Below are 57,538 nucleotides of genomic sequence, written 5' to 3' on the forward strand. Positions count from 1 at the left end.
GCCGGGTGTCGCCGACGCGGCGGCGCCGGGTGTCGCCGACGCGACGGCGCCGGGTGTCGCCGACGCGACGGCGCCGGGTGTCGCCGAGGCGACGATCTGCCCGATCGCCAACGGCGGCACGGGGCGGATGATCGGGCGCTCGCGGAACGCGATCACCCCGGCCACGACCATCGCGGCGATCCCGGCCAGCGCGAGTGCGCGCACCCCGCGACGGCCCGGATCCAGCCGGATACCCCGCAACCGTTCGGGCACGAGCCGGCGCCGCCAGTGCGGTCCGGCCAACGGCTCCTCCAGCCAGCCGGGAGACCGAATGCGACCCACGTCGTCGCCGCCTTCCCGGTCGGGCGCCGGAGCGCCGGACAGCCGCAGGAGATCCCATCGACCGGCTCCGCCCGAACTGTCGTCCGGCAGGGAGTCACGCTCGCGCGCACCATCGACGACGACACCTTCGGGTGCCGGGCCGCGCCCGTCTTCGTCCTCCTCGGACCCGGTCACGCGGGAAGCCGCCACCGAACCGACGTCCCGGGCTGCGGCCCGTTCCTTTCCGTCCACCGGGCCGGAGCCGTCCACACGCGCCGTGCGGCGCACCGTCGATCCGTGATCCACCGGGCCCGAGGTGTTTTCGTCCGCGAGCGGTGGAAGCACCGCAACGCCCGATCGTCCCGCGCGTCGAGCGGCGGCCGCCGCGCGGGCAGGTTTCTCACGGCTCGCGCGATCCGGCTGCCCGGTACTCCGCCTGGGTTCTCCGCTCGGGGATCGGGCCGTCGTCCAGCCGGACGGCCCACGCTCGGCGTCCGGCTCGGCCGTCCCGGTGCCCGCACCGGCCGTTCTGCTCGCGCCGACCCGGGCGGTCAGCTCACCCAATCGCCGTCGTACCCGCTCACGTTCGTCCTGTCGTGACATGGCGGCGACGGTAGTGCCGCCCACCGGCGACAAAACCGGTCCGACCAGCTGATTCGGCAGGTCTGTTGACAACCCGCGGCCTGTGCACAACTCGCCGTCGGCCGGTCGGCGTCTTCAATCCGACACGCCGGGTACTACGCACCCAGGCTTCCCCGCTGACGCAGCGACCCAGTCGAAACCGACTTCACCAGCACGACTTCGGGCAGGCCGGGACAGCCGTCCGAAACCGCGCATCCGTCCATGCCCCGGCGCAGCGGCGGCAGGGCGACGCTCGGCGGACGGACGAACGACGCTGCGGCCGAGCCGTCCGGGAACGCTCGGATCAGCCCAGATCCTTGGCGAAGCAATTCGACAGAGGCAGGACCTCGTACGGCGAGAAGATCGGGATCCGGTGGTAGCCGCTGCGTTCGTAGAAGCGAACGGCTTCCGGTTGCAGGTGACCGGTCTGCAGGATCAACCGGGGGCGCCCGGCCACGCGAGCGGCATTCTCGGCGGCGGTGAGCAGTAACGCCGCAGCGCCGGACCCGCGATGCGCGGAGCGCACGAACATCCGCTTGACCTCGAGTTCCTCCGCATTCCACCGCAAGGCGGCGTGACCGACCGGACCGTCGGAGTACGCCACGAAGGTGCTGTGCACGGTGGCCGGGTCGACCGCGTTCGGGTTCGTGGCCAGCTGCCTCGCCAGGTGGGCGTAGCGCGGCCCCACTTCGGCGGCCATCTCGTCACGCAATGTCACCGCGTCCGGATGCGCCCAGTCCACCGCGGTCACGGTGAGCGGCGGGCGGACCGGCGGCCGTACAGAACTCATGCCCCGACGCTAGCGGTATGCCAGAAAGCACGCGAGCGATCGGATCACCGAGATCGTTGTCCGACGAGGGTTCGGAAACGCTCAGTGACACCCGCCCGGCACGACCAGCACGCCCAGCGCCCCCACACCGAGATGCACCGCCAGAGCGGGCCCGAACTCGGCGACGATGAGTTCTCGCATGCCAGGGACGAGTTCGCGCAGCTGGCCCGCGATGGTGTGCGCGGCGTCCTCGGCGCCGAGGTGTTGCACGGCCACCGCGGCGCCGTCCTCGCCCGCCGCGTCGACCGCCGCGGCGACGAGTTTCGCATACGCCTTGGAACGGGTCCGGACCTTCTCCCGCAGCTCCAGCCGCCCCTCGACGATGTGCAGCAGCGGTTTGGTGACCAGCTCGCTGCCGAAGAACGTCGCCGCCGAGGACAGCCTGCCGCCGCGGCGCAGCTGCTCGGTGCGATTGACCAGGATGAACGTGCGGGCCCGCGCGGCGGCGGCGACTGCCGCGTCGTAGACCACCTCCAGGGGCGCCCCGGCCTTGGCCCGCCGAGCTGCGGCCAGCGCGGGCAGCCCGGTGGCCAGCCCGGCGCCCAGGGAGTCGACCAGGCGGACCCGGTCGGCGGCGTCCATGTCGCGCACGGCCTGCCGACCGGCCTCCCAGGTCCCGGACAACCGGCGGGAAAGGTGCACCGCGACAACGCCGTCGCCGCCACTGCGTTCCCAGGCCCGCTCGTACACCGCGCGCAGCTCGCCGGGGGAGGCGGCCGAAGTGGTCACGGTGTCGGACGCATAGTCGATCTCGACCGGGTCGACGCCTTCCCGCATCGCCTGGTCACCGACCAGGACGTGCAGCGGGACGACGGCGATATCCAGCTCGTCGAGGTGTTCGGCAGGGAGGCTGGCGGACGAATCGGTGACGACCACGACTGCCACGGACTACCGAACCTCCTGCAGGGTCTTGACCATCGCGTTGGCCACCGCCGTGTGACCGTCCCAGCCCCAGTGGATGCCGTCCGGGTTCGCCTCGCCGGAGAAGATGTTGTCGCGCACCGCTTCCCCCAGGTCGACCAGCGGCACCGAGCTCCGGCCCGACCAGGCGCGCAACGCCTCGACCGCCCGTGACCGGCCGGAGTGCACGCGACCGTAGGCCGCGCAGTCGTGCACCGAGGGCAGCACCGCGACGACCGGCAGGTCGGGGCGCAACTGCGCCAGCGCGGTGCGGCACTGTTCCAGGTAGTCGACGCTCACCTTCGGTGGAAGCGCCACGGGCCTGCCGAGTTTCGACAGCTTGGGCTGCAGCCAGTTGTAGGTGGAGCGAACGACGCGGCGCAGCGCGGGCGGACGCACATAGCGGATCAGTTCGCGCAGCGCGGTGGGCAGCGGCGAGGGCAGGGTGTCCATGCCGCCGACGGCGAAGACCACCGCACCGGCGCGCGGCACCGCCGCCCACACCCTGGGGTCACCGATCAGCGCCCAGTAGGCGTCGCGGCAGGTCCAGCCGATCCGGGCGACCAATTCGACGTCCCAATCCAACTCGGCGGCAACCAGATTCGGCCAGATGCGCGGATGGTCGGCGGGCAGGCCGCCCTTGGGCCCGAAGTACGACAGGGAGTCGGCGATCACCAGCAGCACCGGGCGCGCGGCTTGACGCGTCTCGGCGGACACGGATTCCGAAGCGGCAGTAGCGGACTCGGTCGAAGCGCGACCGGCTGCTCCGGATGCGGCAGGATCGATCGTCGCTGTGCTGGACTCTGACGACACGCCGGGCACGGAGTTCACCTCGGCCGTGGGCCCGTCCGCAACAGAACCATTCGCCGCGAGCTCGTTCAGCTCTGCGACAGCCGATTCGGCGATCGCCGCCGACGATCCACCGAGCGCTTCCGCCGAATCGGCGCTCGGATCCGAGGTCTCGTTCGCGGCGCCGACGGACGAAGTGCCGCCGCCCACGTTCGCCTGTGGCTCCGCGCCGGTGACGAGATCGCCGGATCCGTCCTCCTCCGCGTCGGATTCCTCGGCGGACTCGGACGCGCCGCCGGTTTCCATGGCCGGGCCGGAAGCTCCTTCGGACGTGGCCCCGGGTTCGCGGGGCGCCGGTGGCGGGTCGAACAACGCGTCCGGCAACCGCCGTTCGGGCTTCGCCGACACCTTACGGAACAGTTCGTCCGGGACCGATCTGATCGGCTCTTCAGAGGACATCCGGTGCTACCTTCGCCGCTGCGTTCCACACATCCAGACGCCAGCCGGGCTGTTCGATGCTCGGGCCGTGACTGCTGAGCTGCACCCAGCTGGTATTGGCCAGTCCTCCGAGGATGGGCCAGTTCTGTGGCGGCAGGTCGAGCAGCGCGGCCGTGAGGGCGGCGATCAGCCCGCCGTGCGCCACCAGGATGATAGTCCGGCCCGGCCAGTCCTGTCGCTCGACCAGCAACTCCTGCACCACCGGCAGCGACCGCGCCCCGACCTCGAGTTTGCTCTCGCCGTTGGGCGGGGTGTAGCGCGCGTCCAGCCGCCACGCCATGCGCGCGCCGGGATAGTCGGCATCGACCTCCAGGTGGGTCAACCCCTCCCAGTCACCGAGATTCGTCTCCCGCAACCGGACGTCGGGCACGACGGTGAGCCCGGTGTGCTCGGCCAGAGCCGCCGCGGTGTCGAAGGCCCGCCGCAGGTCCGAGGAGTGGATCGCGATGGCATTGCGCGAAACCAGTTCACGCGCGGCTTCTTTGGCCTGTCGGCGACCGAGTTCGGTCAGATCGGTGTCGATCTGACCCTGCATCCGGTCGGTGGCGTTCCATTCGGTTTGCCCGTGGCGCAACAGGATCAGGGTGCGCACGCCGGCATGTCTGCTCACGATCGCGCCTCGTCCTCCGTCGCCGTGGCGCGCGTCTCCGGCGCGGCCCCGGTGAGGCCGGCGACCGGCACGACGGGGCAGTCCTTCCATAACCGTTCCAGCGCATAGAAATTGCGCTCGTCGCTGTGCTGGATGTGCACGACGACGTCGACGTAGTCCAGCAGCGCCCAGCGGCCCTCCCGGGTGCCCTCGCGCCGGACCGGCTTGTGCCCGGCCGCGCGGAGCTTCTCCTCCACGTTGTCGACGATGGCGTTGACCTGACGCTCGTTGGGCGCGGACGCGATCACGAAGCAGTCGGTGATCACCAGTTGCTCCGACACGTCGAGCACCACCACGTCGGACGCCAGCTTCTCGTCCGCGGCCAGCGCGGCGACCTGCGCGATCTCCACCGACTCCGTCGACGCGGTCATGCCGGCACCCCCGCGTTCGACTCCGGCTGGACCGCACCGGCGACCGTGTCGATTGTCGGCTCGCTCATGCCCGCACCTACGCTGCGCTCCCTCACGCTCAGCTACCTTCCGCTGCTCCGGGCACATACAGGTGCCGCTTCGATATGTACTGCACCACGCCGTCGGGGACGAGGTACCACACCGGCCGGTTCTCGGCGGCGCGGCGACGGCATTCGCTCGACGAGATCGCCAGCGCGGGGACCTCGACCATGGTCACCGCATCCGCCGGGAGATCCCGCAGATGCTCCTCGAGATGGTCGATGTTCAGCTCGTACCCCGGACGGCTCACCCCGACGAACTTCGCCAAGTCGAACAGTTCCGCCCAATCCTGCCATGTCAGGATGCTGGCCAGTGCGTCCGCACCGGTGATGAAGTACAGCTCGGCGTCGGGATACGTCGATTGCATCTCGCGCAGGGTGTCGACGGTATAGGTGACCTTGCCGCGGTCGATGTCCGCGCGGCTCACCGAGAACCGGGGATTGGACGCGGTCGCGATGACGGTCATCAGGTACCGGTCCTCGGCGGGGCTGACCCGCTTGTGCGATTTCTGCCACGGCTGTCCGGTCGGGACGAAGATCACTTCGTCCAGGTCGAACCGGTGCGCGACTTCGCTGGCGGCGACCAGGTGCCCGTGGTGGATGGGGTCGAACGTGCCGCCCATCACCCCGAGCTTGCGGCCGCGCCGACCTGTCTCGTGCATGACTGCCGAGCTTAACGGGTGGCGCGCGGCCTCCACGGGCCGGTAAGCGCAGGCGGGCATCGAACTGGAGACACCCGCCCGCACTCCGGCCCGCCGCTGAGGCGCGCGCCGGCCAGGACCCGACCCGACGCAGCCGATGCTCGCAGTGCAGACCCGCACCCCGATCGGATGCGGCGGCGTCTCAGGCGCTGGTTTCGGTGACCCGGCCGATCCTCCGCATTCGGGCCAGTTGCTCGCGGGTATGTGTGAGTTCCTCCGCCGCCTCGGCCGAGTCGCCGGCCAGCGCGACCAGGTCGGCGGTCAGCGTCCGCATCGAGGTGAGCCACGGGGCCGGATCGGCTTCGGGAGAAACCTGCAGCCAGGCCGCCGCACGCACGCAGTGCGCCCGCTCCGCCACCGCCCCGAGCGCGGCCCACAGCTCGGCGGCGCGGTGGTAGGCCGACACCGCCTCGTCGTCCTGTCCGCAGTGCTCGAGCTCGCCCGCGGCCGACCACGCCAGCTCGGCGTGCAGCCGCATCCGGTCCGGGTCGTGCTCGACCAGCCGGGCCGCCTCGAGGAACTGCCGGGCGGCCTCGCGGTGGCGGTCCACTGCGCTCAGGGATCGGCCGAACTGCGCGCGCACCACCGCCAGCTCGCCGGGCGGATACGGTACCGTCCCGCCGACCAGTGCCTGTTCGAACAGTGCGACGGCCTCGCCGTGGCGCTCGGCGCGGTGGAACGCGCGCGCTGCCACCACCGTGTGATGCAGCACGTCCGGTTCGGACAGCCCTTCCCACCGTGCGGCGGCGCGCACCGCGGCATCGGCCAGATCGAGTTCGCGGTCCGGCTGGCTCGCGATGGCGATGACCAGCTGCGCGCCCAGCCGGGCGGCCTCCTCCCGCTCCAGCACCGGGGTGCCCAGCGCCAGCGCTTCCCGCAGGTGCGCTTCCGCCTCCTCGGGGGCATCGGCGAGGCGGGCGGCGCCGAGTCCGGCCAGCCTGCGCACCTCCGCGGCCCGGTCGCCGGAGAAGTCGTCGGGAACCGGAATACGGTCCGGCACGGTCCCGGCGCGGGGCAGTGTGCTGCGGACACCGAGTGGCAGTCGGTCCAGCAGCGGTTCGGCGGCGAGCCGGGCGGCCGTGCGCAGGCTGACCGCGCTGTTGCCGTTGCGGGCGTCGTAGCGGGCACACAACGCGCCGATCTCGGTTTCCAGTTCGGCGCGCACCGATTCCACCGTGCCGTCCGCCAGCGGAAGATCACCCAGCCGCAGCGCCACCAGCCTGCGCAGCAGCACGCACACGCCGGTCGCGAACGCCAGCCGCGCACCGGCGTCGGCGCCGGGATCGGCCAGCCAGCTCGCGTGTTCGGCGAGGATCTCCAGCCCGCGCGGCTCATTGCCGGTCAGCGCACAGAATTCCACGTGCGAGGCCACCGAGGGACGCAGATCCTCGGTATGCCGGACCAGCGGATACCCGGTCAGGTGCGCGCCGCGCGCCGCCGCGACGCGACCGGTGCGCACCAGCGGCAGCAATGCCTCGGCCAGCACGCGATGTGGTTCCTCGGCGCAGGTCCGGTCGCCGTCGAGCACGGGTTGCCAGTGCGCCAACCCGGCCTCGTCGTCGCCGAGATACACGCTGGTCACGCCCCATTCGCTGCGCTCACAGGCGTCGCAGTCGGACATGCTGTCGCGCGCGGCGGCCCGCGCCTGCTCCAGCCATGCGGCGGCGGCCGCGGTGTCGCCGATCTCGCGCGCGAGTTCGGAGCGCAGGGCCAGCACCGGCCGGAGACTGTAGCCGCGCTGCCGATACCGCTTGTCCAGCTCGCCGAACCAGCGGTCGATCGTGGACAACGGGATCGCGGGGTTGTCGATCATCCCCCAGGTGACCCACTTCAGATACCAGTGCACCGAATGCGTCATCGCGCCCAGTTCGGCGGGGTGATCGTCATAGATGCGCAGCAATCTGCCGTAGGCCACGGGTACCAGGTCGCGTTCCCCGGCGTAGGTGTACGACTGGGCCAGCTCCAGCAGCACCCGGCCTTCGAGCGCGCGATCCGATCCGCTTTTCGCGGCCGCGGCCAAGGTCTCCAGGCGCTCGGTCCGCGTCCGTCCGTGCGGCAGGGCGTAGACCTGCGCCAGTGCCGTCGTGATCTCGGCGGCGTCCATGCTCACTCCGTCTCCTCGCCGCGGCCGGCGGCGCGTTGGGTGGCCCAGCCGAGGAATTCGCCGAAGGCGCGGTTGAGCAACGCCGTGTCGGCCGCGCTCAGCGGGCGGTGGGTCATCAGCAGGGCCTGGCCGTAGAGCGATTCCACCGCCGTCTTCAGGAACGACGGGTCGCCGATGCGGGTCAGCCTGCGCACGATCGGGCTGTGGTGGTTGAGCACGAGCTGGGCGCGCGGCGTCGCGACCGCCAGTGCGCCGAGGATCTCGCTCCACAGTTCGTCGGCGTCCTCGGCGGTCTGCGCCCTCGCGCGTTCGGTGCGCGCGGCACGGCCGTCGAGGTAGAGCGCGGGCACGGTGACCGGATGGAAGGCGCGCAGGATCACATCGCACGCGAGCGGATCGAGCACGGTCCGCGCCAGCGCCAGCACCGCAGCCAGTGCCAGTTCCTCGCCCGGGTCGACCGGGTCGAGCGCCGCGGTGATCGCGTCGGTGTCCAGGTCCACCACCTCGACACCGGGCAGCAGCCGAGGCAGCTGCGCGACCAGCTCACGGTCGTAGGCGTAACCGCCGTTGACGACGCCGATCCCCTGCGCGGCGGCGGTGGCCGCCACCTGACGGAACTCCTCGACCGTCCCGGTCACCCGCACCGTGCGGTGGTTGCGAGCGAACTCGGTGAGCGGCACGCGACCGTCGGTGGTCTCGAAATGCAGATGGGGCAGCATAATCCGCAGCAGGTCGGTCGAATGCCTGGCCAGAGCCTTCACCCCGAGCGCGTGCACGGACAGGAACGCCGCCAGCCGCTGCGGCTGGGCGGCGGCGATCTCGGCGAGCCAGTCCCGGATTCGGTCGCCGAGCACCTCACGGACGACGGCGAGCCGCTCGTCCTCGTAGAGCCCCTCGCGCGACGCGGTGGGCCGCAGCGTGTCGGTGTCGATCACGCAGCGCACGAAGAACGCCCAGTCCGGGAGCACGCCGCGCACCGCGTCGCCCAACAGCATCCCCTTCAGATACACCCGATGCGCGCTGCTGTCGGACGGGTTGCCCGGCTGGGACAGCACATAGGCCACCCCGCTGACCCCGGCCGCGCCGGCATCGAGGTCGATCGCGTCGAGCGGGGCGAAGCCCAGCGTCCGGTGACCGTACTCGAGCAAAGCGATCCTGCGCTGTTCCGCCGACGGATAACTACGCCGCCAAACCGGAACACCCTCGGTGACCGTCGTCACGGCACCGTTCGACTCCACCGTCACCTCGTAGGGCAGCAGCGACCCGAATTCGCGCGCCAGATCGGTCACCCGCTCCGGCCCGAACCACTCCCGCGCTCCGCCACGCGGGGTGAGCCACACCGTGGTGCCCGGCTCGGCGTGGCCGTCCGGATCCAGCGCGCGGACCGCATAGGTGCCGTCGGCGCGGGCCAGCCACTCGACGGGCGGGGCGGCCGGGTCGATGGCCGAGCGGGTGACCACCCGGATGGTCTCGGCGACCGTGAAACAGGCCAGCAGCCCGATCCCGAACTGCCCTAGAAACTCTCGTCGCGCGCCTTCGATGTCGTCTCGCTTGGACGAACGGCCGATCGTGGCCAGAAACCGGTGAACGTCGCGCTCGGTCAGGCCGACGCCCGAATCGCTGATCCGCACGCCGGCCTCGTCCACGGTGAGGCGGACGGCGGTGGGAGCAAGGGCATCCAGCCGCACCCGGGCAGTGACGGCGTCGACGGCATTCTGCAACAGCTCGCGCAGGTAGACCCGGGGACTCGAGTAGAGGTGATGAGAAAGGAGATCGACTATTCCGCGCAGGTCGACCTGGAACGAATAATTGTCGTGCACCGCCGCCGGACCGTGGGGCGTTGAGTTCACCATGGCCGCCGATCTTGTCGGCGCGCGCCAAAGGTTCTCTTAACGAACCCTTTTCGATCAAGCAGTCGGGCGTTTGCCCTTCGGCAGCTTGCGCACGACGGCCTCGTAGGACAGATCTACCAGCTCGCGGAGTTCGTCGTCCGCAACGGCGCCGCCGAGCTGGATGACGTTCCAGCCGTAGCGCCCGATGTAAGCCGACGCCGCCACGTCGTCCGGGTACACCCGGACCAGCTCGTCGGCCTCCTCGCGAGTGCGGCCGCACTTCAAGCCGACCGACGTCGCGCCGAGGAAGGCGAAGATCTTGTCCCCCACCTTGGCGACGACATCGCCTTCCCACGGCTCGTCCTGCCAGGCGCCCGGCTTGGCCAGGCAGTAGTTCAGCAACGCGGCGTCGTCCATGGCCGTCTTCCTACACCGGCAACAGCCGGGACACGACCGCGGTGAGCTGTTTGGCCGAGCGGCATTCGTGCATCTCGATCACGCCGCCGTATTTATCCGCGGCGGAATCGCCAGAACCCCATTGGTTGCGCGGCTCCGGGTTGAGCCAATGCGCGTGTTTGGCGACCTCGACCAGCGAGCGCAGCGTGTTCAGCTCGGGGTCGCGGTAGTTCGTGCGCGCGTCGCCGAGGATCAGCAGCGAGCTGCGGCTGGTGACGGCGTCCGGATAGTTCCGCGCGAATCCGGCCAGCGCGTTGCCGTAGTCGGAGTGCCCGTCCAGGCCGACCACGCTCGCCTCGCCGAAGATCCGGGCCATCGCCCGATCCAGCTGGGTGTGCGGATCGAAGAAGTCGGTCACCTCGTCGATCTGGTCGACGAACGCGAAGATGCGCACCCGGGAGAACTGTTCGCGCAGCGCGCTCACCAGCAGCAGCGTGAAGTTGCTGAAGCCGGCCACCGACCCGGAGACGTCGCACAGCAGCACCAATTCGGGTCGTCCCGGCCGCGGCTTCCGGTTCACCAGATCGATGGGCACCCCGCCGGTGGACATGGACGCGCGCAGCGTGCGGCGCAGGTCGATGGCGCCGCGGCGGGCATGCCTGCGGCGCGCCGCCAAGCGGGAGGCCAAAATTCGGGCCAACCGTTGCGTACTGCGCTTGAGTTCGGCGAGTTCGGCTTCGGAGGCGCGCAGGAAGTCGACCTCCTCGGCTTGACGGGCGACGCCGTAGCTCGCCACGCGTTCGCGGCCGATCCGTTCCGCGACCCGCCGCCTGGTCTCGGCCTCTACGGTCGCGCGGAAGCCGGAGATGCGCTGCCGGGCCGCCCGGCGGGCGATCTCGGCGTCGAACTCGCTCGCGTCCGGTCCGAGGGCCATGCCCGCGAGGATGCGCGCCAGCAGCGTCTGCGGCTGGACTTCCTTCAGCGCCTGGTACGAGGAGAAGGACGGGCCGCGCGCGGACTGGTACTGGCCGAGCTGTTCGACCAGCTGCGCGGCCAGCGCCTCCAGCTGGGGCGTCGCCGACTCCTGCGCCAGCAGTTGCGCGAGCAGTTCGCGCAGCGCCGGGACGTCCACGTCGCCCGAGGGCGTGTGCGGTATCTCGATCTCGTCCTGGGCGGCGGCGCGTTCCCCGACGGCGACCGGGAACCACAGATCGAACAGTCCGTCGAAGGTCGCGCGATGGGTGGTGCGCCGCAGCAGCGCGCATGCCAGCCCTTCGCGCAGGACCTCCCGGTCCATCAGGTCGAGCACGGTCATCACGCGGCCCGCGTCCACCGTCTCCGACGGCCCGACCGGTATGCCGCGCGTACGCAGCGCCTCGACGAATCCGACCAGATGCCCGGGGATACCGTGCGGCGCGCTCAGGGACGCGACCTCCGCGGGGACCGACCCGGTGGCCATGGCTCAGGCCAGCTTCAGTTCGGCCAGCGCGCGCTGGTGGTCGCTCTGGTGTTTGAGGACGACACCGAGGGTGGCGCGGACGGTCGTGTCGTCCAGATCCCGCAAGCCCAGCGCCAGCAGTGTGCGGCCCCAGTCGATCGATTCCGCCACCGAGGGCAGCTTCTTCAGCTGCATGCCGCGCAGCACGTGCACGACCCGCACCAGCTGCGCGGCGACCGCCGCCGACAGCTCGGGCACCCGGCTGGCCAGGATGCGCCGCTCCAGCTCCTCGTCCGGGAAATCCAGGTGCAGGTACAGGCAGCGGCGCTTGAGCGCCTCGGACAGCTCGCGGGTGGCGTTCGAGGTCAACACCACGAACGGTTTGCGGCTGGCGGTGATCGTGCCCAGTTCGGGCACCGTCACCGCGAAATCGCTGAGCACCTCGAGCAGCAGGCCCTCGATCTCGACGTCGGCCTTGTCGGTCTCATCGATCAGCAGCACCGTGGGCTCGGCGCGCCGGATCGCGGTCAGCAGCGGGCGCGACAGCAGGAACTCCTCGGTGAAGACGTCGGCCTTCGTCTCCTCCCAGTCGTTCTCGCTGGAGGCCTGGATGCGCAGGATCTGCTTGGCGTGGTTCCACTCGTACAGCGCGCGAGCCTCGTCGACGCCCTCGTAGCACTGCAACCGCACCAGCTCCGCGCCCGAGGTCTGCGCGACCGCGCGGGCGAGTTCGGTCTTGCCCACCCCCGCCGGTCCCTCGATCAGCAACGGCTTGCCAAGACGATCGGCGAGGAACACCGAGGTGGCGGTGGCCTTGTCCGCCAGGTAGCCCGTGCTCGCCAACCGTTCGATCACGTCGTCCACCGACGCGAAGATCGGCTCCTGTACTGCGCTCTCCGACACCACCCGGCACCTTCCCTTCGAACCATCCCCCACGCTACGGCAGCGCGGCGGCGACGCCGACTCGGCGTCGCCCGCGACCGCCGCGCAGGCGGATCAGACCGGCCGGATCTGTCCTTCGCCCCAGACGATCCACTTCGTGGAGGTCAGCTCCGGCAGCGCCATCGGGCCGCGCGCGTGCAGCTTCTGCGTGGAGATGCCGATTTCGGCGCCGAAGCCGAACTGCTCGCCGTCGGTGAACGCGGTGGAGGCGTTCACCATCACGGCGGCGGCGTCGACGCGGCCGGTGAACTCGCGCGCGGCGGCGAGGTCGCCGGTGACGATGGCCTCGGTGTGGCCGGTGCCCCAGGTGTTGATGTGGTCCACCGCCGCGTCCAGGCCGTCGACCACCTTGAGCGCGATGTCCAGGGTGAGGTACTCCTCACCCCAGTCGGCGTCGGTGGCCGGAACCTGACCGGGCAGGTCACCGTGGATGGTGACGCCGGAACGCTCCAGCGCCGCGGTGAGCCGGGGCAGCGCGGCCTCGGCGATCGCGGCGTCGATTAGGACGGTCTCGGCGGCGTTGCACACGCTCGGACGACGGGTCTTGGCGTTGATCAGGATCCGCTCGGCCATGTCCAGATCGGCGGCGGCGTGCACGTAGACATGGCAGTTGCCGGTGCCGGTCTCGATGGTGGGCACCTGCGCGTCGCGCACCACCGCGTTGATCAACCCGGCGCCACCGCGCGGAATGACCACGTCGACCAGGCCGCGGGCCTGGATCAGATGGGTGACGCTGGAACGGTCCTCGCTCGGCAGCAGCTGCACGGCGTCGGCCGGGATGTCCTGCGCGACGAGCGCTTCGCGCAGCACCGTGACCAGCGCGGCGTTGGAGTGGGCAGCCGAGGACGAGCCGCGCAGCAGGGCGGCGTTACCGGACTTGAGCGCGAGCCCGAACGCGTCGACGGTGACATTCGGCCGGGCCTCGTACACCATGCCGACCACGCCGAGCGGCACGCGCACCTGCCGGATCTCCAGGCCGTTGGGCAGGGTGGAGCCGCGCACCACGACACCGACCGGGTCGGGCAGCCCGGCCACCTGACGCAACCCCGAAGCGATGCCGTCGATGCGGGGCTTGGTCAGCCGCAGCCGGTCCAGCAGCGACTCCTCGGTGCCAGCGGCCTGCGCGGCGGCGATGTCCTCGGCGTTGGCGGCCAGCACCCGGTCGGCGGCGGCCAGCAGCGCGTCGGCGGCGGCGTGCAAGGCGTCGTTCTTCTGCGCGGTCGTCAGCTGGGCGAGTGCCCGCGACGCGACCCTGGCCTTGCGCGCGGCCTCGTGCACCACCTCGCGAACATCCGGCTGAGTGGTCGTTCCTACCGTCATGGGTACAGCCTACGCACCGGGCACAACGCCGATTCGACCCACTGTGAAGCGGACTCGCGGACGCGTGCGCGAGCCGGGCCGGGCGACTACCGTCCGCGATATGACGGTCGAACCGGAAGCTCCCGCGATCGTGGTGCTCGGCAGCATCAACATGGACTTGGTCACCACGACCGCACGCAGGCCCGTCCCCGGTGAGACGGTCCTCGGCAGCGGCTTCGCCATGGTGCCGGGCGGGAAAGGCGCCAACCAGGCCATCGCGGCGCAGCGGGCGGGCGGCGCCGTCCGCTTTCTCGGGGCGGTCGGCGACGACGTCTTCGCCGCGCAGCTGCGCGGCGCGCTCACGGACGCCGCGGTGTCGGCCGACCGGCTGCGCACCGTCGCCGGGCCGAGCGGCATCGCGACCATCGTGGTGGACGACAGCGGCGAGAACAGCATCATCGTGGTCGGCGGCGCCAACACGCGCATGACCGAGCTGACCGAGGACGATCTCGCGGCCATCGCGGCGGCCGATATCCTGCTGTGCCAATTGGAGATTCCGGTCGAAACGGTCTCCGCCGCGGCGCGCCACGCGCACGCACACGACACGACGGTGCTGTTGAATCCCTCGCCCGCCGGCCCCCTGCCCGCCTGCCTGTGGGCCGATATCGATGTGGCCGTGGTGAATTCGGGTGAGGCACAGCAGCTCGGCGCGGTCCTCGACGCCGTCGCGCACCTGGTCGTCACTCGTGGGGCGTCCGGCGCGGACTATCGCGGACCGGACGGCGCCCGCCTGTCCCGGCCCAGCCCGCGGGTCGGCGTCGTCGACACCACCGGCGCGGGCGACGCCTTCACCGGCGCGCTGGCCGCGGTCTGGCACCGCGGCCCCGAATGGGCGCTGACCTGGGCCTGCGCCGCCGGAGCGCTGGCGACGACCCGGTTGGGCGCGAGCAGTTCGATCCCGGCCCGCGAGGAGATCACCGCCGCTCTGGTCGCGGAATAGCGGCGGCTGCCGCTGCGCCCGAGCCGATATCGTGAGGGGCATGGCCACCACGCCGGATCGCATTCCCGCCGAGGGCGACACCGCGCACATCCAAGGGCTCGACGCGTCCATGGTCGCGCTGACCTTCGTGGACAACGCGGGCATCACGCGCGTGAAGGCCGTCCCGAAGCAGCGGCTGGGCCAGGCGGCCCGGTACGGCGTCGGGGTGTCGCCGTGCTTCGAGACCTTCACCTTCGACGACCTGATGGCGGTCGGGCGCTATCTCGGCGGGCCCGACGGCGATCTGCGGCTCATCCCGGATCTGTCCAGGCTGACCGAACTGGCCTGCCAGCCCGGCTGGGCGTGGGCGCCCACGGACAAGTACACCCAGGATGGCACCCGTTTCGTCGCCTGCCAGCGCCACTTCGCGGCCCGCCAGACAGCGGCGGCGCAGGCCGCCGGACTGCGGTTGTCGATGGCTTTCGAGACCGAATGGTCGGTGGGACGCGCCGACGACACCGATGGCTTCACACCGGCGATCGACGGCCCCGCCTACGGCCTGGCGCGGCTCGGGCAGGTCGCCGACTACGCCGCCGACCTGGTGGCGGCACTGGAGCGGCAGGGCATCACCGTCGCCCAGTTCCATCCGGAATACGCCCTCGGGCAAGTGGAGTTGTCGGTCGAACCGTCCGAACCGGTCACCGCCGCCGACGATGCCGTACTGGTCCGCCACACGATCCGTCAGGTGAGCGCGCGGCACGGCCTGCGGGCGCTGCTGACGCCCTGCATCGAGCCCGACGGGGCCGGTTCCGGCGCGCATCTGCACCTGTCGTCGACCGACGACGACGGACCGCTGTTCGCGGGCGGCGACGGCCCGCACGGCATGCGACCGGTCGGCGAGGCGTTCCTGGCGGGAGTACTGCGGGAGCTGCCCGCGCTGGTCGCGGTGGGCGCGGGCAATCCCGCGAGCTTCCTGCGGCTGGCGCCGTCGCGCTGGGCGGGAATCTGGCAGTGCTGGGGCCACGAGACCAGAGAGGCCGCGCTGCGCTTCGTCACCGGGGTGCGCGGCACCGAGCGGTGGGCGGCCAACGCCGAGATCAAATGCTTCGACGCGACCGGCAATCCCTACCTGATCGTCGGATCGGTCATCGCCGCCGGGCTCGCCGGTGTCGCCGAACGCTTACGCCTCCCAGCCGAAATCACCGGGGACCCCGCGACTTTCGACGCCGAAACACTCATGATGTCGGATGTGCGCCGCCTCCCCACCACACCGGCCGAAGCCGCCGGTCACCTCGCCGCGTCCAAGGTGCTCGCCGACGCGATGGGCGCCGAATTACACGACGCGCTGCTCACCGTGCGCCGCGCGGAAGCGCGGCGGTACGCCGACGCGAGCGCCGAAGAGCTCGTCGCCCTGACCCGCAGGCGGTTCTGACATGCTCACCGACGATGTCCGGCTCACCGACCACCACTGTCACGGCGTCGACACCGCGAACCTGGACCGCCCGGGGTTCGAGCGCCTGCTCGGCGAGGGCTCATACGGAAGTTTCGATTCCGCGATCGGGCTCGCGGTGCGCCGCTGGTGCGCGCCCGCGCTCGACCTGCCCGCCCACGTCAGCCCGGACGTCTACCTCCGGCATCGGGCGGAGCTCGGCGCGCGCGAGGTCGCGGCGCGGCTGCTGCGCGCGACCGGGGTGACCAGATGGTGCCTGGACACCGGAATCGGCGGCCCGACAGCGGATTTCGCCGCCTTGGTGGACGGTGAGGTGCGCGAGGTGGTCCGGCTGGAAGCGGTGGCCGAGCAAGTCGTCGCCCAGGTCGGCGCCGTGTCCGGGGTGTACGAGCACATCGAGGCGGAGTTGCGGGCGCGCGCCGCGAGCGCCGTCGGACTGAAGACGATCGTCGCCTACCGGTGCGGTCTCGACTTCCCGCTGCGCGATCACCCGCCGACCAGTTTCGCACCCGAGCACCGGCTCACCGACCCGCACTTCCTCGGCTGGCTGGTGGGTCTCGGCGCGCGGATCGGCGCCGAACTCGGTCTTCCCCTGCAATTCCACACCGGGTTCGGTGACCCGGACCTGCGCCTCCGGCACGGCGACCCGCTGCTGCTCACCGACTTCCTGCGCCGGACTGCGGGCACCGGCCTGTCGGTGATGCTGCTGCACTGCTGGCCCTTCCACCGCCACGCCGCCTACCTCGCGCACGTCTTCGACCACGTCCATCTGGATCTCGGCCTCACCATCCCCTACGTGGGACAGCGGGCCGGGGCCGTGCTCGCCGAGACGCTGGAACTCGCCCCCTTCCGGGCGCTGTGCTACTCCTCGGACGGCTACGGTCTCCCCGAGTTGCACCACCTCGGCGCGCTGCTCTGGCGGCGCGGCCTCGGCAAGCTGATCGACGAATGGATCGCCGACGACGCGATCACCACCGCCGACGCCGAAACCCTGGTCGGCGCCATCGCCCACGGAAACGCCGAACGCGTCTATCGGACGCGGTTCGAGAGCGCGGTCGGCTGATCCACCATCCCGGTCGGTCGGATATTCGGGTGCGCCGGGTGCCACCGGTCCCTACCGTTGATGAGGAAGACCAACGGAAGGATCGAGACCATGTTTCCCGTCGAGCTGCGCGGCACCAAGGCGCAGACGCTGATGTGGGCCCACGAGCACGAGGTCGAGCAGGCCGCGCTCCAGCAGCTGCGCAACATCGCCGCGCTGAAATGGGTCCACGGCGTCCGCGTGATGCCGGACGTGCACCTCGGGAAGGGGGCCACGGTCGGCTCGGTGATCGCGATGCGGGACGCGGTGTCCCCCGCCGCGGTCGGCGTGGACATCGGCTGCGGCATGGAGAGCGTGCGCACCGACCTCACCGCGGCGGATCTGCCCGACAACCTGCGTTCGCTGCGGTCGCGCATCGAGGCGGCGGTGCCGGTGGGCTTCCAGGCGCATCGCGACGCGGTCGACGTCACCCGGCTCGGCCACCAGGTCGCCGGGCTCGGCGCGAGCACCGCGACGCTGCGCGCGGGCTGGGACCGTTTCTGGGGGACGTTCGGTGCGCTGGACGACCGGGTGCAGGCGCGGGAGTCCAAGGCGCACAGGCAGATGGGCACGCTCGGCGGCGGCAACCACTTCATCGAGGTCTGCCTGGACCAGGACGACCACGTGTGGATTCTGCTGCACTCCGGCAGCCGCAACATCGGCAAGGAGCTCGCCGAGCGGCACATGGCGATCGCGCGCGGGCTGCCGCACAACATCGATCTGCCCGACCGCGACCTGGCGGTCTTCGTCTCCGGCACGCCCGAGATGGAGGCCTACCGGCGCGACCTCACCTGGGCGCAGGAGTACGCGGCGCGCAACCGCGCGGTAATGCTCGCCCTGGTCTGCCGCGCGGTCGCCACCGAATTCACCCAGCGCGGCGTGCGTTTCGAGCAGCCGATAAGCTGCCACCACAACTATGTGGCGGAGGAAGTCATCGACGGCGTGCCGATGCTGGTGACCCGGAAGGGCGCCGTGCGGGCCGGCGAAGGCGATCTGGCGCTGATTCCCGGCTCGATGGGCACCCGCTCGTATGTCGTGCGCGGCAAGGGTAATCCGGCGTCGTTCCAGTCCGCCTCGCACGGCGCGGGACGGCGGATGAGTCGCAACGCGGCCAAGAAGCAGTTCACCGTCGCCGATCTCATCGCGCAGACCGAGGGCGTCGAGTCGCGTAAGGACGCGGGCGTGGTGGACGAGATCCCGGCCGCGTACAAGGACATCGACGAGGTCATCGAGGCACAGCGAGACCTGGTCGACGTGGTCGCGACGCTGCGGCAGGTGCTCTGCGTCAAGGGCTGATCTGCGCATCCGACATCGCGCCGGGTGATCCCGCTCGCCCGGCGCGAAGTCCGGATCGGCGCAGCCGCGAGGTGGCGGCGGACCCGTCCGGCTGTCGCGGCGGCTTCCTCGATACCATCGGATATGCCCTGGCGGCCCTCCTTCTTCGCACCCGCTCCCGATTCCGACCCGGCGGCGGGCCCGCCGGAGATTCCCGGCGTACGACGGTCGGAGGTGACCGCCCGGGACGTGCGCTTCCACGTCACCGAGGCGGGCCCGCCGGATGGACGCCCGGTGCTCGTGCTGCACGGCTGGCCCGAGCATCACTACGCCTACCGTCATCTGCTGGCCGACCCGCCGGACGGGTTGCGGATCATCGCGCCCGACCTGCCCGGCTACGGCTGGTCCGGTCCCGCCCCGCACCGGTGGGCCAAAGACGACGTCGCCTCCGACCTGCTCGCATTGCTGGACGCGCTCGGGCTCGCTCGTGTCCTGCTGGTCGGCCACGACTGGGGTGGCTATATCGCGCACCTGCTGGTCCTGCGTGAGCCGGAGCGATTCGACGCGCTGCTGGCGCTCAACATCGCCCACCCGTGGCAGACGCCGCGCGGCTTCCTCCCGCACGCGTGGCGGTTCCTGCTCTATCAGCCTGCCGTCGCCGCGTTCGGCGGGTACCTGCACCGGCGTACTCGCTTCCTGGAGCAACTCGTCTTCACCCGCGGCGTGCGCGATCGCGCGGCGTTCGGCCCGGAAGTGACCCGCGCCTACGCCGACCGTTTTCGCGACCCGGTCTGCGCCCGCACGGCGACCGACACCTACCGGACCTTCCTGCTGCGCGAAGTACCCCGGTCGGCCGGGCGCGGCGAACGACGCCGAGCGCGAGTGCCGATCCTGACCCTGTTCGGCGTCGAGGACGCGGCGATCCATCCGTCGCTCGCGTCCGCGGAGACCGCCCGCGCCGACGACTACCGGCTGGAGCTCGTCCCGGACTGCGGCCACTTCATCATCGAGGAGCGGCCGGATCTGGTCCGCGCCCGCCTGGTCGAGCTGGCGACGGCGACCGCGCGATCCAGCTGAGCGCCGCCGTCGATGCGCTGACAGCCGGGCGCTGCGACCACGTGGAAAGCACCGGTGCGGTGAGTATGTGAGACTCGGGGCCGAGCTGCGAGGTCGTATACGACCGCGGTACGACGGCATAGGAGAAACCTGCATGGTGCGCATCGGGGTCACCGGGCATACGAACGTCACGCGGACCACCGAGCCGCTGATTCTTGCCGCGATCGGTGAACTCCTCGCCCCGTACGCCGCCGCGGACCTGGTCGGCGTGAGCTGCCTCGCCCGTGGCGCCGACTCGGTGTTCGCCAAGGCCGTCCTGGATGCCGGTGGGCAGCTCGAAGTGGTGTTGCCGTCGCGGGACTACCGGCAGGCGCAGGTGCGTCCCGACCACGCCGGCCTGTTCGACGAACTCGTCGGGCGCGCGGCGGCGGTACGGGTCATGGACTTCGACGAGGCGGGAAACGAAGCCTACGAGGCGGCCAACGAAGCGATGCTGGCCTCGTGCGACCGGCTGATCGCGGTATGGGACGGCGAGGCCGGGCAGCGTGGCGGCACCGGGTCGGTGGTCGCGCTCGCTCGGCGGCGTGACGTGCCGGTCGAGATCGTATGGCCGGACGGCGCGGCGCGCGGCTGACCCGATCGGCGGTGGCCGGCCGCGACGCCACCTGTCGGTGCCGTCGGGCACGATGGAGCGCATGACCACGGCCACCGGCGCGTCTTCGCTCGACCTCACGGCCCCCGACCTGCGCGAGCACGCCGAACAGCTGCTGCGCGAACTGGCCGGGGCGGACGCTCGGCTGCGCGAGGACCAGTGGACCGCGATCGAGGCGCTCGTCGTACGGCGCCGCCGGGCACTGGTCGTGCAGCGCACCGGCTGGGGCAAGTCGGCGGTGTACTTCATCGCGGCCAAGCTGCTGCGCCGGGCCGGGCGCGGGCCCACGGTGATCGTGTCGCCGCTGCTGGCGCTGATGCGCAACCAGGTGGCGGCGGCGCAGCGCGCGGGGGTGGTCGCGGCCACCATCAACTCGGGCAACGTCACCGAGTGGGACGAGATCCACGCCGATGTCGCCGCGGGTGCGGTCGACGTGCTGCTGGTCAGTCCGGAACGATTGAACAACCCGGACTTCCGGGACCAGGTGCTGCCCCGCCTCGCCGCCGACGCGGGCCTGGTGGTGATCGATGAAGCGCACTGCGTCTCCGACTGGGGACACGACTTCCGGCCCGATTACCGGCGCATCCGGACGCTGATCGCCGACCTCGGTTCGGACGTCCCGGTGCTCGCGACCACGGCAACCGCCAACGACCGGGTGGTCACCGACGTCGCCACCCAGATCGGCACCGACACCTTGGTGCTGCGCGGCACGCTGGATCGCGAGTCGCTGCACCTGTCGGTGGTTCGCTTCGACGACGCCGTGGAACGCACCGCCTGGCTCAGCGGTCACCTGCACCGGCTGCCCGGCTCCGGCATCGTCTACACGCTCACCGTCGCCGCCGCACACGACCTGGCCGACGTGCTGACCTCGCACGGTCACACCGTCGCCGCCTACACCGGGCAGACCGACCCGGCCGAACGCGAGGCGTTGGAGGCGGCGCTGCTGAACAACGAGGTCAAAGCGCTCATCGCCACGTCCGCGCTGGGCATGGGCTTCGACAAACCCGATCTGGGGTTCGTGGTGCACGTCGGTGCGCCATCCTCCCCCATCGCCTACTACCAGCAGGTGGGACGGGCGGGGCGCGGCACCGACCGGGCCGAGGTGATCCTGCTCCCGGGCCCCGAGGACGCGCGGATCTGGAGTTACTTCGCCTCCGTCGCCTTCCCCCGGGAGCACATCGTGCGCGCGGTGCTCGACGCGCTCGATTCCGAGCGGGCGCTGTCCACCGCGGCGTTGGAGCCGCTGGTGGAGCTGAATCGCTCGCGGTTGGAGATGGTGCTGAAGGTGCTCGATGTGGACGGCGCGGTGCGCCGGGTGCGCGGCGGCTGGATCGCCACCGGCCGGCCGTGGACCTACGACACCGAGCGCTACGAGCGGCTGTCCATCGCCCGTGAGGCCGAACAGCAGGCCATGATCGACTACCAGTCGACAGCCGAGTGCCGGATGGAATTCCTGCGCCGCCAGCTCGACGACCCGGGGCTGTCGGCGGAGTCGCCGGGCTGCGGCCGCTGCGACAACTGCACCGGCAGTCGTCCGGACCGCACCGTCGCCGCCGACGCGGTCGCCGCGACCAAAGCCCGGCTCGACCGTCCCGGCATCGATCTCGCGCCGCGCAAGCAGTGGCCCACCGGCATGGCCAAACTCGGCGTCCCGCTGTCCGGCAAGATCACCGGTGGCGCCGAGACCGGGCGCGTCCTCGGGAGGCTGACCGACCTCGGCTGGGGGCAGCGCCTGCGGACGCTGCTCGACGGCCCGGACGACCCGGTGCCCGACGCGGTCTTCGACGCCTGCGTCGCCGTCCTGCGCGAATGGGATTGGGCCGCCCGCCCCAGGTCGGTGCTCGCGCTGGAGTCCCCGCGCTATCCCGTGCTCACCGCCACCCTCGCAGCCCGGCTCGCCGAGGTCGGTCGCCTGCACGACCTCGGCACGCTGCGCACCCGCCCGGGCCGCCCGCCCGTCTCGGCGGCCAACTCCGCCCATCGCGTAGCCGGACTGTTCGACTCCTGGGAGATCCCCGACCTCACCCAGGTACAAGGCCCGATCCTGCTGGTGGACGCCGTCACCGACACCGGCTGGACCTTCACCGTCGCCACCCACGCCCTCCGAGCAGCCGGCGCCGACGCCATCCTGCCCTTCGCGCTGGCGACGCCGACCTAGCGACGAGGCCCGGCGGCCCGAGCCGGTCGGCCACCTGCTCCAGCAGTCGATGACGCTCGAAGGACCCGGGCCGGTTCGTCGACGCGGGGATAGCCCGGCTGCTCCAACCGTCCCGTACCGCGGCGTATCGAGCTCGGGCGGGCCCGAGAAGTCAGCCGCTCCGACCTGCGGGTTCCGAACCACCTACGCCGGCCTGCCCCGACTGAACCGACACCGAACGCCACGACGGCGCAACCAGCCACGACCGATCCAGCTCGACCGAAACCATACGGACATCACCCGATTCGAGGGCAACACAATTCGGGTCATGCGCGGCGAGGGCTTGCCGATTAGGTTCGGCCGTCTATCCGATACACGAGGAGTTCGAATGTTCGCAGTACGTGGATTTGCCGCCGCCCTGGTCGGTGCCGCAACGCTGACCGGTGCCGGGGCGGCCGCCGCGGCGCCGTTGCCGCTCGAACCGCAGTCGCCCGCACCGGCCGTGTCGGTCGCAGGGAGCTGTGGTGGTATCACCGATCCGTTCGTGGCGCTGGTCTGCGCGATCAGCAGCCTGTCCGGCGGAGGCGGCACGGCCGTTCGATGAGCAGCCGTGAAGTCGGCTCAGCCGCGCACGAACGGCGCCGAGTTCGGCGTGACGCGATCACTGCCGAACCAGTCGAGCGGAAGCCGACCGCGAACACGCAGCGCCGCAGGCGCTGCGCTAAAGACTGAGCGTCGCCCGCAGGCGCGCGTCGAGGGATTCCGTCTCCGCCTGGGTGAGCACGCCGAGGTGTTCGGTGAGCCACGGGCGGTAGGCGCGGTGCAGTTTCATGGTGTCGGCCCAGCCGTGCTCGGTGTGGGTGGCCAGCACATGGCCGGGGTCGGCGTCGCGCAGCGGAACGACCTGCAGCCAGCGAGAGCGCGAGGTGATCACCGCCGTATCGGACACCAGCACGACCGTCATACGCCGCGGGAAGGGAGTGCCGTCACTGAGCGTCGGCGCGTAGCGCCAGACCTCGCCGCGTCTCATGCGGCGCCGTCGGCGTCGACTTCGGCGATCTGGCCCAGCCGGACGTCGTCGTAAGCGGCGGTCAGGTCGGCTTCCTCGTCGATGGTCAGGTCGGTCAGGCTGTCGTGCACGAGCGTGGTGCGCAGCGCGGCGTTGATCACCGACGACAGACTGCGGTTCTGGCGCTCGGCGGCCTCCCTGGCCCATTCCGCCACCTGCGGATCCAACGTGACGGTCACGCGCGTCGCCCTGCCCATATGCGTATGCATACCAGAGCGGTGCGCTACCGGGAACTCGTCGGGGCAGCGGACCCGGCGGACCTCGGATCGTGCACGGATTTCCGTCGGCTCGCCCGCTACAGTCGACCCGTGGCCAGCAAATCCACCGGGTCGGCGATCGAGCTCGAGGTCGGCGACCACACGATCCGCGTCTCCAACCCGGACCGCGTCTACTTCCCCTTGAACGGCGCGACCAAGCTCGATCTGGTGCAGTACTACCTGAGCGTCGGGGACGGCATCGTCAACGCGCTGCGCGACCGGCCTTGCATGCTGCACCGGTTCCCCAAAGGACTCGCGGGCGACAAGGTCCATCAGAAGCGGCTTCCCGCGGGCGCGCCGGACTGGATTCCGACTGTGCGCGTGTATTTCCCGCGCTACGGCAGGCACGCAGACGAGTTGTGCGTCGAGAAGCTCGCCGACGTCATCTGGGCGGTGCAGATGTCGACGGTCGAGTTCCATCCGTGGAATTCGCGCGCCGATGACACCGAGCGCCCGGACGAGTGGCGCATCGACCTCGACCCGATGCCCGAGTGCCCATGGTCGCGCGTGCAGCGGGTCGCCGGAGTGGTGCGCGAAGTCCTCGACGAACTCGGCGCCGTCGGGTGGCCGAAGACATCCGGCGGCAAGGGCCTGCACGTCTACGTGCGGATCGCGCCGCAGTGGGGGTTCCAGGACGTGCGCCGGGCAGCGCTCGCGTTCGCCCGCGAAGTCGAGCGCCGGGCGCCCGATGACGTGACCACCACCTGGTGGCGTCGCGACCGCGACCCGAAGCTGCTGTTCGTCGACTACAACCAGAACGCTCGCGATCACACCATCGCCGCCGCCTACTCGGTGCGCGGCGTCGCCGCCGCCACGGTCTCCACACCGGTACGCTGGGACGAGATTCCCGACATCGATCCGCGCGACTTCACCATGGCTTCCGTGCCCGCTCGCTTCGCCGAACTCGGCGATCTGCACGCGGGCATGGACGACGCGGTGTTCCACCTGGATCCTCTCCTGGAGTGGGCCGAGCGGGACAAGGTGGACGTGGAGCTCGACGAGGAGCGCGGCGAGGCCTAGCGCCGCGACGCACGGCCACCGGCGACCGGTCTGCGCACGCCCGGCGGTGCTACGGTCGCAACGTCCACCCGCTCGCGACCACGTCCTACTGCTCCGAAGGAGGTCCATCCATGAACCGACCGGCAGTGACGATCGCGATCGGCCCCACCGAGCCTCCGCCCACCTTGGTGGAGAAGGCCGTGGTGGAGGCGGGCGCCACCGTCGCCGATCTCGACGAGGCGCGCGGACTGATCTGGGTCGGCGGGGTCGACGAGTTCCCGGACGAACTGCCTGCCGGGGTGGAGTGGGTGCAGCTTTCGGCCGCCGGTATCGAGGATTGGTTCACCGCGGGTGTCATCGCCAGGTATCCCGCCGTGCGGTTCACTTCCGCCGCAGGGGCTTTCGCGGCGAGCGTCGCCGAGCATGCGCTCATGCTGCTGCTCGCGGGTGTCCGGTATCTGCCCGAGCACCTGCGCGCGTCTGACTGGCGGCAACAGGACTTCTTTCCGCACATCCGCTCGCTGCGCGGCAAGACGGTGACGATCGTCGGCGCGGGCGGCATCGGCCGCGCGCTGATCCCGATGCTGGTCCCGCTCGGCGCGCACATCATCGCGGTGAACCGCAGCGGGCGGCCGGTCACCGGCCCCGGTATTCCCTCGTCGGTCGAGACGTTCCCCGCCGAGCATCTCGGCCGGATCTGGCCGCACACCGATCACGTGGTGGTCGCCGCGCCCGCGACGCCCGCCACCAGGCATCTCATCGGCGCGGACGAATTGGCGCGGCTGAAGCCGTCCTCGTGGATCGTCAACGTCGCGCGCGGCAGCCTCATCGATACCGACGCCCTGGTGGCCGCGCTGAGTTCCGGCGCGATCGGCGGCGCCGGTCTGGACGTCACCGATCCGGAGCCGCTCCCGGCGGGTCACCCGCTCTGGTCGCTGCCGAATGCCATTGTGACGCCCCATGATTCGAATCCACCGCAGCTGCGGCTGGCGGCGTTCGCCGATCACGTCGAAGCGAACGTCGAGCGTTTCATCGCGGGCCGCCCGCTGCTCGCACCGATCGACCCCGCCCTCGGGTACTGAATCCGTCGGGCACACCGAGTTCGAGCCTTTCCGCGGGATCCGCCAACGCGGTGGATGCGGTGAGCATAGTCCGCGCGATCCCCGTCCTGCGCCGCGAACAAGCACTCCGCAGTGCAGCGCGGTGGTGTGCGTCCGGCACCCCTACCTTGCCGAGGTCAGCCGGACAGCGCTCGGCCGAGGATTTCCTCGATGACCGTGCTCTTGGCATTGGCATAGTGCTGCACGAATTTCCATTCACGCTGCGCCAGTTCACGTTTGGTCCGCTCGTAGTACACCCGGTCGTCGTCGTGTGTGCGCAGCCAGTCGCGAAATGCCAGGATCCGCTCGATCTCCGGCGCGCCCGACTCCGGCGAGAGCACGTGCAGATTCACATCCCACGGCGCACCGGCGCCCACTCGGCGAACCAGACAGCGATGCTGATACCAGCCCGGCTGCCGGATACGCAGGGCATACCCGGCCGCCTCGAGAGCCGGTAGATAGGCAGCCTCATCGGCGGCCTCCGGGACCAACAGCAGAATGTCGATCAGCGCCTTGGCCGCGAGGCCGGGAACCGACGTGGACCCCGTGTGCTCGATCCGCAGGGCCACGTCGCCGAGCGCCGCACGTATCGCGGCTTCCTCTTCGGCGTACCAGTCCGGCCACACGGGGTTGTACCCCTCGACGACCACCCTGACCCCATAGGGCTGCGGATCGCCGACTGTCGCCGCCGCGATCTCGTCGTCGCCCAACGTCGCCACACGATCCAGTTAACCAGGCGAAATAATAGCCTTCTCACAATGTGCCATTGACAACTGGCACATTCATGACTGATTCTTAGCGCATGACAAGGTCAACGAGGACCTCGGTCCCTCGCGTACCGGCCGCGCCATCCACCCGCGCCACCGTGGCCGCGGCGGCTACCAGGCTCACGCTGCGTCCGCTGAACTGCGCGGTGCCGATGAACGCGCCGGGCGTCTGGTTCGCGCGCAAGCTCATCGCGACGCTGATGGCCGTAGGCGGTCCGGTTCCGCCCGGCACTTCGGTAACCCAGATCCGATCGGGGGCGGTGCGCGGCGAATGGGTGCGGGCGGCAGGCGTGCCGTTCGGGACGCGGGCCGTCTATTACATCCATGGCAGCGGGTACGTGATCTGCTCGGCTCGCACGCATCGCGCTCTCGCGGCCCGGCTGTCGGCGAAGACCGGGCTCCCCGTCTTCCTCACCGACTATCGCCTCGCGCCCGAACACCGGTTTCCGGCCGCGGCCGACGACGTCGAGGCGGGCTACCGCTGGCTGCTCGGCCGTGGCATCGCCGCGGACGACCTGGTGATCGCCTGCGACTCCGCGGGCGGGCATCTCGCCCTCGATCTGCTCGTCGAGAACGGACGGCACCGGCGCCCGCAACCCGCGGCCGTGGCGATGTTCTCCCCGCTGCTGGACCTGACCCTCGGCTTGGCGGCCGAGCGGGAACGCGTCCGGACCGATCCCTTGATCTCGGCGGCCGCCGCACGCAGGCTGCCCGCGGCCTACACCAGCGGCCACCCGGCCGACGCGGCGCGCCTGCGGCTGGCCGTCCCGCAGGGTCTGCCGCTACCGCCGATCCTGGTGCAGGTCGGCGGCACCGAGATGCTCGGCGCCGACGCGCGGGCACTGTGCGAGATGGTCCGGCGTGCCGGCGGCCGTTGCGAGCTCGAGATCTGGCCGGGGCAACTGCACGTCTTCCAAGCCCTTCCCCTGGTGGTGCCCGAGGCCGATCAGGCCCTCGCCCGCGCCGCCGACTTCCTGCGCGCGGCGCTGGTCGCTACCTCCGGTACGGAAAAGGTGAGCTGAGATGTTCGGATTGGACAAGCTGGTGGCGCTGGGCCGCACCCGGCGCACGCACGGCGCGCGAGCCGTGGTCACCGGCGCGGGCAGTGGCATCGGCCGCGCGTTCGCGCTGGAGATCGCGGCCCGTGGCGGCCGGGTGATCTGCGCCGACATCGATGAGGCGCGCGCCGACGAAACGGTCGCCCTGATCGAACGCGACCACCCGGGGGCCGCTCACGCCTTCCGCTGCGACGTGGCGCAACGGGAGGACGTGGAGTTGCTCGCCCGCTTCGCCGAGACGCTGTTCGAGCGCCCGGTCAGCCTGGTGATCAACAACGCGGGCGTCGGCATCGGCGGAAAACCCGTGGGACGCATCGGCTTCGACGACTGGCAGTGGGCCCTGGGCATCAATCTGTGGGGCGTCGTGCACGGCTGCGAGGTCTTCGCCCCTCGCCTCCGCGCGGCGGGCAGCGGCGGCATCATCAACGTCGCCTCGGCCGCGGGCTTCGCCGCCGCGCCCTCGATGGCCGCCTACAACGTGTCCAAGGCGGGCGTGCTGTCGCTGTCGGAGACCATGGCCGCCGAACTGAGCGGCACCGGCGTCGCGGTCACCGTGCTGTGCCCGACGTTCGTGCGCACGAACGTCGCCCGCGACGGCCGGATCACCGACGGATCGGCACAGCTGGCCGACTTCCTCATGCGCTGGACCGGTTTCTCCCCCGAGCGCGTCGCGCGCACCGCCCTCGACGCGCACGACCGCGGGCAACTCTACGTGCTACCCCAACTCGACGCGCACGCCGTGTGGCTGCTCAAGCGGTGCTTCCCGGCGCAATACACCTTCGCCCTCGGACTCCTGGAGCGGCTGCTGCCCCAGGACCACTCGACCACCACCGACCGCACGCCGGTCACCGACAAGACAGGAGTCTGACATGGCTGCCATCGCGATGGACTTCGACGACATGCTCCGCAAGATCAAAGACCGCCAGTGGGCGCTGGCCGACATCGACTGGGACGCACCCGGCGCGGAGACGATCACGCCGGAACTGCACGCCAAGCTCAAGCCGTTCATGGCCGATCTGATGTGGATCGAGAACGTCGGCGCGCGTGGCTTCGCGGCGATGGCCAAGAAGGCGCCGAACGAGACGTTGCGCGAAATCTACCGCTACTTCCACGCCGAGGAGCAGAAGCACGCCAACGCCGAGCTGGCGCTGATGCGCCGGTGGGGCATGCTCGACGGTGACGAGATCCCGCAGCCGAACGTGAACGTCAAGCTGGTGATCGACTTCCTGGACAAGTACTCCGACGACATGTCGCTGTCGTTCCTCGGCACCGTGATCCCGATGCTGGAGGTCGCGCTGGACGGCGCGCTGATCAAGTTCATCATGGACGAGATCGAGGACCCGGTCTGCCAGGAGGCGTTCAAGAAGATCAACTCCGACGAATCCCGGCACCTGGCCGTCGATTTCGCCGTGATGGATCTGCTCGGCCACGCGGAGATGCGCAAGCTGCTCATCGACCTGGTCGGCGGCTGGGCCAAGCCCTCGCTGATCATCGGCGTGCTGAGCTACGTGCCGCTGCTGAACAAGATGCGCGACAACATCGTGGCGATGGGCGTGGACGAGGAGAAGCTCTACGGCGCGCTCAAGCGGTACGCGAACGTCGGCGAGCGCAGCGAGTTCGCCCGCAGGCTGCCGATGTACCAGATCGTGAAGATGCACGGCAGCTGGGTGATCGACCGCGCACACCCCTACCACGTAGTGGCCGACGCGCTGGTGAAGATCACCGGGCTGGTGCCGAGGGCGCTGCTGCGCGCCAACCCGACCTGGTCGAAGGAACTGACCTACGAGCCCGCGGCATGACAGGAAACCCGATGAGCAACACCCTCGACGTCGCCGTCATCGGCGGCGGATTCGCCGGCATCGGCACGGCCATCCGCCTGAAGCAGCGCGGCATCCACGATTTCGCGATCTTCGAGCGCGGCTCGGCGATCGGCGGAACCTGGCGTGACAACACCTATCCCGGTGCGGCTTGCGACATTCCGTCGCGGCTGTACTCCTACAGTTTCGCGCCGAACCCGAACTGGTCGCGCACGTATTCCGGCAGCAACGAGATCCTCGGATACATCGAGGCGATGGCCGCGGAGTTCCGGCTCGGTCCGCACATCCGGTTCGGGCACAACGTCACCGGCATCGTGTTCGACGAGCGGGCCGGGGTCTGGGAGATCTCGATCGAGGGTCACGCGGACCCGATCCTCGCCCGCGCCGTCGTGCTGGCGTCCGGGCCGCTGGCCAACGCCAGTTTCCCGGACATCCGCGGCATCGAGAGCTACCGGGGCCACAAGATCCACAGCGCTCGCTGGGACCACGAGTACGACTTCACCGGCAAGCGAGTGGCGGTCGTCGGCACCGGCGCCAGCGCGGTCCAGATCATTCCGGAACTGGTCGACAAGGCCGCCTCGGTGAAGGTGTTCCAGCGCACGCCCGGCTGGGTGCTCCCGCGGGTCGACCGGCGGACCAACGGCTTGACCAAGGAGCTCTACCGCCGGGTGCCCGCCGCCGAACAGCTGGCCCGGCGCGCCTGGTTCTACGGCCACGAGTCGGTGGCGCTGGGCGTGGTCTGGAACACGCCGCTGACCAGGGTGGTCGAGCTGGTCGGCAAGGCACAGCTGCGCAGGCAGGTCAAGGATCCGTGGCTGCGCCGCCAGCTCACCCCGGACTTCCGGGCCGGCTGCAAACGCCTGCTGATGACCGACGACTACTACCCCGCCCTGCAACGGGACAACTGCAAGCTGATCACCTGGCCGATCGCCCGGATCTCCGAGCACGGCATCCGCACCGCCGAAGGGATCGAGCACCAAGCGGATTGCATCGTGTTCGCGACCGGGTTCGATGTCTCCAAGACCGGGTCACCCGTTCCGGTGGTCGGGCGCGACGGCCGGAATCTCGCGGAGGAATGGTCGCGCGGCGCTTTCGCGTACAAGAGCGTCGCGGTGTCCGGATATCCCAACCTGTTCTTCACCTTCGGACCCAATTCGGGCCCTGGGCACAACTCGGCGCTGGTCTACATGGAAGCCCAGATCGATTATCTCGTCGGCGCGATCGGCGTCATCCTGGACCGGGACCTGCGCATGCTGGACGTGCGGCGGGACCGGCAGGACCGCTACAACGCCGCCATCCAGCGCAAGCTCTCCGCCACCACCTGGAACTCGGGGTGCCGCAGCTGGTATCTCACCGAGGACGGCTTCAACGCGACCATGTACCCGGGTTTCGCCACGCAGTACGTCCATCAGCTGCGCGCGGTCGATCTCGACGACTACCTCGTCGTCGAACAGACCGCCGACCAGCGGCGACAACGAGTGGCGCCGGTTTCCTAGGTGCCGAAGCGCCGGCGGCGTGGACGATAGACTCGGTCCGCAGGGAGTTCCATCAGCGCGCCGCCGGTCCATCGGCGCCCTGGTCAGCGAGGGAGGTGAGGTCGACGCCGGAGTACCGGATCGATGACCTCGCGCGCGCCGCGGGCACCACCACCCGCAATGTGCGCGCCTACCAGGAACGCGGGCTGCTGCCGCCGCCGGTCGGCAAGGACGGCCGGGCCAGCATCTACGACGACGCGCACCTGGAGCGGCTGCGCCTGATCGACGCGCTGCTGCAGCGCGGTTTCACGACCGCGCACATCGCCGACTTCATCACCAGCTGGGAGACCGGCAAGGACCTCACCGAGGTGCTCGGTCTGCAACACGCCGTGACGGCGTCCTGGGCCAAGGACGAAGCCTTCGAAGTGCCGCGCGAGCTGATCGGCACCATCCTCGGCGCCGAGGCCGACGAACTGGTCGACCGGCTGCGTGAGATGAAGCTGGTCCGGCTGGAGGGCGACACGGTGGTGTTCACCGAGACCCAGCTGCTCACCTCGTTCGCCGAGTTGCACGAGTACGGCCTCGAACTGCGCACGCTCATCGAGATCTACGCCAAGGTGGCCGACCGGATCGATGACATCACGCACATCATGATCACCGCCGCCAAGCAGCACATCATCGACGAGCACGGCCCCGGCTGGATGCCCGATACCAGCGGCGAAATCGCCGAGACCACAACGATGCTCAACAAGATGCGCGAACTGGCGGTGGCCTCGGTGCACGCCACGCTGGCCCGCTCGCTGGACGTCACGCTGCGCCGTGAACTCGGCGACTACCTCGCCACGGCGGCCGAACGCGAGAAACAGCGCAGCGAATCCGGCCGCGACGTACCCTCCTAGACGAGCGCAGAGTGCCGACCTTCGACGGATGGAGTCGCTGTGGCGTCCGATCGACCGAGAATCCCTCCGCTGCCGCTGGTCCGGGCCGTCGAGTCGGTTCGCGGCGCCTTGGCCGTCGCGTTCCGCAAGCTGGTTCCGGGGCATGTCGCGCTGATGGAGCTGATCGCCGCCGGATGGATCTCGCAAGCCATCCACGCCGCCGCGGCGCTGGGCGTGGCCGACGAACTCGCGGCGGGGCCGCGGTCGGGCGCGGACCTCGCGGCGGCGGTCGGCGCCGACGAGGATGCCCTGCGGCGTTTGCTGCGGCTGCTGATCAGTTACGGCATCTTCACGCAACGGCGCGACGGACGCTACGCGCTGACGCCGATGGCGCGTGCGCTGCGCAGCGACGCGGACGTGTCGCTGCGCGACGCGGTGCTGTTCTTCGGGTCACCCGGGCACCGCAACCACTGGTCGCATCTGGTCGACGCCGTGCGCACCGGCGAACCGGTCGGCGAGAAGCTCGAGGGGATGTCGTTCTTCGACTACGTTCAGCACGACCGCGAACTCGGCGACCTGTTCGACCGCGCGATGACCAGCATCGGCACCCTGGCGATGGAACCGCTGTTCGCGGCCTACGATTTCGGGCGCTACGAAACCCTGGTCGACGTGGGCGGAGGCGAAGGGACGTTGCTGGCCGAAATCCTGCGCCGCGCACCGCGTTCGCGCGGCATCCTGTTCGATCTGCCGGAAGTGGCGGCCTCGGCGCCCGCTCGGCTCGCCGAACTCGGGCTCGCCGATCGCTGCGTGGTGGAAAGCGGATCGTTCTTCGACAGCGTCCCAGGGGGAGGCGACGCCTACATCCTCAAGCACATCCTGCACGACTGGGCCGAACCGGACGCCGGGCGCATTCTGCGCACCCTGCGCGCGACGATGACCCCCGAGGCCCGGCTGCTGATCGTCGAACTCGTCGTCCCCGAACACACCGCACCGCACCCGAGCAAATTCATCGACCTGGAGATGCTGGTCAACGCGGGCGGGCGGGAGCGCACCGAGGCCGAGTACCGCGAATTCCTCGCCCGGCACGGATTCACGCTGACCAAGATCGTGCCGACGGCGTCGCCGGACAACGTGCTCGAGGCCCGACCGAGCTGACCGTCGCGGAACTCGACTTCGCCGAACGACTTTCATCGATCAGCGTCGTTACGACGCCGCTGCGGGGACGAGGAACGCGAGGGTAGCGATCCCCACCGCGCCGTCTGCCACACAGGTGACGCGCATCGGCGTGCCGACCGGCGTCTGCCGCGATTCGAAGCCGCTGTAGTAACCGAACACCGGCCCGGACCGCTCCGACGGCAGGAAGAAGCCGAGACATTCCGCCTCCAGCACCGACGCCCCTTCACCGCTGTGGCACAGGGCAGCGGCGTCGGTGACGCCGCGGTCGACGTAGCAGCCGGCCGGCTCCGCTTCCGCGGGCGCCGCTGCCCAGACGAAACTGCTTGCGAACAACAGCAGAACGGTCCCCACGCCTACTCGCCGCGTCGTGCTGTGCACCGCAATCCCTCCTCGGCAGATCTCAGTCTTACCTGGTTGTTGCCGTGCGGGGTTCTTGTGCCCTCGCATCTCGAACCGTTGCGAATATTTCAGCAGAATCCGGAGGGAGGGTCGAGCGCGACACCGTCACGAAACCGCGTTTTTCCAGGCTGGACACCGCACGCCCGCCGCGACGACCGGAGCGTGCCCCTGCGGTCCATCCGGAGTTCCGGCGCCGGGACCGCTAGGCTACGAGCAGCATTGGCGGGTTCGGTGAGGATGTGATTCGGCCGTGGAATGGATCTTCACTCCGGACGAGTTCGCCCATATCTGGCGCGAGACCGATCTGGATCGGCACCCCTACCCGCTGCGCATCCTGGAGACGCCCCGTACCGAGGACGAGGCCGAGAAGTTGCGCATCGCCCTGGCCGAGCGACTGCCGCTGCGCTCCGATCCGGATCTCTCGGCCTGCCTGCGCATTCTGGCCAAGCCACACACCAGGATCGTGGCGATCGGTGGCACCCACCGGCCGGGCGGTGAACTGCGACTGCTGGCCGCCGCCATCTACGACCGTGCCGTGCTCGCGGTGCAGGAGCCCGGCTCGAACCCGGATTTCGGTGGCAGCGTGCGCATTTCGATCGGACACAGCACCAAACTCGGCCGGCGGATCGCGGCGCTGCTGCCGAAGACCCCGGCGGGCCGCGAACCCGCCCGCGTCGCGCCGGGTCACGCGGTACGCGACCAGGAAACCGTGCCCGCGCGGCAACAGGCGGCGCCGCGAATCCGCAAACTGCTGCTCGAACCGCACACCGCCGAGGGACACATCAGAATCGAACCACGGCTGGATCGTGCCACGCCGCCTCCGCCGATCCACTACACCTGGATCGATGTCCGCGACGACGGGAGATACCTGATCAAAGCGGGCGACGAAGTGCGTATCGCGCCTGCCTCCGTCGAGCAGATCGCCACCCAATTGCAGAAGCGCATACCGATATAGCGCCCTTTCGTAGCCGCGGCCGCCGCCTATTGCTGACCGGGCACCGGGCTTCCGGTTAGTCTGGGGCGGACCGACCGATCTCAGGGGTGAGCGATGACGATCGAGACCAGCCGAGCCGATATCGCCCGATTCAAGGAGGCCGCGCAGGCCGGGACCGTCCAGTTCGATCCCGCCGCGGCTCGGCAGTGCGCGGAAATGTACGACCGGCAGGCCGATCGACTGCTCCACCTACAGCAGAACCTCGAATCCGCAGCCGAACTCGGCGGTTTCGGCGGATTCATCTCCGCGCAGCAGCTGCAGGCCGGGTTCGGCCACAAAGCGCGGGACGCGGCGGCGCTGCTCGACCACTACATAGAAGCGGCCTACCGCATGAAGGAAGCGTTCCTGATCAGCGGAGGACTGTTCGAAGAGGCCGACGCCGCGAGCGCCGCCGCCCTGCGCGCGGTCCGGACGAGGTTGCCCCGATGACCGGCTCCGATCCCACCTACATCAGCTCGATGGAGCATTTCGAGTCCATGCGGCACGAGGAGATCTATGCGAAGGCGCAGCAGATCGACGCCGCCGAGGTGCTGCGCGCCTCGACGATCTGGCTCGACGCGGCAGGCGCGCTGACGACGTCGTTTCCGCTCACTCGCGGCGGGGTGGACCGCGCGATGGACACGGCCGGATGGAAAGGCGCCGCCGCCGACGCGGCCGAGGCTTGCGCACGGAGTTTCGCGGCGTCGGCCGACGAACTGGCCGCGGTCCTCGGCCAGGTCGGAGCCCGGCTCGGTGGCGTCGCCGCGGCCGCCGAGGCGGTGAAACTCGCTGTGGTGCCGCCGGGTGCTTCCGGACCGGTGGGCGCGATCGCCCGATTGCTGGAGGCGGCGCACGTCATCGATGCGCAGATGGCACAGGAGGCGCTGCGCCAGGAGGCCGTGCTCGCGATGAACATGATCTACAAGCCCGCCTATTCCGCGGCGGGAAGCGCCGTACCCGCGCTGCCCGCACCACCCGCCGTCACCGCACCGCCCGCACCGCCGTCGGTCTCCCCCGGCACGCCGCGATACTCGGCGCCCGAGCAGACACCGCCGAACGGCCAATGGTCGCCGGGCGCAGAGCAACCCGCGCCTGACGCGCCCGAATCGTCCGCGCCTTCCCGCACTCCGGCACCGCAGGTCCAGCCCGGCCCGGATCCGCAGCAGACGCCCTCCGCGCCACCGGCTCAGCAGAGTCCGCCACCGCAGCAGGCACCGTCCACCCAGACGCCGCAGCCCACGCCGTCGTCGCCTGAGCCGGCTCCGCCCACACAGCAGGCACCGTCCACGACCGCGCCGCCGAGTACGCCTCCGGCGCCGCAGATCCCGGAGTCGGCGCAGCCGCCGAGTTCCTCCGCGCCGGTCCCGCCGCCGAGCCCGTCGACCGCACCCCCGGCTCCGGCGCAACCGCCGAGCCCATCCGTTTCACCAGCACCGCAGATCCCGGAACCGGCGCAACCGCCGAGTTCCTCCGCGCCAGCCGCACCGCAGAACCCGGAACCGGCACAACCGCCGAGTTCCTCCGCACCGCCTCCACCACCGAACCCATCACCCGCACCCCCGGCGCAACCGCCGAGTCCATCCGCCCCACCCGCACCGCAGAACCCGGCGCCGCCACCGAGCCCGCAGCCCGCTCCGGCTCCCGGCCCGGCGGTGCCGATGCCCGACCCGAACGGCCAACCCGGAGTCACCGGACCGGTGGATGGCAGTCAGCAGCAGATTCCGACGACCAACCAACCCGGCGTCGTGCCCTCCTGACAGCGCCCGGTCAAAGCGCGCGGGGGCCGGACCCGAGCGGAACGCAGCCCCCGCACCACACGGCGCGAAGTGGTGTGGGCGTTGTCCGGCCGCGGACGTCGTCCCGCCGTGGGATCAGACCTTCACCAGGTCGTCGGCGTGGATGACGGGCCGCTGCATGGTCTCGGGGAGTTCGGCGGTGGAGCGGCCGAGCATGCCCGCCAGTTCGGTGCTGTCGTATTCGACGACGCCCCGGGCGACCACCCGGCCGTCGGGGGCTACCAAGTCCACCACGTCGCCCCCGTAGAACCGGCCACGCACGCCCACGATCCCGGCCGCGAGCAGCGACCGGCGCCGGTGCGCGACCGCCTGGACGGCGCCGTCGTCGATGAGCAGCGCGCCACGGCTGTCGGCGGCATGCCGGACCCAGAACTTGCGGGCGGACAACCGCACCGGGCGCGCGGCGAACGCGGTGCCCACGGTGCCCGTCGTGAGTGCGTCGGCGGCCGAGGATGCGGCGGCCAGCAAAACCGGCACGCCCGCGTCCGCGGCCAGGCGCGCCGCCGACAGCTTGGATGCCATGCCGCCCGTGCCGAGCGCGCCACCGCTGCCCGCGATGACGCCGTCCAGGTCGGCGCTGCTGCGCACTTCGGGGATCAGCGTGGCCGAGCCCTTGCGCGGGTCGCCGTCGTAGAGGCCCTCCACATCCGACAGCAGCACGAGCGCGTCGGCGCCGACCAGGTGGGCGACGAGCGCGGCGAGCCGGTCGTTGTCGCCGAAGCGGATCTCCTCCGTCGCGACCGTGTCGTTCTCGTTCACCACGGCCACCGCGCCGAGCGAGCGCAGTCGATCGAGGGTGCGCTGCGCGTTGCGGTGGTGCTCGCGGCGAGCGAAGTCGTCGGCGCTGAGCAGCACCTGCCCGACGGTGCGGTGGTAGCGGGCGAAGGACGTGCCCCACGCGTGCGCGAGCGCCAACTGCCCCACGCTCGCCGCGGCCTGCTTGGTGGCCAGGTCACGCGGACGACTGGTCAATCCCAGTGGTGCGATGCCCGCGCCGATCGCACCCGACGACACCACCACCACGTCGGATCCGGCGCGCATCCGCGCCTCCACCGCGTCCGCGAGCCGATCCAGCCGAGCGGTGTCCAGGCCGCCCTTCAGGCTGGTCAGCGCCGACGACCCGATCTTCACCACGACGCGGCGTGCCGCCGCGATCGCCAGCCGGGCCTCGCTCAGGCCGGACGAATCCGCCTCGGCGGTAATCGGACTCATCTGCATTGCCACCGAACTCCCTGCGCCACAATCGAATCCACGGTAGCCGAGATCGCCGACCCGACCCCGACCGGACCGGACACGATCGAACCGGCCGAACGCGGCGCCCGCCGCGACCGCTCGGCGACTCGATCGTCGTCCACGTCCTACTCCTCGTCTTCGCGCACCAGACCGCGCCGCACCCGGGACGCGTGCTTGCGCTCGGCCGCGCTGACCCGGTCGGACTGCTCCAGCCGGATGTCGGTACCGCGCCCGGTGGGCACCATGTCGATACCCGCCGAGATCTGCGGCTCCCACTCGAACGTCACGTCGCCGATGGTCACCGGCGCTCCCGGCTCCGCGCCCAGCCGCACCAGCTCGTCTTCCACACCCAGACGGGCCAGCCGGTCGGCCAGATAGCCGACGGCCTCGTCGTTGTCGAACTGCGTCTGCCGCACCCACCGCTCCGGCCGGGTGCCGCGCACGAGGAACCCACCCGGCTCATCCGGATCGGCCAGCACGCTGAAGCCGGTGTCGTCCACCGCGATCGGGCGGATGACCGGGCGTTTCGGGGCCGCCTGCGGATGATCCTCGCGGTACCGGCGCACCAGGTCGGCGAGCGCGAAGGTCAACGGGCGCAGCCCCGCCCGGCTCACCGCGGAGATCTCGAACACCGGCCAGCCGCGCTCGGTGAACTCCGGAGTCACCATTTCGGCCAGTTCTGCCGCGTCCGGCACGTCGATCTTGTTCAGGATCACCACGCGGGGGCGGTCGGCCAGGTCGCCGAGCCCCGCGTCCGCGCTCAGCGCGGGCTGGTAGGCGGCGAGTTCGGCCTCGAGCGCGTCGACGTCGGACACCGGGTCGCGTCCCGGCTCCAGCGTCGCGCAGTCCACCACGTGGGCGAGCACCGCGCAGCGCTCGAGGTGCCGCAGGAAGTCCAGACCGAGACCGCGGCCCTCGCTGGCGCCGGGAATCAGCCCGGGCACATCGGCGACGGTGAAGGTGGTGTCGCCGCTGGCGACGACGCCGAGATTGGGCACCAGTGTGGTGAACGGGTAGTCCGCGATCTTCGGCTTGGCCGCCGACAGCACCGAGACCAGCGAGGATTTGCCCGCCGAAGGAAACCCGACGAGCCCGACGTCGGCTACCGACTTCAGTTCCAGAACCAGGTCGAGTTCTTCGCCGTCCTCGCCGAGCAGCGCGAAACCCGGCGCTTTGCGGGCCCTCGACGCCAGCGCGGCATTGCCCAATCCGCCGCGCCCGCCGCGCGCGACGATGAAGCGGTTGCCGGTGCCGACCAGGTCGACGAGCACCTTGCCGTCGTCGTCGAGGACCACGGTGCCGTCGGGCACCTTCAACACCAGGTCGCCCCCCTGCTTGCCGTCCCGGTTGCCGCCCTCACCCGGCTTGCCGTTGCCGGCCTTCGCGTGCGGGTGGAAGTGGAAGTCCAGCAGCGTGTGCACGTTGGAGTCGACCTCGAGGATGACGTCTCCGCCGTTGCCGCCGTTGCCGCCGTCCGGCCCGCCGAGCGGCTTGAATTTCTCGCGGTGCACCGAGGCGCAACCGTGGCCGCCTTTACCCGCACGCACATGCAGTACGACGCGGTCGATGAACTTGGACATACGCCGAATCATCCTCCTTCGGGACGGGTCGTACTGGGAGCCGATCGTTCGGGAACACGAAAACGGGCCAGGGTTCCGAGACCCTGACCCGCTCGCTGTAAATCCGGAAGTGGTTCGGCGGTCAGGCCTGAACCGGCTCCGGGATCACGATGTTGATGGTCTTGCGTCCACGCTTGGTACCGAACTCCACCGCGCCCGCCGCCAGGGCGAACAGGGTGTCGTCACCGCCACGGCCGACGTTCACGCCGGGGTGGAAGTGGGTGCCGCGCTGACGCACCAGGATCTCGCCCGCCTTGACCGTCTGGCCGCCGAAGCGCTTGACGCCGAGTCGCTGGGCGTTGGAATCACGTCCGTTCCTAGAGCTGGACGCGCCCTTCTTGTGTGCCATAGCTGGTTCTCCTCGGGATGTCTTACTTGATGCCGGTGACCTTCAGGACCGTCAGCGGCTGACGGTGACCCTGGCGCTTGTGGTAGCCGGTCTTGTTCTTGAACTTGTGGATGCGGATCTTCGGACCCTTGGTCTGCTCGACCACCTCGGCGGCCACGGAGACCTTGGCCAGCTTGTCGGCATCGGTGGTCAGTTCCGCGCCATCGACGACGAGAACCGGATCCAGCGCCACAGCGGTGCCCGGCGCACCCTCGATCTTCTCGACCTTCACCAGGTCACCGACCGCGACCTTGTACTGCTTTCCGCCGGTCTTGACGATCGCGTACGTTGCCATCGGTCGGCTGCCCTTCTTCCTATAGTGCTCGGCACTTGCTCACGCGGCGACTCCTCCGGCCTGATACCACCGGAAACCGCCACACGACTGGTCTGGTAATCGCCACCGCCTCGGCACCTTGGCGGCTCTCGGTATCGAACTGTCGAGAACCGGGCCACGAAGACAAAACATGTTGTCACCGGGCAGCGACTGTCCAAGATTACAGGACGGCCACCTCGACGACCAAACCGGCATCCACGCCCGCCCCGCGGTCATGCCACCGGTTCGCTGCCGGGACGAGCGTGGCCCCCGCCGGAACGACCGGCGGGGGCCACGGAACGTGAGCGACGACTCAGTTCGATGCTTCCGGCGCACCAGCCGGACGGCCGACCGCTCGTCTGCGCGGCCGGTTGCGCTGCGGCAATTCGACCGGTTCCGACTGGGAGTAGTCGATCGCGGGCGCGGGCGCCTGCTCACCGGTGGGCAGCACGAACACCGCTCCGGAGCTGTCCGCGGCGGGCGCGGCGGCCGAACGGGCAACCCTCCGGCGACGAGGCGGACGGGCCGCGCCCGCTTCGGCGACACCATTGGCGGCCGCACCGTTCTCCGATGCCGGGACGGGCTCGTCGACCGAGACGGGTTCGGCGAGCGGCTCCCGCTCCGCAGCAGAAGCGGGCTCCGCGACGGCGACGGGCTCTTGCGCCGGTACCGGCTCGACCTTCTCGACTTCTTCGATGACCTCGACCACTTCGGCGGGCTCGGTCTCCGGCTCCTCGGCGGGCACCGCCACCGCGGCCTCGACGGTCTCCGCGACCACCCGCTCTTCGGTGGTTTCGCCGGTAACCGCGGCGTGCGGCTGGGCTGCGGCGTCCTCGGCCTGTTCCGGCTCGTCGGACTGGTGCGCCGCCATCGCCAGCGCCACCGGATGCGCGCGCCTGACCGCCGCCTCCTCGTCGGAGTTCTCGGGCGCGGGCCCGGACCCGGACCCGTTCGCCGGCTGGGCGGGCGCGGGCGCGGCCTTGTCCCGGCCACGCCGCCTGCGCGAACCGCTCTCGCGCGTGCGTCCGGCCGTCTCTTCGCCGGAACCGGTCTCCACCGGATAGGTGTGCACGAGGATGCCTCGGCCGTGGCAGTGCTCGCAGGTGGTGGAGAACGCCTCGACCAGACCGGTGCCGAGCTTCTTGCGGGTCATCTGGACCAGGCCCAGCGAGGTGACCTCGGAAACCTGGTGGCGGGTGCGGTCCCGGCCCAGCGCCTCGGTCAGGCGGCGCAGCACCAGATCGCGGTTGGACTCGAGCACCATGTCGATGAAGTCGACGACGATCATGCCGCCGATGTCGCGCAGCCGCATCTGGCGCACGATCTCCTCGGCCGCCTCCAGGTTGTTCCTGGTGACCGTCTCCTCCAGATTGCTGCCGCCGGAACCGGTGAACTTGCCGGTGTTCACGTCGATCACCGTCATGGCCTCGGTGCGATCGATCACCAGGGTGCCGCCCGAGGGCAGCCACACCTTGCGATCCAGTGCCTTGGCCAGCTGTTCGTCGATCCGGTAGGTCTCGAAGACGTCGACGCCGTTGTTCTCGTGCCGGGAGACCCGGGCGAGCAGGTCCGGCGCCACGGTGCCGATGTACTTCTCGACGGTGCTCCAGGCCCGGTCACCCTCGATGACCAGCTTGGAGAAGTCCTCGTTGAACAGGTCGCGGATGACCTTGACCAGCAGGTCGGGCTCTTCGTAGAGCGTCTTGGGCGCGTTGTTGTCCTTGCCCGTCTGCTGCTGGATCGTGCGCCAGGTGGCCTGCAGCCGCTCCACGTCGCGGGCCAGCTCGGTTTCGCTGACGCCTTCGGAGGCGGTGCGGATGATCACACCGGCGTCGGCGGGCACGATGTCGCGCAGGATCTCCTTCAGCCGCTTGCGCTCGGTGTCGGGCAGCTTGCGGCTGATGCCGGTGGAGGTGCCGCCGGGGACGTACACCAGGAAACGCCCGGCCAAGCTGATCTGCGTGGTCAGTCGCGCGCCCTTGTGGCCGACCGGGTCCTTGCTCACCTGGACAAGCACCTGGTCGCCGGGCTTGAGCGCCTGCTCGATCTTGCGCTCCTTGCCGCCGAGGCCCGCGGCTTCCCAGTTGACCTCACCGGCGTAGAGCACGCCGTTGCGGCCACGGCCGATGTCGACGAACGCGGCCTCCATGCTGGGCAGCACGTTCTGCACCTTGCCCAGGTAGACGTTGCCCACCATGGACGCCGACCCGGTGCTCGTCACGAAGTGCTCGACCAGGACGTTGTCCTCGAGCACGGCCACCTGCGTCGCGGTCGGGTGGTCCGGGAAGGACTTCTCGCGCACGACCATCACGCGGTCCACCGCTTCGCGCCGGGCCAGGAATTCCGACTCGGTCAGGATCGGCGGACGGCGGCGGCCCGCCTCGCGGCCGTCGCGCCTGCGCTGGCGTTTGGCCTCCAGCCGGGTGGAGCCGGTGATGCCCTGGACCTCGTCGGACGCGGCGCGGCTGCGGGTCTTGTTGCGCGGCTCGCGCTCGTGCACGACGGTGTTCGGCGGATCGTCGTCGGCGGACTCGCTCTCGCCGGACTCGCCGGCTACCTTGCGACGGCGACGACGGCGACGACGACGGCTCGCCCCTTCCGGCACGCCGTCCTCGTCCTCGCCCTCGCCGGTCTCCGCGGACTCCGCCTCGGCGGGCTCGGCGGCCGCGGGGGCCGACTCGTCCTCGGTCTCGGTCTCGGTCTCGGCGTCCTCGTCGTCGCCGTCGGCCTCGGACTGCTGTTCACCCCGGCCGCGACCCCGCCCGCGGCGGCCACGGCGCCTGCGCCGGGGCTGGCCTTCGGCGTCGCCCTGCTGGTCGTCGGAGGCTTCGCGCTCGTCCTCGGCGACCTCGGTCTCGTCCTCGACGGGCTCGGGCGCCCGCTCCTCGGTGCGGCGGGCTTCCCGCTCGGCGCGCCGCTGTCTGCGCGCCTGCTCGGCGGCCGCGGCGTCCGGCGGCAGGAACAGCGGCGCCTGCACGACGGCGGCGGCCTCGAACACGGCCGGGGCAACCGGCTCGGCCTCGGGTCGCTCCGAGTGCGTGAACAGCTGGGTGTGGGTCGCCGCCGCACCGGTGGACGGCTGCTGCGTGGAGCTCGCCACGTCCGGCGCGGAGAAGATGACGCCCGCACCGGTGTAGGGAGCGTCGGTCTGCGCCGCGCGCGGAGGTTCCGGCTGTTGCGCCGGGGCCGCCTGGGTGGTCGCGTCCGCCGCGGGTTCGGCGGCCGGTGCGGGGGCCTGCCCCGCGGCGGGTTGTTCGGCCGCGGCGTCGGCCTCGACCGTCACCAAGGCGTCGCGCACCGACTCCGCGACGGCCCGGTCGACGTTCGACTGCGCGCTGCGCGCGTCCGCCCCCATCTCCGTCAGCTTGGCCAGGATGCGCTTGCTCGTTACCCCCAGCAGCTTGGCGAGTGCATGAACTCGGATTCGCTCCGGCAATTGTTCGGCATCCTGTGATGTTGTATCCAGCGGCTCTTGATCGGCCACGAAGTCTCCTCGGGCCCCCGGGCGCGTCCCTCCCGGCGGGAGTGACGCGGCCGACGCGGGGGCGCTGTCCGTTCGACTCGCACCCGGTGGGCGCGAGATCAAGTGGTCTCGCCCCGCGTGCCCGGTTATCTCCTCGGTTGTTCGTCGTTCGGGCTAACTGGTCACGCGGCGCCTGGCTGTATGGCTGAACTCCGCGGTTCGAGCGCTCATCCAGCGTGCCTACGCGAACATCCGACCCGGTGACCAGGCCGTTTGTCCATGGCAGCGATGATCGGCATCGAACCTTGGTGTCATCCGGCTGCACTCGTCACGTCTCGTTCGCGCACCTGCACGAACAGTCTGCGTCGAAAGCAGCCGATGCCAGTATCCCACACCGCGCGCCGGGCGTTCGCCATCGGCGCTCGACTCGGCTCGGCCCGCGGCGCGAACACCGGTGTCGCGGCGGCGCGGGCACGACGATCGAGACGTGGTCAGGCAGGCAACTCGGGGAACCAGAGCGCGATCTCGCGCTTGGCCGATTCGGGGGAATCGGAGCCGTGGACCAGGTTCTCCTGCGTCTCCAGAGCGAAGTCTCCGCGAATGCTGCCGGGTACGGCCTTCTCCACCGGATCGGTGCCACCGGCGATCTGGCGGAACGCGGCGATGGCGCGGGGGCCCTCCAGAATGGCGGCGACGACCGGGCCCGAAGTGATGAACTCGATCAGGGACCCGAAGAACGGCTTCTCGGCGTGCTCGGCGTAGTGGCCCTTGGCCAGCTCCTCCGACACCTGCTTCAGTTCGAGGGCGGCGATCTTCAGGCCCTTGCGCTCGATCCGTGCCAGCACCTCGCCGACAAGGCCACGGGCCACACCGTCCGGCTTGATGAGTACCAACGTCTGCTCAGTCACGGCGCACAGCCTATCCGGCGCGCTTCCGGGCGCCGCACCAGCGGTCGGGCTGATCGGCAACCGGCGGCGTCCGCGCCCCGGCCTCCGGGGGGAGCGGGCCCCGCAGCGCCCTCGCCGGGCGGCCTCGGCGGCTACGACCGCTGGATGCGCTGGCTGGGCAGCAGGCCCTTCTCCATCCGGCCGCGCACGTCGGCGCGCAGCACCAGGATGAAGCCCCAGACCACGCCGAACACCACGCCGATCACGCCGATGGACAGATGGATGAACGCGCCCAGCAGGACCAGCACCTGCAGGCCGAGATTGAAGGGCAGCGCCCAGGACCGCCGCTGCAACCCGGCCCCGAGGAACATCACCACCGCGAGAACCACGAGATAGGTGCCGGACAACCAGGTCACCCCGCCACCGACGTCCGCCACCACCGGCAACGCCAGCAGCACCACGATCGCCTCGAGAACCAGCGTCCCCGCCATCACCCCGCGGAAACCCTTCCACGGGTCGGTCGCGGGGGCGGGCACCGCCTGCTCGTCTCGGTCGGCCGGTTCGCTCATGCTGTGCCCTCCTCGGCATCCGCCGGGCTCACATGGTGTCCGGCGTTCCTGCGGTGGTTCTCGGCGTAAACGGTCCGACCGAGCTCGGATCGGCCGCCGTTCGCGCACCCGGCGCTCACGCCGGGTCCTTCCCGAACAGCGCGCGCGCCGCGCCCGCCGTGACCACCGACCCCGTCACGATCACTCCGGCGCCGGACACCATCTCGCCCGCTTCGCCTACCTCTTCGGCGATCGCGATCGCGGTCTCGAGCGCGTCGGGCAGGGTGGCGGCGGAGACCACGCGCTCGTCGCCGAACCGCTGGACCGCGAGGTCGGCGAGCGTCTCCACGTCCAGCGCGCGCGGTGAACCGTTGCTGGTGACGACGATCTCGTCGAACACCGGCTCCAGCGCGGTGAGGATGCCGTCGGCGTCCTTGTCACCGAGCACCGCGACCACCCCGACCAGCTTGCGGAAGTCGAACTCGTCGGTCAGTGTCGCGGCCAGCGCTCGCGCACCGGCCGGGTTGTGCGCGGCATCGATGAAGATGGTGGGCGCGCTGCGCATCCGCTCCAGCCGCCCCGGGCTGGTGACACTCGCGAAGCCGGCGCGTACGGCGTCCATGTCAAGCTTGCGCTGCGCGCCCGCCCCGAAGAACGCCTCCACCGCCGCGAGCGCGAGCACCGCGTTGCGCGCTTGATGCTCGCCGTGCAACGGCAGGAAGATCTCGTCGTACACCCCGCCCAGGCCCTGCAGCTCGAGTTGCTGCCCGCCCACCGCGATCTGCCGGGCGAGCACGCGGAACTCCGAGCCCTCGCGCGCGACCGCGGCGTCCATCTCGACGGCGCGGCGCAGCAGCACCTCCATCGCCTCGGGTTCCTGCTGCGCGATCACCGCGACGTTGTCGCGCGGCACCAGGCTTTCCGGGGCGCGCTTGATGATCCCGGCCTTCTCCCCCGCGATCGAGGTGAGGTCGGGGCCGAGGTAGTCGGTGTGGTCCAAGCCGATCGGCGTGATCACCGCGACCTGCCCGTCGACGACGTTCGTGGCGTCCCAGGTGCCGCCCAATCCCGTCTCGACGACCGCCACGTCGACCGGCGCCTCGGCGAAAGCGGCGAACGCCATGCCGGTGAGCACCTCGAACTTGCTCATCGCGGGGCCGCCCGCGGCCGCCGACTGCTTGTCGATCATCTCGACGTACGGCAGCAGCTCGCGATAGATCTCCACGTACTTCGCGGGCGTGATCGGCGCGTTGTCGATGCTGATCCGCTCGGTGGCCAGCTGCAGATGCGGACTGGTGAGCCGGCCGGTGCGGCGATGCAGCGCGGTGAGCAGCGCGTCGATCATCCTGGTCACCGAGGTCTTGCCGTTGGTGCCCGCGATGTGGATCGCCGGGTAGCTCTGCTGCGGCGAGCCGAGCAGGTCCATCAGCGTGGCGATCCGGGTCAGCGAGGGCTCGATCTTGGTCTCCGGCCAGCGCTTGTCGAGTTCCGCCTCGACCAGCGCCATCTCCGCCAGTTCCACCGGGGAGGGACCGGAGCCGAGCCGCGCGCCGCCGCCACGGCGCTCGTCGTCGCCGTATTGCGGTTCCGGCTCGTGGTTCACCTGCCGCTCAATTCCGCCAGTCGAGCCCCGATGCGCGCCACCTCGTCGGAGGCGACCTGCTGCCTGCCGCGGATCTTGTCGACCACGTGCTCGGGCGCCTTGGCCAGGAACGCCTCGTTGCCGAGCTTGGCGGCGGTGCCCTGGAGTTCCTTCTGCGCTGCGGCCAGGTCCTTCTCCAGCCTGCGGCGTTCGGCGTCCAGGTCGACCGCGCCCGAGGTGTCCAGCTCCACGGTGACCGTGGCGGTGCTCAGGCGGACCTCCACCGACGCGGTCGCGGCGAAGTCGGCCCCGGGCTCGGTGAGCCGCGCCAGGTTCGCCACCGACGCCGTCTGCTCGCCGAGCCCCGCCGTGTCGAGGCCGATCAGCTTGGCCGCGACCTTCTGCTTGTCCGCCAGGCCCTGGTCGCTGCGGAACCGCCGGATCTCGGTGATCAACCGCTGAGTGTCCGAGACGCGTTGCGCCGCTTCCTGATCCGCGGGCACCCCGGAGGCCTGCGGCCAGGGCGCGATCACCACCGACTCGCCGCCGGTCAGCGCCTGCCACAACGACTCGGTGACGAACGGGATGACCGGATGCAGCAGGCGCAGCACCGCGTCCAGCACCGAGCCGAGCACCAGCTGGGTCGCCTCGGCGCGCGCCCCGTCGGCGGCGAACTGCACCTTCGCCAGTTCCAGGTACCAGTCGCACAGCTCGTCCCAGGCGAAGTGGTAGAGCGCCTCGCAGGCTTTGCCGAACTCGTAGGCGTCGAACGCGGTATCGGCTTCGGCGCGCACCGCGTCCAGCCGGTCCAGGATCCAGCGGTCGGCGTCGGTGAGCTGCGCTCGGGCGGGCAGGTCGCCCACCCGCGCGCCGTTCATCAGCGCGAACTTGGTCGCGTTGAACAGCTTCGTCACGAAGCTGCGCGAAGCGAGCACATGGGGCTCGCCGACCGAGAGGTCACCGCCGGGCTGCGCGCCGCGGGCGAGGGTGAACCGGGTGGCGTCGGCGCCGAAGGCGTTGATCCAATCCAGCGGGTCGATGCCGTTGCCGCGCGACTTGGACATCTTCTTGCCGAACTGGTCGCGGATCAGGCCGTGCAGGAACACGTCTTTGAACGGCACCTGGCGTTCGCCGCCCTTGCCCGCGGTCAGCGCGGCGTCCTCGGCGACGTAGGTGCCGAACATCATCATCCGCGCCACCCAGAAGAAGAGGATGTCGTAGCCGGTGACGAGCACGCTGGTGGGATAGAACTTCTCGAGTTCGGCGGTGGCGTGCGGCCAGCCCATCGTGGAGAACGGCCACAGGCCGGAGGAGAACCAGGTGTCCAGCACGTCCGGGTCCTGCACCCAGCCCTCCGGCGCCTGCTCGTCGGGCCCGACGCACACCACTTCACCCTCGGGGCCGTACCAGATCGGGATGCGGTGGCCCCACCACAGCTGGCGCGAGATACACCAGTCGTGCATGTCGTCGACCCAGCCGAACCAGCGCGGCTCCTGGCTCTTGGGGTGGATCACGGTGTCGCCGTTGCGGACCGCGTCACCGGCGGCCTTGGCCAGCGACTCGACCTTCACCCACCACTGCATGGACAGCCGCGGCTCGATCGGCTCGCCGGTGCGCTCGGAGTGTCCGACGCTGTGCAGGTACGGCCGCTTCTCGGCGACCACGCGGCCCTCCCGCGCGAGCCGCTCGCGCACCTTGACGCGCGCCTCGAAACGGTCCATGCCGTCGAATTCGGTTCCGGTGCCGGTGATCCGGCCGCGCTCGTCCATGACGGTCGGCATCGGCAACCCGTGCCGCAGACCCATCTCGAAGTCGTTGGGGTCGTGTGCCGGGGTGATCTTCACCGCGCCGGAGCCGAATTCGGGGTCGACGTAGTCGTCGGCGATGATCGGGATCTGCCGTCCGGTGATCGGATGCTCCAGGGTGGTGCCGATCAAGGCCCGGTAACGCGGGTCCTCCGGATGCACGGCCACGGCCGTGTCGCCGAGCATGGTCTCCACCCGGGTGGTGGCCACCACGACGTGCGGTTCGCCGTCGTCGAGCGAGCCGTAGCGCAGCGAGACCAGCTCGCCCTCCACGTCCTCGTACTTCACCTCGATGTCGGAGATCGCGGTGCGCAGCTCCGGCGACCAGTTCACCAGCCGCTCGGCGCGGTAGATCAGGCCCGCGTCGTAGAGCCGCTTGAACATGGTCTGCACGGCGCGCGACAGGCCCTCGTCCATGGTGAAGCGGTCCCGGCTCCAGTCCACACCGTCGCCGAGCGCGCGCATCTGCCATTGGATGGCGCCGCCGGATTCCCGCTTCCAGTCCCACACCTTCTGCACGAACAGTTCGCGGCCGAAGTCTTCCTTCGTCTTACCGTCCACCGCGAGCTGCTTCTCCACCACGGTCTGGGTGGCGATGCCCGCGTGGTCCATGCCGGGCAGCCAGAGCACCTCGTAACCCTGCATGCGCTTGCGGCGCGACAGCGTATCCATCAGGGTGTGGTCGAGGGCATGGCCCATGTGCAGCGTGCCGGTGACGTTCGGCGGCGGCAGCACGATCGAATAGGCCGGCTTGCCGCTGTCCGGATCGGCGGTGAAATATCCGGCGGCTACCCAGCGCTCGTACATCTCGGCCTCCACCTCGCCGGGAGTCCAGCTCTTGGGGAGGGCATCGGCACGATTACGCGTGTTGTCAGGGGCTGCGCTGGTCACCCCGCGATTCTAGAGCCCGCCGATCCGCCGACCTCGGGTCGGTCGCCCCTGGTCACCGCTTCCCTGCGGATCCGCCGGTCGACGCGCGCCGGAAATCACGGTGCATATCCGCCCGCGGGGTGACGGGGCGGACGGTATTCCGCGACGAAGACAAAGAAAGGCGGAGTCTTCGGTGGATGAGGGACACCGAACACTCCGCCTATGTCAGTAGCTTACCGGCGATCCGAGTCCGGCCCTGGAATCCATAAGCAATTCTCAGCTTCCGGCATTTTGTACCCCGGATATTCCCCTTATCGGGCGAGCGCGGCGGCCTCGGCCAGCACCAAGTCGCCGTTGATCGCGATCGCGGCGGTCGAGCCCGCTCCCGCGGCGGAGATGACCTGAGCTGCCGGATTGCTGACGTTGCCCGCGGCCCACACACCCGGCACGCTGGTGCGTCCGGTAGCGTCCGTCGTCACCCAGCCGCCGGCGTCGAACGCGCAACCGAGCGCGACCAGCACGTCGTCGTTGGCCCGGAAGGTCGGGGCGACGAACATCGCGCTCCTCGGCACCGCCCGGCCGTCGGCCAGTTCCACACCGCGCAGCCGGTCGTCCACCACGAACCGGGCCACCTCGCCTTCGACCAGCCGGACGCCGCGCGCGTCCAGGTGGGCGCGGTCACCGCCGGACACGGTCATCGTGTTCGAAAAGAAGACGACGTCGTCCGACCACTGGGGCAGCAGCAGCGCCAAATGCACCGCACGGGCCAGGGCGCCGGGCTCCGCCCCGCCGAGCACGCCGATCGGCTGGTCCCGGACCTCGTAGCCGTGGCAGTACGGGCAGTGCAGCACGTCACGTCCCCAGCGCTCACGCACTCCGGGCAGCTCCGGCAGTTCGTCACGCAGCCCGGTGGCCACGAGGACGCGACGAGCCCGCAGCGCCGCGCCGCCGCCGAGCCGCAGCGTGTGGTCCGACTCCCCCGTCCGCTCGGCGCCGACGACGACGTCGTCGATCATCTCCGCGCCGTAGCTCGTGGCCTCGGCGACCCCGCTCGCCAGCAGATCCGCGGGCGGCATCCCGTCCCTGGACAGGAACCCGTGCATGTGCTCGGCGGGCGCGTTGCGCGGCGCACCGCCCCTGACCACCGCGACGCGCCGCCGGGCCCGTGCCAGGACCAGCGCGGCGGACAGTCCCGCCGCTCCGCCGCCCACGATCACCACGTCATATGTCTCGCTCATCCGCGATCACCTCCACCGACACAGTGCCCTTGCGCTCAACGATCAGCAACAAATGTTGCCGAATCCGGGAAAACGCGGTGCACTGGTGACATGTCCACACCACCGGCTGTCACCCAGGCCCTCGCCGACATCGGCCCACGCCTCAAAGCGCTGCGCACCCGCCGCAACGTCACGCTCACCGCGCTGTCGGAAAGCACCGGGATCTCCAAGAGCACGCTGTCGAGGCTCGAGGCCGGTCAGCGAAAAGCGAGCCTGGAATTGCTGCTGCCGATCGCGATGGCCCACCAGGTGCCACTGGACGAATTGGTGGCCGCGCCCGCGATCGCCGATCCCCGGGTCCACACAACGGCGCGGAAGATGAACGGGCTCACCATCGTTCCGCTCACCCGCCAACCGGGTCCGCTCCAGGCGTTCAAGATCATCATCCCGCCCGAGCGCGGTGAACCCGACCCCAAGGTGCACGAGGGTTTCGAGTGGCTCTACGTGCTGTCCGGCCGACTGCGGCTGGTGCTCGGCGAGCACGATCTGGTGCTCGGCCCCGGCGAGGCCGCGGAATTCGACACCCGTCAACCGCATTGGTTCGGCAGCGCGGGCCGGGGCCCGGTGGAAATTCTGAGCCTTTTCGGGTCCCAGGGCGAACGAATGCATCTTCGCGCACGGTCGGCGAGCCGGAAGCGCGCGTGAACCGCCTTGTCCGAAATGTCCGTTATTGCCAAAACGTGAATTTTCCGGACCCTGGAAAGGGTGAATACCCCAGGCGTTCCTCCTCCGGTGAATCCCCAAGAAAAACCAGGGTTTTCCCGGTTGCCGAACACGTCCCGGCTGCGGACGCTGGGAGAGGTGAACCCCCCGCTGGAGGCGTACGCCTCCGACCCCCGGCTGCCGGTCCTGGTCCCGGAGACGCTACATGATCTGCGCGGCCACGCGATCGCGGAAATCCGGTACCCCGCCGCGGCGGCACTGCTCGTCGCCGGCGTCCCCGGCGCGGGCAAGAGCACCGCGCTGCGCAAGTTCTTCGGCGCCGACGCGGCGGCCACCGCGCCGTCCCGCAGTCCCGCCGGAGTGCTGGTGCTCGACTCGATGCAGGCCCGTAATCGGTGGCGGCCCAAGCTGTGGTGGCTGCCCTACCTGCTGTGGCGTCCGCTGGTGCACGCCGCGCACTTCCAGGCCATTCGCACCGCGCTGCGGGAGGTCGACGGGCCGGTTGTCATCCACGACTGCGCCACTTTCGGTTGGGCACGCGCCCTGATCGCGCGCTGGGCGGCGGATCGTGACCTGCACCTGCTCATGCTGGACGTGCCCGCGGCGGTGGCCCGCGCGGGCCAGCACAGCCGCGGCCGGCGGATCAACCACGTGATCTTCCGGCTGCACGTGCGGCGCTGGCGGCGGCTGATGCACACCGTGGCGACGGAGTGCGGGCCGACCACCTGCGCATCCCGGTCGGTGGTCATCGTCGACCGCGCGGCCGTGAACCATCTGCGGGGCGTGACGTTCGCCTGACCGGCCGCCGCCTGGGTCAGGGGACCAGGACCGTCAGCGCCCCGGGGACCGCCCGGATCGTGATCGGCAGCGTGCCCGCCGGTTCGCCGTCGGCGGTCGCGGGCGCACCCGCCGCGGTGAGCGTGACGGCCGCGGCGCGGAACTGCTTGACCTGCGGGTGGACCTGCCGTTTGCCCGCCGAGAGCGCGGGCAGCAGGCGCAGCATCTCCCCGCGCGACAACGCGCCGACCACGGTCAAGTCGAGCAGTCCGTCGTCCATCAGCGCGTCCGGACAGATCAGCATGCCGCCGCCGTAGGTGCGGGTGTTGCCGACCGCGACCATGACCGCCTCGGCCTCCAACTCCGAGCCCGCGCCGGGGTTGGTCAGCCCGTCGGTCACCGCGTCCACCAGCTCGACCCGGTAGGGCACGGTGAAGCGCCCGGAGATCTCCGCCAGCGCGGCGACGGTGTAACGCAGCCTGCCCCTCGGCCAGCGCATCTCGTTGGCGCGCAGGGTGACCCGCGCGTCGAACCCGGTGCCCGCCACCGTGGCGAACCACATCGGCGGTGCGGACGACTCGATGCGGCCGAGGTCGATCGCTCTGGTCTGCCCGCGCAACACGAGCGAGGCGGCGGCTTGCGGGTCGTCGGTCGGCACGCCGAGCTCCCTGGCCAGGTCGTTGCCGGTACCCGCGGGAATCATGCCGAGCGCGACGCCGGTCTCGGCGACGGCCGGGAGGGTCACGTTGATCAGACCGTCCCCGCCGACGCAGACCACGGCATCGGGCCGCACGTCGCCCGCGATCGAATCCCGCACCTGGCGCACGGTTTCGGCGGCCGAGGGAGCACATACCTCGGTGACGTCCGCCCCGCCCGCGCGAAAGCGGGCGATCGCGACGCTCGCCGCGTCGCCTCCCCTGCCGTGCCCGGACCGCGGATTGGTCACCACGGTGATCTTGCGCACCGGCGAATAGTCGTTCACGGCACCAGCTTTCCGGGGTTCAGGATGCCCGCGGGGTCGAGTTCGGCCTTCACCGCGCGCAGCACGCGCACGCCGAGATCGCCCACTTCGTCGGGCACCCAGGGGCGATGATCGGTGCCCACCGCGTGGTGGTGGGTGATGGTGCCGCCCGCGGCGATGATCGCGTCCCCGGCGGCGCGCTTGGCGGCCCGCCACTGGGTCAGCGGGTCGTCGAGCTGCTTGGCGACGACGGTGAAGTACAGCGACGCGCCGGTCGGGTAGGTGTGCGAGATGTGACACATGACCAGGGGCGGGGTGCCCTGCGCGCTGAGCGAATCGGTCAGCGCCGCGGTGACCTCGGCCTTCAGCGCGGTCAGATTCGACCAGGTGGTGGCCGTCTCCAGCGTTTCGCACAGCACGCCCACGTCCAGCAGCGCGTCGCGCAGGTACGGCGCGGCGAAACGACCGTGCTCCCATTCCCGGGCCGGTGTCTCACCCAAGGACGAGCCGCCCGCCGCCGCCAGCACGGCGGCCGCTTCGGCGCTGCGCGCGGCGACATGCGCCGCGCTGCCCTCGTAGGTGGTGACGGCCAGGCACCCGGCCACGGGGTTGCCGCCGATGTCGCCGGAGCGGGCGAGGTTGATCCCGGTCTCCGCCTCGTCGGACAAGCGGAGCACCGTGGGCGCCGCGCCCGCCTGCACCACCGCGCGCAACGCTGCGGCGCCGGTCGTGAAGTCCGGGAACGACCACGCTTGATAGGCGACGGTTTCCGGGACCGGATGCACCCGCAGCGTGACCTCGGTGATCACGCCGAGCGTGCCCTCCGAGCCGACGAACAACTCGCGCAGGTCCGGCCCCGCCGCCGAAGCCGGCGCGCGACCGAGTTCCAGTGTGCCGCTGGGGGTGGCGATCTTCAGTCGCTGCACCATGTCGTCGAAACGGCCGTAGCCCGCCGAGGCCTGGCCCGACGACCGCGTCGCCGCGAAGCCGCCGAGGGTGGCGAACTCGAAGCTCTGCGGGAAGTGACCGAGCGACAGCCCCTGCGCACCGAGCAGTTCCTCCGCGCGCGGACCGGTCAGGCCCGCGCCCAGCGTGGCGGTGCCGCTGACCGGATCGATTTCGGTCAGCCCGCCGAGCCTGCGCAGGTCCAGGGCGATCACGGCGCCGAAGCGCCCGCGCACGGGATCGACGCCACCGACCACACTGGTGCCGCCGCCGAACGGAACCACCGCGATGGCATGCCGCGCGCAGTAGGCGAGCACTGCGAGAACTTCGTCGTGATCGGCCGGGAAGACGACGGCATCCGGCGCGTCCTGCGGCCCCTCGGCCCGGCGGCGCAGTAGATCGGGCGTGCTCTTCCCGCCGGCGTGCCGCAGCCGATCGCGGTGGTCGGCCGACACGTTCCCGGGTCCGACCACCTCGACCAGCCCGGCTCGCCGCGCGGCCGTCAACGCCGATTCGCGCAGTGGCACGTCGCCCTCATCGCGGCGCGCCACCGGATTGCCGGAGACACCGAACACCTGTGTCAGCAGACCGCGGATCCGTTCCGAAAGTGGCTGGTGCCCAGCCGGGATGCCCCAGGCATCCCAGACCATACTCGCCGCCGAGTCGCTCGGGCCGGTCTTTGCCGACAGAGCCGGCTCCTCGTCGGTGTGCTGCTGCGTGTCCGCCATGCGTTACAGTTTGACATATACTGTCAAGCAGTAACGAACATCAGGACAGATTCCTCCTGGTCGACGCCCCGTCGGCCGCTCGACCCCGGTGGTGACGCTTTGACCGCTCCCGATGCCCCCGCCGAGCACCCCTCGGCGACCGACCTGGCGATCCTCGACGCCGCCCGCGCCTGCGTGGAGGAGTTCGGCGTGCGCCGCACCACGCTCACCGAGGTGGCGCGGCGGGCGGGGGTCAGCAGGCCGACCGTCTACCGCCGCTGGCCGGACACCGGCGCGCTCGTGGCCGAACTGCTGGTTCGTGAGCTGCGCGGGATCGTGGCGGCGACCATGCCGTCGGCGGGCAACGCACGGGCCAGGCTGGTCGAGGGCGTGGTCGCCGGGTCCGCGACGATCCGGACGAATCCACTGTTCGGCAAAATCTTCCGCACCGACACCGACCTGATGCTCACCTACGTCTTCGGCAGGCTCGGGCGCAACCAGCGCGCGCTGATCGAGCTGTTCGCGGCGGGTATCCGAGACGGCCAGCGGGACGGCTCGATCCGCGCGGGCGATCCGGAGCGGATGGCCACGATGCTGCTGCTGATCGCCCAGTCCGCGGTGCAGTCGGCGGGCACCGTCGCGCCACTGCTGGCGGGCGAGCACCTCGACACCGAACTCCGTCGCGCGATCGACGGCTACCTCGACGATCGCGCCCACGAAACGGCCGAGGACGCCGCCCGAGCGCAGTCGCGATGAGTACTGCCCCGGCGCTGCCCACTGAATCCGAAAGGCATTGTGATGAGTACTGATTCGGTGCGTACCGGAGACTCCGCCTTGAACGCCGCGCGCCGCGCCGCCGATCTGTCCCGGCTCGGCGACGGCGCCGAGATCGACGTCCTGGTGATCGGCGGCGGCGTCACCGGCGCGGGGGCCGCGCTGGAGGCCGCCGCCCGCGGGCTCCGCACCGTCCTGGTGGAACGCCACGACCTGGCCTTCGGCACCAGCCGCTGGAGTTCCAAATTGGTGCACGGCGGCCTGCGCTACCTGGCGAGCGGCCGGATCGGGATCGCCCACGAGAGCGCGGTGGAACGCGGCATCCTGCTGCGCACCACCGCGCCGCATCTGGTGCGCCCGCTCCCCCAGCTGGTGCCGCTGCTGCCGAATGTCGGTACGACACAAGCCGCTCTGGTGCGCGCCGGTTTCCTGGCGGGCGACCTGCTGCGGCGCGGCGCGGGCACGCCCGCGGCGCTGCTGCCCCGGTCCCGGCGCGTCGCCGCCGCGGAGGCCGTGCGGCTCGCGCCGACCGTGCGGCGCGCGGACCTGCGCGGCGGCCTGCAAGCCTGGGACGGGCAACTGGTCGACGACGCACGCCTGGTCGTCGCGCTGGCGCGCACGGCGGCAGCGCACGGCGCGCGAGTCCTGACCCGCGTCGAAGCGCGCGAGGTGACCGGGCAGACGGCCACCCTGCGCGACACCCGCACCGGCGAGACCCTCACGGTGCGACCGCGCACGGTGGTGAACGCCACCGGCGTCTGGGCCGATCAGGTGGACCCGAGCATCCGGCTGCGCCCGAGCCGCGGCACACATCTGGTGTTCTCCGCCGAATCCTTCGGCGGCCTCACCGCGGCGCTCACCGTACCGGTGCCCGGCAGCATCGGCCGCTTCGTCTTCGCCTTCCCCGCCGCGCACGGCCGGGTGTACCTGGGCTTGACCGACGAGGACGCGCCCGGCCCGGTACCCGACGAGCCCCGGCCCACCGCGACCGAAATCGATTTCCTGCTCGACACGATCAATCCGGCCCTGCGTGAGCCGTTGACTCGCAACGATATTCGTGGCTCATACGCCGGATTGCGGCCACTGCTGCAGACCGCTGACGACAGCACGGCCGACATCTCCCGGCAGCACGCGGTGCTGCGTTCCCCGACCGGTGTCGTCACCGTCGTCGGGGGCAAGCTCACCACATACCGGAAGATGGCCGAGGACGCGATCGACGCCGCGGTCGCGCACGGAGGTCTCGCCGCGGGGCCGTCCCGGACCCGGCGGCTGCCGCTGGTGGGGGCGGTGTCCGGCGCGGCGCGCGACCGCATCGACGCCCCGCCCGTGCTGATCGAGCGCTACGGCAGTGAGGCGGCCTACGTACTGGCCGCGGCGCGGCGCGATCCCGCGCTCGCCGAGCCGGTCGCGCCCGGAATGGACGTGTTGGGCGCCGAATTCGCGTTCGCGGTGTCCCACGAGGGCGCGCTCGAGGCCGGAGATCTGCTGGATCGGCGCACCCGCATCGGCCTGGTCGCCGAGGACCGCGCCGCCGCGGCGCCCGCGGCCGCGCGCGCCCTCGCGTGATTCACCGCGGGTTCAGTCCATCGCCCACTCGGTCAGTTCCGCGCGCATGCAAGCACGCGGCCAGCGGTCGAGGCCGTGTGCCCGTTCGGCCGCACGCAGGGCGATCAACCCCGGCGTCTCCTCGTCCGACGACAGGTACCGGAAGCCGAGCCGCTCGTAATACGGACCGTTCCACGGCACCTCGGTGAAGGTGGTCAACGTCATCGCGGGCAGGCCCGCCGTGGCGGCCCATCGAGCGGCCCGATCGATCAGGTGTTTGCCGATCCGGCGCCGGGCATGGTCCGGATGCACCGAAACCTGCTCGATATGGCCGTTTCCATCGACCACACCCGCGATCAGGTAGCCGATCGGCAGATCGGCGTCGATCTTCACCCAGGCGCGCCCGTCCCGTTGGAACTCGCGCAGCGTCGCCTTCGAGGGCGGTTCGTCGTCGGCTACGGCCGTCATGCCGATCTCCGCGAACGGCTTACCCGCCGCACGTTCGATCTCCTGCAGCACGGGTAGGTCTTCGGTCGTCGCGGGGCGGATCACCGGCCCATTGTGCAGCGGCCCACCGGACGCGGGCCAGCGAATTTCACCCCGCCGGGGTAGCGAGGATGCCGTTGATCAGCACTCGCACAGCCCAGGCCGCGCGGGCGTCGCCGTCACCCGACAGCAGTGCCTCCCGCATGGCCACGACGGTCGGATAACGGTCGGCGGGCAGTTCGGCGTAGCGCCGCTCGATCGCGGCGAGGTACTCCTGTTCGGTGCCGCCGCCGATGTCGTGCGCGCTCTGTTCGGCCGCCGAGGCGGTGACATGCAGATAGAGCAGGTCTACCGCCCAGGACGCGGTCCGGTCGTCCAAGCCCGCCTCGGTGAGCGCGCCGAGCATCAGCTCCACCAGCCGCAGCGCGTTCGGGCTGCTCGGAATCGCACCGAGCGCGACCAGCGCCAGCCCCTCGTGCCTGCTCATCGCCGCCACCATGGCGGCGGTCAGTGCGGTGAGCCGCTCCCGCCAGCTCGCCCCGGCCGGCTCCGGGA

At 70.7% G+C, this 57,538-nt stretch carries 53 protein-coding genes and 1 pseudogene (1 of these 54 cut by a window edge); 23 read left to right on the forward strand and 31 right to left on the reverse strand.

What is annotated here, in order from left to right:
• From NNI01S_RS34755 to NNI01S_RS25060, 13 genes and pseudogenes are all read right to left on the reverse strand, one after another.
• Positions 1–903 (reverse strand): annotated as a pseudogene (locus tag NNI01S_RS34755) (hypothetical protein); the annotation flags it as partial.
• A gap of 322 nt (positions 904–1,225) precedes the next feature.
• Positions 1,226–1,711, reverse strand: coding sequence for a GNAT family N-acetyltransferase (locus tag NNI01S_RS25005; protein WP_063022593.1), 486 nt, complete (start codon positions 1,709–1,711; stop codon positions 1,226–1,228).
• Positions 1,712–1,792: 81 nt separating this feature from the next.
• Entirely contained in the window at positions 1,793–2,635 is an 843-nt protein-coding gene (locus NNI01S_RS25010) for a DegV family protein (protein ID WP_063022594.1), read from the reverse strand.
• Between the two features lie 3 nt (positions 2,636–2,638).
• Positions 2,639–3,367, reverse strand: coding sequence for a diglucosylglycerate octanoyltransferase (gene octT, locus NNI01S_RS36590; protein WP_063022653.1), 729 nt, complete (start codon positions 3,365–3,367; stop codon positions 2,639–2,641).
• A 520-nt stretch (positions 3,368–3,887) separates the two neighbouring features.
• On the reverse strand, positions 3,888–4,547 hold the full coding sequence (locus NNI01S_RS25020; RefSeq protein WP_435825016.1) for a histidine phosphatase family protein: 660 nt from the start codon (positions 4,545–4,547) through the stop codon (positions 3,888–3,890).
• The gene (rsfS, locus tag NNI01S_RS25025) at positions 4,544–4,957 is read right to left on the reverse strand and encodes a ribosome silencing factor (RefSeq protein ID WP_063022595.1); all 414 of its coding nucleotides are present in this window, start codon (positions 4,955–4,957) and stop codon (positions 4,544–4,546) included. Before rsfS ends, NNI01S_RS25020 begins: the two co-directional genes overlap by 4 nt.
• A 97-nt stretch (positions 4,958–5,054) precedes the next feature.
• Positions 5,055–5,696 (reverse strand): nicotinate-nucleotide adenylyltransferase, encoded by a 642-nt coding sequence (gene nadD / locus NNI01S_RS25030; RefSeq protein WP_084489301.1) that lies wholly within the window; start codon positions 5,694–5,696, stop codon positions 5,055–5,057.
• 181 nt (positions 5,697–5,877) lie between these two features.
• Positions 5,878–7,839: a hypothetical protein gene (locus NNI01S_RS25035; RefSeq protein ID WP_063022597.1), complete on the reverse strand. Its 1,962-nt coding sequence runs from the start codon at positions 7,837–7,839 to the stop codon at positions 5,878–5,880.
• Positions 7,840–7,841: 2 nt separating this feature from the next.
• Complete coding sequence (locus tag NNI01S_RS25040; RefSeq protein ID WP_063022598.1) at positions 7,842–9,692, reverse strand: HSP90 family protein; 1,851 nt, start codon at positions 9,690–9,692, stop codon at positions 7,842–7,844.
• 54 nt (positions 9,693–9,746) lie between these two features.
• On the reverse strand, positions 9,747–10,088 hold the full coding sequence (locus NNI01S_RS25045; RefSeq protein ID WP_063022599.1) for an MmcQ/YjbR family DNA-binding protein: 342 nt from the start codon (positions 10,086–10,088) through the stop codon (positions 9,747–9,749).
• A 10-nt stretch (positions 10,089–10,098) separates the two neighbouring features.
• The gene (locus tag NNI01S_RS25050) at positions 10,099–11,526 is read right to left on the reverse strand and encodes a vWA domain-containing protein (RefSeq protein WP_063022600.1); all 1,428 of its coding nucleotides are present in this window, start codon (positions 11,524–11,526) and stop codon (positions 10,099–10,101) included.
• A 3-nt stretch (positions 11,527–11,529) separates the two neighbouring features.
• Positions 11,530–12,411: an AAA family ATPase gene (locus tag NNI01S_RS25055; protein ID WP_157114961.1), complete on the reverse strand. Its 882-nt coding sequence runs from the start codon at positions 12,409–12,411 to the stop codon at positions 11,530–11,532.
• A 90-nt stretch (positions 12,412–12,501) separates the two neighbouring features.
• On the reverse strand, positions 12,502–13,767 hold the full coding sequence (locus NNI01S_RS25060) for a glutamate-5-semialdehyde dehydrogenase (protein ID WP_063022602.1): 1,266 nt from the start codon (positions 13,765–13,767) through the stop codon (positions 12,502–12,504).
• A gap of 100 nt (positions 13,768–13,867) precedes the next feature.
• Between NNI01S_RS25060 and NNI01S_RS25065 the strand changes: the two genes are divergently transcribed.
• From NNI01S_RS25065 to NNI01S_RS25100, 8 genes are all read left to right on the forward strand, one after another.
• Positions 13,868–14,746, forward strand: coding sequence for a ribokinase (locus NNI01S_RS25065; RefSeq protein ID WP_063022655.1), 879 nt, complete (start codon positions 13,868–13,870; stop codon positions 14,744–14,746).
• A gap of 40 nt (positions 14,747–14,786) precedes the next feature.
• The gene (locus NNI01S_RS25070; protein WP_063022603.1) at positions 14,787–16,157 is read left to right on the forward strand and encodes a type I glutamate--ammonia ligase; all 1,371 of its coding nucleotides are present in this window, start codon (positions 14,787–14,789) and stop codon (positions 16,155–16,157) included.
• A 1-nt stretch (position 16,158) separates the two neighbouring features.
• Complete coding sequence (locus NNI01S_RS25075) at positions 16,159–17,238, forward strand: amidohydrolase family protein (protein ID WP_063022604.1); 1,080 nt, start codon at positions 16,159–16,161, stop codon at positions 17,236–17,238.
• 90 nt (positions 17,239–17,328) lie between these two features.
• Positions 17,329–18,552 (forward strand): RtcB family protein, encoded by a 1,224-nt coding sequence (locus NNI01S_RS25080; protein WP_063022656.1) that lies wholly within the window; start codon positions 17,329–17,331, stop codon positions 18,550–18,552.
• 123 nt (positions 18,553–18,675) lie between these two features.
• Positions 18,676–19,608, forward strand: a complete 933-nt coding sequence (locus NNI01S_RS25085) for an alpha/beta fold hydrolase (RefSeq protein ID WP_063022605.1) — start codon at positions 18,676–18,678, stop codon at positions 19,606–19,608.
• A gap of 133 nt (positions 19,609–19,741) precedes the next feature.
• A complete protein-coding gene (locus tag NNI01S_RS25090) occupies positions 19,742–20,221 on the forward strand; it encodes a hypothetical protein (RefSeq protein WP_063022606.1) in 480 nt (159 codons plus the stop codon).
• A 61-nt stretch (positions 20,222–20,282) separates the two neighbouring features.
• Complete coding sequence (locus NNI01S_RS25095) at positions 20,283–22,397, forward strand: RecQ family ATP-dependent DNA helicase (RefSeq protein ID WP_063022657.1); 2,115 nt, start codon at positions 20,283–20,285, stop codon at positions 22,395–22,397.
• A 367-nt stretch (positions 22,398–22,764) separates the two neighbouring features.
• Positions 22,765–22,980, forward strand: a complete 216-nt coding sequence (locus NNI01S_RS25100) for a hypothetical protein (protein WP_063022607.1) — start codon at positions 22,765–22,767, stop codon at positions 22,978–22,980.
• A gap of 117 nt (positions 22,981–23,097) precedes the next feature.
• Here the strand turns inward: NNI01S_RS25100 and NNI01S_RS25105 are convergent, their stop codons facing one another.
• Both NNI01S_RS25105 and NNI01S_RS25110 read right to left on the reverse strand, forming a co-directional pair.
• Positions 23,098–23,406: a hypothetical protein gene (locus tag NNI01S_RS25105; RefSeq protein WP_063022608.1), complete on the reverse strand. Its 309-nt coding sequence runs from the start codon at positions 23,404–23,406 to the stop codon at positions 23,098–23,100.
• Positions 23,403–23,624 (reverse strand): hypothetical protein, encoded by a 222-nt coding sequence (locus NNI01S_RS25110; protein WP_245676361.1) that lies wholly within the window; start codon positions 23,622–23,624, stop codon positions 23,403–23,405. The genes NNI01S_RS25105 and NNI01S_RS25110 overlap by 4 nt, the downstream gene beginning before the upstream one ends.
• Positions 23,625–23,753: 129 nt before the next feature.
• Between NNI01S_RS25110 and ligD the strand changes: the two genes are divergently transcribed.
• Positions 23,754–24,722: a non-homologous end-joining DNA ligase gene (gene ligD / locus NNI01S_RS25115; protein WP_063022658.1), complete on the forward strand. Its 969-nt coding sequence runs from the start codon at positions 23,754–23,756 to the stop codon at positions 24,720–24,722.
• Positions 24,723–24,832: 110 nt separating this feature from the next.
• The gene (locus tag NNI01S_RS25120) at positions 24,833–25,783 is read left to right on the forward strand and encodes a D-isomer specific 2-hydroxyacid dehydrogenase family protein (RefSeq protein WP_063022610.1); all 951 of its coding nucleotides are present in this window, start codon (positions 24,833–24,835) and stop codon (positions 25,781–25,783) included.
• A 155-nt stretch (positions 25,784–25,938) separates the two neighbouring features.
• On the opposite strand, the gene NNI01S_RS25125 is transcribed toward NNI01S_RS25120, so the two are convergent.
• Positions 25,939–26,520, reverse strand: coding sequence for a GrpB family protein (locus tag NNI01S_RS25125; RefSeq protein ID WP_063022611.1), 582 nt, complete (start codon positions 26,518–26,520; stop codon positions 25,939–25,941).
• An 83-nt stretch (positions 26,521–26,603) separates the two neighbouring features.
• Between NNI01S_RS25125 and NNI01S_RS25130 the strand changes: the two genes are divergently transcribed.
• The 6 genes from NNI01S_RS25130 to NNI01S_RS25155 all read left to right on the forward strand — a co-directional run bounded on the left by NNI01S_RS25130 (position 26,604) and on the right by NNI01S_RS25155 (position 32,951).
• The gene (locus NNI01S_RS25130) at positions 26,604–27,590 is read left to right on the forward strand and encodes an alpha/beta hydrolase (RefSeq protein WP_063022612.1); all 987 of its coding nucleotides are present in this window, start codon (positions 26,604–26,606) and stop codon (positions 27,588–27,590) included.
• Between the two features lies 1 nt (position 27,591).
• Positions 27,592–28,494, forward strand: a complete 903-nt coding sequence (locus NNI01S_RS25135) for an SDR family NAD(P)-dependent oxidoreductase (RefSeq protein WP_063022613.1) — start codon at positions 27,592–27,594, stop codon at positions 28,492–28,494.
• A 10-nt stretch (positions 28,495–28,504) separates the two neighbouring features.
• A complete protein-coding gene (locus tag NNI01S_RS25140) occupies positions 28,505–29,425 on the forward strand; it encodes a hypothetical protein (RefSeq protein ID WP_063022659.1) in 921 nt (306 codons plus the stop codon).
• A gap of 11 nt (positions 29,426–29,436) precedes the next feature.
• Positions 29,437–30,939 carry a flavin-containing monooxygenase gene (locus tag NNI01S_RS25145; protein WP_063022660.1) on the forward strand — a complete coding sequence of 501 codons (1,503 nt, stop codon included), beginning with the start codon at positions 29,437–29,439 and terminating at the stop codon, positions 30,937–30,939.
• A gap of 95 nt (positions 30,940–31,034) precedes the next feature.
• Positions 31,035–31,817, forward strand: a complete 783-nt coding sequence (locus NNI01S_RS25150) for a MerR family transcriptional regulator (RefSeq protein WP_063022614.1) — start codon at positions 31,035–31,037, stop codon at positions 31,815–31,817.
• Between the two features lie 39 nt (positions 31,818–31,856).
• Positions 31,857–32,951, forward strand: a complete 1,095-nt coding sequence (locus NNI01S_RS25155) for a methyltransferase (RefSeq protein ID WP_063022615.1) — start codon at positions 31,857–31,859, stop codon at positions 32,949–32,951.
• Positions 32,952–32,999: 48 nt separating this feature from the next.
• Here the strand turns inward: NNI01S_RS25155 and NNI01S_RS25160 are convergent, their stop codons facing one another.
• Positions 33,000–33,350 (reverse strand): hypothetical protein, encoded by a 351-nt coding sequence (locus NNI01S_RS25160; RefSeq protein WP_157114962.1) that lies wholly within the window; start codon positions 33,348–33,350, stop codon positions 33,000–33,002.
• Between the two features lie 271 nt (positions 33,351–33,621).
• On the opposite strand from NNI01S_RS25160, the gene NNI01S_RS25165 reads away from it, so the two are divergent.
• From NNI01S_RS25165 to NNI01S_RS25175, 3 genes are all read left to right on the forward strand, one after another.
• Positions 33,622–34,326 (forward strand): ESX secretion-associated protein EspG, encoded by a 705-nt coding sequence (locus NNI01S_RS25165; RefSeq protein WP_063022617.1) that lies wholly within the window; start codon positions 33,622–33,624, stop codon positions 34,324–34,326.
• Positions 34,327–34,419: 93 nt separating this feature from the next.
• A complete protein-coding gene (locus NNI01S_RS25170; RefSeq protein ID WP_063022618.1) occupies positions 34,420–34,794 on the forward strand; it encodes a hypothetical protein in 375 nt (124 codons plus the stop codon).
• A complete protein-coding gene (locus NNI01S_RS25175; protein WP_063022619.1) occupies positions 34,791–36,101 on the forward strand; it encodes a hypothetical protein in 1,311 nt (436 codons plus the stop codon). The genes NNI01S_RS25170 and NNI01S_RS25175 overlap by 4 nt, the downstream gene beginning before the upstream one ends.
• A gap of 114 nt (positions 36,102–36,215) precedes the next feature.
• Here the strand turns inward: NNI01S_RS25175 and proB are convergent, their stop codons facing one another.
• The 10 genes from proB to NNI01S_RS25225 form a co-directional block, all read right to left on the reverse strand.
• Positions 36,216–37,352 carry a glutamate 5-kinase gene (gene proB / locus NNI01S_RS25180; protein ID WP_157114963.1) on the reverse strand — a complete coding sequence of 379 codons (1,137 nt, stop codon included), beginning with the start codon at positions 37,350–37,352 and terminating at the stop codon, positions 36,216–36,218.
• Positions 37,353–37,498: 146 nt separating this feature from the next.
• Complete coding sequence (obgE, locus tag NNI01S_RS25185; protein ID WP_063022620.1) at positions 37,499–38,953, reverse strand: GTPase ObgE; 1,455 nt, start codon at positions 38,951–38,953, stop codon at positions 37,499–37,501.
• A 121-nt stretch (positions 38,954–39,074) separates the two neighbouring features.
• A complete protein-coding gene (gene rpmA, locus NNI01S_RS25190; protein WP_039796661.1) occupies positions 39,075–39,341 on the reverse strand; it encodes a 50S ribosomal protein L27 in 267 nt (88 codons plus the stop codon).
• Positions 39,342–39,363: 22 nt separating this feature from the next.
• Complete coding sequence (gene rplU / locus NNI01S_RS25195; RefSeq protein ID WP_039796660.1) at positions 39,364–39,675, reverse strand: 50S ribosomal protein L21; 312 nt, start codon at positions 39,673–39,675, stop codon at positions 39,364–39,366.
• Between the two features lie 331 nt (positions 39,676–40,006).
• Entirely contained in the window at positions 40,007–43,177 is a 3,171-nt protein-coding gene (locus NNI01S_RS25200; RefSeq protein ID WP_063022621.1) for a translation initiation factor IF-2 N-terminal domain-containing protein, read from the reverse strand.
• 470 nt (positions 43,178–43,647) lie between these two features.
• A complete protein-coding gene (gene ndk / locus NNI01S_RS25205) occupies positions 43,648–44,064 on the reverse strand; it encodes a nucleoside-diphosphate kinase (RefSeq protein ID WP_063022622.1) in 417 nt (138 codons plus the stop codon).
• Positions 44,065–44,195: 131 nt separating this feature from the next.
• Entirely contained in the window at positions 44,196–44,612 is a 417-nt protein-coding gene (locus NNI01S_RS25210; protein ID WP_063022623.1) for a DUF4233 domain-containing protein, read from the reverse strand.
• A 115-nt stretch (positions 44,613–44,727) separates the two neighbouring features.
• A complete protein-coding gene (gene folC, locus NNI01S_RS25215) occupies positions 44,728–46,113 on the reverse strand; it encodes a bifunctional tetrahydrofolate synthase/dihydrofolate synthase (RefSeq protein ID WP_435825020.1) in 1,386 nt (461 codons plus the stop codon).
• A 77-nt stretch (positions 46,114–46,190) separates the two neighbouring features.
• Complete coding sequence (locus tag NNI01S_RS25220; protein ID WP_063022624.1) at positions 46,191–48,869, reverse strand: valine--tRNA ligase; 2,679 nt, start codon at positions 48,867–48,869, stop codon at positions 46,191–46,193.
• A 290-nt stretch (positions 48,870–49,159) separates the two neighbouring features.
• Complete coding sequence (locus NNI01S_RS25225; RefSeq protein ID WP_063022625.1) at positions 49,160–50,086, reverse strand: NAD(P)/FAD-dependent oxidoreductase; 927 nt, start codon at positions 50,084–50,086, stop codon at positions 49,160–49,162.
• Positions 50,087–50,176: 90 nt separating this feature from the next.
• Between NNI01S_RS25225 and NNI01S_RS25230 the strand changes: the two genes are divergently transcribed.
• On the forward strand, positions 50,177–50,770 hold the full coding sequence (locus tag NNI01S_RS25230; protein WP_063022626.1) for a helix-turn-helix domain-containing protein: 594 nt from the start codon (positions 50,177–50,179) through the stop codon (positions 50,768–50,770).
• 156 nt (positions 50,771–50,926) lie between these two features.
• Entirely contained in the window at positions 50,927–51,586 is a 660-nt protein-coding gene (locus NNI01S_RS25235; protein WP_245676362.1) for an AAA family ATPase, read from the forward strand.
• A gap of 16 nt (positions 51,587–51,602) precedes the next feature.
• On the opposite strand, the gene NNI01S_RS25240 is transcribed toward NNI01S_RS25235, so the two are convergent.
• Positions 51,603–52,547: a YegS/Rv2252/BmrU family lipid kinase gene (locus NNI01S_RS25240; protein ID WP_063022627.1), complete on the reverse strand. Its 945-nt coding sequence runs from the start codon at positions 52,545–52,547 to the stop codon at positions 51,603–51,605.
• Positions 52,544–54,121, reverse strand: coding sequence for an FAD-binding oxidoreductase (locus tag NNI01S_RS35760; protein WP_063022664.1), 1,578 nt, complete (start codon positions 54,119–54,121; stop codon positions 52,544–52,546). Before NNI01S_RS35760 ends, NNI01S_RS25240 begins: the two co-directional genes overlap by 4 nt.
• 177 nt (positions 54,122–54,298) lie before the next feature.
• Between NNI01S_RS35760 and NNI01S_RS25250 the strand changes: the two genes are divergently transcribed.
• Entirely contained in the window at positions 54,299–54,934 is a 636-nt protein-coding gene (locus tag NNI01S_RS25250) for a TetR/AcrR family transcriptional regulator (RefSeq protein WP_063022628.1), read from the forward strand.
• A 42-nt stretch (positions 54,935–54,976) separates the two neighbouring features.
• On the forward strand, positions 54,977–56,518 hold the full coding sequence (locus NNI01S_RS25255; protein WP_063022629.1) for a glycerol-3-phosphate dehydrogenase/oxidase: 1,542 nt from the start codon (positions 54,977–54,979) through the stop codon (positions 56,516–56,518).
• Positions 56,519–56,530: 12 nt separating this feature from the next.
• On the opposite strand, the gene NNI01S_RS25260 is transcribed toward NNI01S_RS25255, so the two are convergent.
• Positions 56,531–57,049, reverse strand: a complete 519-nt coding sequence (locus NNI01S_RS25260) for a GNAT family N-acetyltransferase (protein WP_063022630.1) — start codon at positions 57,047–57,049, stop codon at positions 56,531–56,533.
• A gap of 43 nt (positions 57,050–57,092) precedes the next feature.
• Positions 57,093–57,538: the 3' portion of a TetR/AcrR family transcriptional regulator gene (locus NNI01S_RS25265; RefSeq protein ID WP_063022631.1), read on the reverse strand. The gene runs 226 nt beyond the window's last position; only the last 446 of its 672 coding nucleotides appear in the window; its start codon lies off the right edge, out of view; it ends in the stop codon at positions 57,093–57,095.

The organism is Nocardia niwae NBRC 108934 = DSM 45340, assembly GCF_001613465.1.
Classification (GTDB): domain Bacteria; phylum Actinomycetota; class Actinomycetes; order Mycobacteriales; family Mycobacteriaceae; genus Nocardia; species Nocardia niwae.

What these genes read in the sequence shown, in the direction of transcription:
- NNI01S_RS25040 (WP_063022598.1), bottom strand. Translation starts at nt 9,692, where the DNA reads ATGGTGAACTCAACGCCCCACGGTCCGGCGGCGGTGCACGACAATTAT.
- NNI01S_RS25090 (WP_063022606.1), top strand. Translation starts at nt 19,742, where the DNA reads ATGGTGCGCATCGGGGTCACCGGGCATACGAACGTCACGCGGACCACC.
- NNI01S_RS25065 (WP_063022655.1), top strand. Translation starts at nt 13,868, where the DNA reads ATGACGGTCGAACCGGAAGCTCCCGCGATCGTGGTGCTCGGCAGCATC.
- rsfS (WP_063022595.1), bottom strand. Translation starts at nt 4,957, where the DNA reads ATGACCGCGTCGACGGAGTCGGTGGAGATCGCGCAGGTCGCCGCGCTG.
- NNI01S_RS25230 (WP_063022626.1), top strand. Translation starts at nt 50,177, where the DNA reads ATGTCCACACCACCGGCTGTCACCCAGGCCCTCGCCGACATCGGCCCA.
- NNI01S_RS25135 (WP_063022613.1), top strand. Translation starts at nt 27,592, where the DNA reads ATGTTCGGATTGGACAAGCTGGTGGCGCTGGGCCGCACCCGGCGCACG.
- NNI01S_RS25060 (WP_063022602.1), bottom strand. Translation starts at nt 13,767, where the DNA reads ATGACGGTAGGAACGACCACTCAGCCGGATGTTCGCGAGGTGGTGCAC.
- NNI01S_RS25100 (WP_063022607.1), top strand. Translation starts at nt 22,765, where the DNA reads ATGTTCGCAGTACGTGGATTTGCCGCCGCCCTGGTCGGTGCCGCAACG.
- rplU (WP_039796660.1), bottom strand. Translation starts at nt 39,675, where the DNA reads ATGGCAACGTACGCGATCGTCAAGACCGGCGGAAAGCAGTACAAGGTC.
- NNI01S_RS25050 (WP_063022600.1), bottom strand. Translation starts at nt 11,526, where the DNA reads ATGGCCACCGGGTCGGTCCCCGCGGAGGTCGCGTCCCTGAGCGCGCCG.
- obgE (WP_063022620.1), bottom strand. Translation starts at nt 38,953, where the DNA reads ATGTCCAAGTTCATCGACCGCGTCGTACTGCATGTGCGTGCGGGTAAA.
- NNI01S_RS25170 (WP_063022618.1), top strand. Translation starts at nt 34,420, where the DNA reads ATGACGATCGAGACCAGCCGAGCCGATATCGCCCGATTCAAGGAGGCC.
- NNI01S_RS25130 (WP_063022612.1), top strand. Translation starts at nt 26,604, where the DNA reads ATGACAAGGTCAACGAGGACCTCGGTCCCTCGCGTACCGGCCGCGCCA.
- NNI01S_RS25105 (WP_063022608.1), bottom strand. Translation starts at nt 23,406, where the DNA reads ATGAGACGCGGCGAGGTCTGGCGCTACGCGCCGACGCTCAGTGACGGC.
- NNI01S_RS25075 (WP_063022604.1), top strand. Translation starts at nt 16,159, where the DNA reads ATGCTCACCGACGATGTCCGGCTCACCGACCACCACTGTCACGGCGTC.
- NNI01S_RS25210 (WP_063022623.1), bottom strand. Translation starts at nt 44,612, where the DNA reads ATGAGCGAACCGGCCGACCGAGACGAGCAGGCGGTGCCCGCCCCCGCG.
- rpmA (WP_039796661.1), bottom strand. Translation starts at nt 39,341, where the DNA reads ATGGCACACAAGAAGGGCGCGTCCAGCTCTAGGAACGGACGTGATTCC.
- NNI01S_RS25255 (WP_063022629.1), top strand. Translation starts at nt 54,977, where the DNA reads ATGAGTACTGATTCGGTGCGTACCGGAGACTCCGCCTTGAACGCCGCG.
- NNI01S_RS25085 (WP_063022605.1), top strand. Translation starts at nt 18,676, where the DNA reads ATGCCCTGGCGGCCCTCCTTCTTCGCACCCGCTCCCGATTCCGACCCG.
- NNI01S_RS35760 (WP_063022664.1), bottom strand. Translation starts at nt 54,121, where the DNA reads ATGGTCTGGGATGCCTGGGGCATCCCGGCTGGGCACCAGCCACTTTCG.
- NNI01S_RS25095 (WP_063022657.1), top strand. Translation starts at nt 20,283, where the DNA reads ATGACCACGGCCACCGGCGCGTCTTCGCTCGACCTCACGGCCCCCGAC.
- NNI01S_RS25120 (WP_063022610.1), top strand. Translation starts at nt 24,833, where the DNA reads ATGAACCGACCGGCAGTGACGATCGCGATCGGCCCCACCGAGCCTCCG.
- proB (WP_157114963.1), bottom strand. Translation starts at nt 37,352, where the DNA reads ATGAGTCCGATTACCGCCGAGGCGGATTCGTCCGGCCTGAGCGAGGCC.
- NNI01S_RS25225 (WP_063022625.1), bottom strand. Translation starts at nt 50,086, where the DNA reads ATGAGCGAGACATATGACGTGGTGATCGTGGGCGGCGGAGCGGCGGGA.
- NNI01S_RS25175 (WP_063022619.1), top strand. Translation starts at nt 34,791, where the DNA reads ATGACCGGCTCCGATCCCACCTACATCAGCTCGATGGAGCATTTCGAG.
- NNI01S_RS25005 (WP_063022593.1), bottom strand. Translation starts at nt 1,711, where the DNA reads ATGAGTTCTGTACGGCCGCCGGTCCGCCCGCCGCTCACCGTGACCGCG.
- NNI01S_RS25080 (WP_063022656.1), top strand. Translation starts at nt 17,329, where the DNA reads ATGTTTCCCGTCGAGCTGCGCGGCACCAAGGCGCAGACGCTGATGTGG.
- nadD (WP_084489301.1), bottom strand. Translation starts at nt 5,696, where the DNA reads ATGCACGAGACAGGTCGGCGCGGCCGCAAGCTCGGGGTGATGGGCGGC.
- NNI01S_RS25045 (WP_063022599.1), bottom strand. Translation starts at nt 10,088, where the DNA reads ATGGACGACGCCGCGTTGCTGAACTACTGCCTGGCCAAGCCGGGCGCC.
- NNI01S_RS25070 (WP_063022603.1), top strand. Translation starts at nt 14,787, where the DNA reads ATGGCCACCACGCCGGATCGCATTCCCGCCGAGGGCGACACCGCGCAC.
- NNI01S_RS25145 (WP_063022660.1), top strand. Translation starts at nt 29,437, where the DNA reads ATGAGCAACACCCTCGACGTCGCCGTCATCGGCGGCGGATTCGCCGGC.
- NNI01S_RS25035 (WP_063022597.1), bottom strand. Translation starts at nt 7,839, where the DNA reads ATGGACGCCGCCGAGATCACGACGGCACTGGCGCAGGTCTACGCCCTG.